Annotated in this window: 56 protein-coding genes and 1 pseudogene (1 of these 57 running past the window's edge); 30 read left to right on the top strand and 27 right to left on the bottom strand. The window is 42.4% G+C overall.

From position 1 onward, the window contains the following. The 3 genes from FQV37_RS10755 to FQV37_RS10745 all read left to right on the top strand — a co-directional run. On the top strand, positions 1-582 hold the end of the coding sequence (locus tag FQV37_RS10755) for an AMP-binding protein (RefSeq protein ID WP_160022939.1). The gene continues 1,071 nt to the left of window position 1, outside the view; 582 of the gene's 1,653 nt are visible here — the last part of the coding sequence; the start codon falls outside the window, past its left edge; it ends in the stop codon at positions 580-582. Between the two features lie 173 nt (positions 583-755). Continuing rightward, a complete protein-coding gene (locus FQV37_RS10750; protein WP_025653054.1) occupies positions 756-1,712 on the top strand; it encodes a TauD/TfdA family dioxygenase in 957 nt (318 codons plus the stop codon). Positions 1,713-1,789: 77 nt separating this feature from the next. After that, entirely contained in the window at positions 1,790-2,644 is an 855-nt protein-coding gene (locus tag FQV37_RS10745; RefSeq protein ID WP_025653055.1) for an SDR family oxidoreductase, read from the top strand. Positions 2,645-2,675: 31 nt separating this feature from the next. Here FQV37_RS10745 and FQV37_RS10740 read toward each other — a convergent pair whose 3' ends face one another. From FQV37_RS10740 to FQV37_RS10705, 8 genes are all read right to left on the bottom strand, one after another. Then, positions 2,676-3,377, bottom strand: a complete 702-nt coding sequence (locus tag FQV37_RS10740; protein ID WP_025653056.1) for a VIT1/CCC1 transporter family protein — start codon at positions 3,375-3,377, stop codon at positions 2,676-2,678. Positions 3,378-3,513: 136 nt separating this feature from the next. Further along, complete coding sequence (locus FQV37_RS10735) at positions 3,514-4,197, bottom strand: ferric reductase-like transmembrane domain-containing protein (RefSeq protein WP_025653057.1); 684 nt, start codon at positions 4,195-4,197, stop codon at positions 3,514-3,516. 63 nt (positions 4,198-4,260) lie between these two features. Beyond that, entirely contained in the window at positions 4,261-5,370 is a 1,110-nt protein-coding gene (locus FQV37_RS10730; RefSeq protein ID WP_160022937.1) for an FAD:protein FMN transferase, read from the bottom strand. 74 nt (positions 5,371-5,444) lie between these two features. Continuing rightward, a complete protein-coding gene (locus tag FQV37_RS10725; RefSeq protein WP_227502415.1) occupies positions 5,445-5,774 on the bottom strand; it encodes a hypothetical protein in 330 nt (109 codons plus the stop codon). Then, positions 5,764-6,321 carry a PepSY domain-containing protein gene (locus FQV37_RS10720; RefSeq protein ID WP_160022935.1) on the bottom strand — a complete coding sequence of 186 codons (558 nt, stop codon included), beginning with the start codon at positions 6,319-6,321 and terminating at the stop codon, positions 5,764-5,766. Before FQV37_RS10720 ends, FQV37_RS10725 begins: the two co-directional genes overlap by 11 nt. 89 nt (positions 6,322-6,410) lie before the next feature. Continuing rightward, positions 6,411-7,952, bottom strand: a complete 1,542-nt coding sequence (locus FQV37_RS10715) for an ATP-binding protein (protein WP_025653061.1) — start codon at positions 7,950-7,952, stop codon at positions 6,411-6,413. Positions 7,953-8,001: 49 nt separating this feature from the next. Beyond that, positions 8,002-8,673, bottom strand: coding sequence for a response regulator (locus tag FQV37_RS10710; protein WP_025653062.1), 672 nt, complete (start codon positions 8,671-8,673; stop codon positions 8,002-8,004). Between the two features lie 24 nt (positions 8,674-8,697). Then, positions 8,698-9,300 (bottom strand): cytochrome b/b6 domain-containing protein, encoded by a 603-nt coding sequence (locus tag FQV37_RS10705; protein WP_160022933.1) that lies wholly within the window; start codon positions 9,298-9,300, stop codon positions 8,698-8,700. 541 nt (positions 9,301-9,841) lie between these two features. On the opposite strand from FQV37_RS10705, the gene FQV37_RS10700 reads away from it, so the two are divergent. Beyond that, a protein-coding gene (locus tag FQV37_RS10700) for an integrase core domain-containing protein (RefSeq protein ID WP_167514317.1) occupies positions 9,842-10,872 on the top strand; the annotation gives its coding sequence in 2 pieces (positions 9,842-10,094 and positions 10,094-10,872; 1,032 coding nt in all). Positions 10,873-11,347: 475 nt separating this feature from the next. Here the strand turns inward: FQV37_RS10700 and FQV37_RS10695 are convergent. Both FQV37_RS10695 and FQV37_RS10690 read right to left on the bottom strand, forming a co-directional pair. Further along, a complete protein-coding gene (locus FQV37_RS10695; RefSeq protein WP_240990720.1) occupies positions 11,348-11,680 on the bottom strand; it encodes an aldo/keto reductase in 333 nt (110 codons plus the stop codon). Positions 11,681-11,767: 87 nt separating this feature from the next. Then, positions 11,768-13,348, bottom strand: coding sequence for a BCCT family transporter (locus tag FQV37_RS10690; RefSeq protein WP_160022931.1), 1,581 nt, complete (start codon positions 13,346-13,348; stop codon positions 11,768-11,770). 986 nt (positions 13,349-14,334) lie between these two features. Here FQV37_RS10690 and FQV37_RS10685 point away from each other — a divergent pair. Together FQV37_RS10685 and FQV37_RS10680 are read left to right on the top strand one after the other, a co-directional pair. Beyond that, positions 14,335-14,640 (top strand): helix-turn-helix domain-containing protein, encoded by a 306-nt coding sequence (locus FQV37_RS10685; protein ID WP_160022929.1) that lies wholly within the window; start codon positions 14,335-14,337, stop codon positions 14,638-14,640. Positions 14,641-14,658: 18 nt separating this feature from the next. Then, on the top strand, positions 14,659-15,918 hold the full coding sequence (locus FQV37_RS10680; RefSeq protein WP_160022927.1) for a type II toxin-antitoxin system HipA family toxin: 1,260 nt from the start codon (positions 14,659-14,661) through the stop codon (positions 15,916-15,918). Between the two features lie 417 nt (positions 15,919-16,335). Here the strand turns inward: FQV37_RS10680 and FQV37_RS10675 are convergent, their stop codons facing one another. The 3 genes from FQV37_RS10675 to FQV37_RS10665 form a co-directional block, all read right to left on the bottom strand. Next, a complete protein-coding gene (locus FQV37_RS10675; RefSeq protein ID WP_160022925.1) occupies positions 16,336-18,018 on the bottom strand; it encodes an NAD-dependent malic enzyme in 1,683 nt (560 codons plus the stop codon). Between the two features lie 310 nt (positions 18,019-18,328). After that, positions 18,329-20,086, bottom strand: coding sequence for a D-lactate dehydrogenase (gene dld, locus FQV37_RS10670; protein WP_160022923.1), 1,758 nt, complete (start codon positions 20,084-20,086; stop codon positions 18,329-18,331). Between the two features lie 33 nt (positions 20,087-20,119). Continuing rightward, positions 20,120-21,826 carry an L-lactate permease gene (locus FQV37_RS10665; protein ID WP_160022921.1) on the bottom strand — a complete coding sequence of 569 codons (1,707 nt, stop codon included), beginning with the start codon at positions 21,824-21,826 and terminating at the stop codon, positions 20,120-20,122. 266 nt (positions 21,827-22,092) lie between these two features. Here FQV37_RS10665 and FQV37_RS10660 point away from each other — a divergent pair, with 266 nt between their 5' ends. After that, entirely contained in the window at positions 22,093-22,998 is a 906-nt protein-coding gene (locus FQV37_RS10660; RefSeq protein WP_160022919.1) for a LysR family transcriptional regulator, read from the top strand. A 544-nt stretch (positions 22,999-23,542) separates the two neighbouring features. Continuing rightward, positions 23,543-24,439, top strand: a complete 897-nt coding sequence (locus FQV37_RS10655; RefSeq protein WP_160022917.1) for a 3-hydroxyacyl-CoA dehydrogenase — start codon at positions 23,543-23,545, stop codon at positions 24,437-24,439. Between the two features lie 164 nt (positions 24,440-24,603). Here FQV37_RS10655 and FQV37_RS10650 read toward each other — a convergent pair whose 3' ends face one another. Further along, complete coding sequence (locus FQV37_RS10650; RefSeq protein WP_160022915.1) at positions 24,604-24,849, bottom strand: hypothetical protein; 246 nt, start codon at positions 24,847-24,849, stop codon at positions 24,604-24,606. 255 nt (positions 24,850-25,104) lie between these two features. Then, complete coding sequence (locus FQV37_RS10645) at positions 25,105-25,356, bottom strand: hypothetical protein (RefSeq protein WP_160022913.1); 252 nt, start codon at positions 25,354-25,356, stop codon at positions 25,105-25,107. 363 nt (positions 25,357-25,719) lie between these two features. On the opposite strand from FQV37_RS10645, the gene pqqA reads away from it, so the two are divergent. The 6 genes from pqqA to FQV37_RS10615 all read left to right on the top strand — a co-directional run bounded on the left by pqqA (position 25,720) and on the right by FQV37_RS10615 (position 30,088). After that, complete coding sequence (pqqA, locus tag FQV37_RS10640; protein ID WP_082894360.1) at positions 25,720-25,794, top strand: pyrroloquinoline quinone precursor peptide PqqA; 75 nt, start codon at positions 25,720-25,722, stop codon at positions 25,792-25,794. Between the two features lie 71 nt (positions 25,795-25,865). Then, on the top strand, positions 25,866-26,777 hold the full coding sequence (pqqB, locus tag FQV37_RS10635) for a pyrroloquinoline quinone biosynthesis protein PqqB (RefSeq protein WP_160022911.1): 912 nt from the start codon (positions 25,866-25,868) through the stop codon (positions 26,775-26,777). A 44-nt stretch (positions 26,778-26,821) separates the two neighbouring features. Next, positions 26,822-27,580, top strand: coding sequence for a pyrroloquinoline-quinone synthase PqqC (gene pqqC / locus FQV37_RS10630; protein ID WP_160022909.1), 759 nt, complete (start codon positions 26,822-26,824; stop codon positions 27,578-27,580). Next, positions 27,577-27,873, top strand: coding sequence for a pyrroloquinoline quinone biosynthesis peptide chaperone PqqD (gene pqqD, locus FQV37_RS10625; RefSeq protein WP_057760106.1), 297 nt, complete (start codon positions 27,577-27,579; stop codon positions 27,871-27,873). The genes pqqC and pqqD overlap by 4 nt, the downstream gene beginning before the upstream one ends. Next, positions 27,870-29,036: a pyrroloquinoline quinone biosynthesis protein PqqE gene (gene pqqE / locus FQV37_RS10620; RefSeq protein ID WP_101205841.1), complete on the top strand. Its 1,167-nt coding sequence runs from the start codon at positions 27,870-27,872 to the stop codon at positions 29,034-29,036. The genes pqqD and pqqE overlap by 4 nt, the downstream gene beginning before the upstream one ends. A 2-nt stretch (positions 29,037-29,038) precedes the next feature. Continuing rightward, a complete protein-coding gene (locus tag FQV37_RS10615; protein WP_205962085.1) occupies positions 29,039-30,088 on the top strand; it encodes a dipeptidase in 1,050 nt (349 codons plus the stop codon). A gap of 82 nt (positions 30,089-30,170) precedes the next feature. Here the strand turns inward: FQV37_RS10615 and FQV37_RS10610 are convergent, their stop codons facing one another. Next, a complete protein-coding gene (locus FQV37_RS10610; protein ID WP_160022907.1) occupies positions 30,171-31,085 on the bottom strand; it encodes a LysR family transcriptional regulator in 915 nt (304 codons plus the stop codon). Positions 31,086-31,260: 175 nt separating this feature from the next. Here FQV37_RS10610 and FQV37_RS10605 point away from each other — a divergent pair, with 175 nt between their 5' ends. From FQV37_RS10605 to FQV37_RS10585, 4 genes and pseudogenes are all read left to right on the top strand, one after another. Further along, positions 31,261-32,235: a 2OG-Fe(II) oxygenase family protein gene (locus FQV37_RS10605; protein ID WP_198551541.1), complete on the top strand. Its 975-nt coding sequence runs from the start codon at positions 31,261-31,263 to the stop codon at positions 32,233-32,235. A gap of 160 nt (positions 32,236-32,395) precedes the next feature. Continuing rightward, positions 32,396-33,544: an acetyltransferase domain-containing protein gene (locus tag FQV37_RS10600; protein WP_160022905.1), complete on the top strand. Its 1,149-nt coding sequence runs from the start codon at positions 32,396-32,398 to the stop codon at positions 33,542-33,544. 545 nt (positions 33,545-34,089) lie between these two features. Next, the gene (locus FQV37_RS10595; protein WP_160022903.1) at positions 34,090-34,386 is read left to right on the top strand and encodes a nitroreductase family protein; all 297 of its coding nucleotides are present in this window, start codon (positions 34,090-34,092) and stop codon (positions 34,384-34,386) included. Positions 34,387-34,407: 21 nt separating this feature from the next. After that, a pseudogene (locus FQV37_RS10585) lies at positions 34,408-35,760 on the top strand (IS3 family transposase). On the opposite strand, the gene FQV37_RS10580 reads toward FQV37_RS10585, so the two are convergent. Together FQV37_RS10580 and FQV37_RS10575 are read right to left on the bottom strand one after the other, a co-directional pair. Beyond that, the gene (locus tag FQV37_RS10580; protein WP_160022901.1) at positions 35,748-36,503 is read right to left on the bottom strand and encodes an aminopeptidase P family N-terminal domain-containing protein; all 756 of its coding nucleotides are present in this window, start codon (positions 36,501-36,503) and stop codon (positions 35,748-35,750) included. The pseudogene FQV37_RS10585 and the gene FQV37_RS10580 sit on opposite strands and share 13 nt — an antisense overlap. Before the next feature lie 198 nt (positions 36,504-36,701). Continuing rightward, positions 36,702-37,571, bottom strand: coding sequence for a DMT family transporter (locus FQV37_RS10575; protein WP_228153121.1), 870 nt, complete (start codon positions 37,569-37,571; stop codon positions 36,702-36,704). 131 nt (positions 37,572-37,702) lie between these two features. On the opposite strand from FQV37_RS10575, the gene FQV37_RS10570 reads away from it, so the two are divergent. Continuing rightward, positions 37,703-38,593, top strand: a complete 891-nt coding sequence (locus FQV37_RS10570) for a LysR substrate-binding domain-containing protein (RefSeq protein WP_160022899.1) — start codon at positions 37,703-37,705, stop codon at positions 38,591-38,593. A gap of 122 nt (positions 38,594-38,715) precedes the next feature. Next, positions 38,716-39,462 (top strand): carbon-nitrogen hydrolase family protein, encoded by a 747-nt coding sequence (locus FQV37_RS10565; protein WP_160022897.1) that lies wholly within the window; start codon positions 38,716-38,718, stop codon positions 39,460-39,462. Between the two features lie 171 nt (positions 39,463-39,633). Here the strand turns inward: FQV37_RS10565 and FQV37_RS10560 are convergent, their stop codons facing one another. Together FQV37_RS10560 and FQV37_RS10555 are read right to left on the bottom strand one after the other, a co-directional pair. After that, the gene (locus tag FQV37_RS10560; protein WP_160022895.1) at positions 39,634-40,221 is read right to left on the bottom strand and encodes a 2-hydroxychromene-2-carboxylate isomerase; all 588 of its coding nucleotides are present in this window, start codon (positions 40,219-40,221) and stop codon (positions 39,634-39,636) included. 64 nt (positions 40,222-40,285) lie between these two features. Next, a complete protein-coding gene (locus tag FQV37_RS10555; RefSeq protein WP_160022893.1) occupies positions 40,286-41,014 on the bottom strand; it encodes an SDR family oxidoreductase in 729 nt (242 codons plus the stop codon). A gap of 102 nt (positions 41,015-41,116) precedes the next feature. Between FQV37_RS10555 and FQV37_RS10550 the strand changes: the two genes are divergently transcribed. Together FQV37_RS10550 and FQV37_RS10545 are read left to right on the top strand one after the other, a co-directional pair. Then, the gene (locus tag FQV37_RS10550; protein WP_160022891.1) at positions 41,117-41,590 is read left to right on the top strand and encodes a winged helix-turn-helix transcriptional regulator; all 474 of its coding nucleotides are present in this window, start codon (positions 41,117-41,119) and stop codon (positions 41,588-41,590) included. A gap of 79 nt (positions 41,591-41,669) precedes the next feature. Beyond that, complete coding sequence (locus FQV37_RS10545; protein ID WP_205962084.1) at positions 41,670-41,858, top strand: zinc-binding dehydrogenase; 189 nt, start codon at positions 41,670-41,672, stop codon at positions 41,856-41,858. Positions 41,859-42,003: 145 nt separating this feature from the next. Here the strand turns inward: FQV37_RS10545 and FQV37_RS10540 are convergent, their stop codons facing one another. From FQV37_RS10540 to FQV37_RS10530, 3 genes are all read right to left on the bottom strand, one after another. Next, a complete protein-coding gene (locus tag FQV37_RS10540; protein ID WP_160022889.1) occupies positions 42,004-42,309 on the bottom strand; it encodes a putative quinol monooxygenase in 306 nt (101 codons plus the stop codon). Between the two features lie 99 nt (positions 42,310-42,408). Next, positions 42,409-43,458 (bottom strand): zinc-binding alcohol dehydrogenase family protein, encoded by a 1,050-nt coding sequence (locus FQV37_RS10535; RefSeq protein WP_057762481.1) that lies wholly within the window; start codon positions 43,456-43,458, stop codon positions 42,409-42,411. A gap of 298 nt (positions 43,459-43,756) precedes the next feature. Continuing rightward, a complete protein-coding gene (locus FQV37_RS10530; RefSeq protein WP_160022887.1) occupies positions 43,757-44,620 on the bottom strand; it encodes an SDR family NAD(P)-dependent oxidoreductase in 864 nt (287 codons plus the stop codon). Between the two features lie 227 nt (positions 44,621-44,847). Here FQV37_RS10530 and FQV37_RS10525 point away from each other — a divergent pair, with 227 nt between their 5' ends. Further along, positions 44,848-45,120: a type II toxin-antitoxin system HicB family antitoxin gene (locus FQV37_RS10525; protein WP_160022885.1), complete on the top strand. Its 273-nt coding sequence runs from the start codon at positions 44,848-44,850 to the stop codon at positions 45,118-45,120. Positions 45,121-45,253: 133 nt separating this feature from the next. Here the strand turns inward: FQV37_RS10525 and FQV37_RS10520 are convergent, their stop codons facing one another. Beyond that, positions 45,254-46,435: an MFS transporter gene (locus FQV37_RS10520; RefSeq protein ID WP_160022883.1), complete on the bottom strand. Its 1,182-nt coding sequence runs from the start codon at positions 46,433-46,435 to the stop codon at positions 45,254-45,256. 265 nt (positions 46,436-46,700) lie between these two features. Between FQV37_RS10520 and FQV37_RS10515 the strand changes: the two genes are divergently transcribed. After that, positions 46,701-48,080: an aminotransferase-like domain-containing protein gene (locus tag FQV37_RS10515; RefSeq protein WP_160022881.1), complete on the top strand. Its 1,380-nt coding sequence runs from the start codon at positions 46,701-46,703 to the stop codon at positions 48,078-48,080. A 247-nt stretch (positions 48,081-48,327) separates the two neighbouring features. Next, positions 48,328-49,311 (top strand): EamA family transporter, encoded by a 984-nt coding sequence (locus FQV37_RS10510; RefSeq protein WP_160022879.1) that lies wholly within the window; start codon positions 48,328-48,330, stop codon positions 49,309-49,311. A 51-nt stretch (positions 49,312-49,362) separates the two neighbouring features. On the opposite strand, the gene FQV37_RS10505 is transcribed toward FQV37_RS10510, so the two are convergent. From FQV37_RS10505 to FQV37_RS10495, 3 genes are all read right to left on the bottom strand, one after another. Further along, positions 49,363-50,490, bottom strand: coding sequence for a M14 family metallopeptidase (locus FQV37_RS10505; protein ID WP_160022877.1), 1,128 nt, complete (start codon positions 50,488-50,490; stop codon positions 49,363-49,365). Between the two features lie 208 nt (positions 50,491-50,698). Beyond that, positions 50,699-52,246 carry an ATP-binding protein gene (locus FQV37_RS10500; protein ID WP_160022945.1) on the bottom strand — a complete coding sequence of 516 codons (1,548 nt, stop codon included), beginning with the start codon at positions 52,244-52,246 and terminating at the stop codon, positions 50,699-50,701. A 1-nt stretch (position 52,247) separates the two neighbouring features. Next, positions 52,248-52,970, bottom strand: a complete 723-nt coding sequence (locus FQV37_RS10495; RefSeq protein ID WP_160022875.1) for a heavy metal response regulator transcription factor — start codon at positions 52,968-52,970, stop codon at positions 52,248-52,250. A gap of 195 nt (positions 52,971-53,165) precedes the next feature. Here FQV37_RS10495 and FQV37_RS10490 point away from each other — a divergent pair, with 195 nt between their 5' ends. The 5 genes from FQV37_RS10490 (at position 53,166) to FQV37_RS10470 (ending at position 57,649) form a co-directional block, all read left to right on the top strand. Continuing rightward, a complete protein-coding gene (locus tag FQV37_RS10490) occupies positions 53,166-53,444 on the top strand; it encodes a hypothetical protein (protein WP_160022873.1) in 279 nt (92 codons plus the stop codon). A gap of 194 nt (positions 53,445-53,638) precedes the next feature. Beyond that, positions 53,639-54,232 (top strand): c-type cytochrome, encoded by a 594-nt coding sequence (locus FQV37_RS10485; protein WP_160022871.1) that lies wholly within the window; start codon positions 53,639-53,641, stop codon positions 54,230-54,232. Positions 54,233-54,394: 162 nt separating this feature from the next. Beyond that, complete coding sequence (locus FQV37_RS10480) at positions 54,395-55,048, top strand: DUF411 domain-containing protein (RefSeq protein WP_160022869.1); 654 nt, start codon at positions 54,395-54,397, stop codon at positions 55,046-55,048. A gap of 119 nt (positions 55,049-55,167) precedes the next feature. Next, on the top strand, positions 55,168-56,868 hold the full coding sequence (locus tag FQV37_RS10475; protein ID WP_160022867.1) for a copper resistance system multicopper oxidase: 1,701 nt from the start codon (positions 55,168-55,170) through the stop codon (positions 56,866-56,868). 25 nt (positions 56,869-56,893) lie between these two features. Then, on the top strand, positions 56,894-57,649 hold the full coding sequence (locus tag FQV37_RS10470) for a copper resistance protein B (protein WP_240991012.1): 756 nt from the start codon (positions 56,894-56,896) through the stop codon (positions 57,647-57,649). Positions 57,650-57,671: the final 22 nt, after the last annotated feature.

The following is a 57,671-nucleotide window of genomic DNA, read 5'->3' as shown; positions in this document are numbered from 1 at the left end:
TCTGTGGTCAGTCTAAATACGCCTAAAGCAAAGCGCGCAGGCAGTGTGGGTAAACCTATGCCTCATGCATCGGTCAGCATCGCAGATAGTGGCGAGGTGATGGTCAAAGGCAATGCGATGCAAGGCTACCTAAACCATGATAATAGCAACGAAGACAATGGCATCATTGCCACAGGGGATATCGGTCATCTAGATGACGACGGCTATTTATACATCACGGGTCGACGCAAAAACGTGCTCATCAGTAGTTTTGGCCGCAATATCTCGCCTGAATGGGTAGAAGCGCAGCTCTCAACGCAGCCCATTATTTATCAGGTAGCGGTACTCGGAGATGGTGAGCCTCATCTATCTGCGGTGATAGTCGCCAACCCTAACGCGACATCAGCAGATAACAGTGATTTACAATCTGCTATCAAACAAGCACTAAATATCGTAAACCAAACCTTGCCTGACTATGCTCGTATCAAACAGTGGCATCTAGCCGAGCTACCTTTCAGCACTGACAATGGATTATTAACCGATAACGGTAAATTGCGACGACTACAAATTCTTGAGACTTATAAATCAGCACTCGGCTTATAACGGACACTCTCACCAGCAGCACAACAGACTCTATTACTAAGCTTTTAATAAAACATAGTAGGAAAAATGCCGTTGACCGTTTAGATAGTACATAAATAGACCAAACCTAAATAGATCAAAGCTAGCCGTTAGCCTACATATATTTTTACCACTTATCGTTATAGGACAGCATTATGCAAACCACTCTTATGCTAAATGATTTGATAAAAAGTGACGTTATCGAAATTGACACTCCTGAGGTACTAACCTCTCAAGTGTCTGCCAGCGTATCATTACCTAAGACCTCTGATATTTTAACGGCCTTAAAAACCCATGGTTGGATGTTACTTCGAGGTCATCACTACGATGTGGACACGTTTAGTCAGTTGATGAGTCAACTGTGTCAGACCTTAACCTATGATCCTGCCCGTCAAAACATCACTTCTGAAGCCCAAAAAGTGGACGCAGGTGCGCATGCTATTGGACTACATATCGAAAATGGCAATACGCCGATGCCACCTGATGTCATTGCCTTTTTTAGTGAGTTAAGCGCCAAAAAAGGCTCACAAACAACGATATGTGATGGATATGCTGTGTATCAAGCACTATCACCTGAGCTAAAAGCCACTTTTAGTCAGCCGATGCGTATCAGTCGCTATTTACCTCAAGCAATTTGGCAAAATTACGTGGCTACTGCGACCGGCAGAACAGATGCCGCTGATCAAATAAGCTTGGATGATTTAGATAAATTTATCGCTGCGACGACGAGCAAGACGTTAACGCATCATGTAGAGCCTCAGACAGATGGCGGCGTTCGGTACGTGTTACAGGTACCTGCTATCCGAGAGGACAACTTAAGCGGGCAGTTCGCCTTTGCAAACACATTACTTGGGCCATCATTTAACTATGAAAAACCTAAGTTCACCCTAGCGAATAGTCAAAGCGTTGATGATGAGCTAATAGCCAAGCTGACTCGAATCTGTGAAGTGCATACTCAAGAAATTGCGTGGCAAAATGGTGATGTGGTGATACTAGACAACAAACGCATCATGCATGGTCGTCGACAAATTGACGTGCCCTTAGCAGAGCGTAAGCTGTATATTGCGATGGGTCTTGGAATTAAGCATGGCATTAATCACTCAGACGATTAGCAACAGCGCATATCACTACAATCCGTGCTTCAATAATCCATGCTTTAATAATAATTGTTCAACAAGGATGCGATATCATGACACTACCTAATGGTCAATCAGCCCTAATACAGTCTACCCTGCAATACACCATACTAATTGGTGCCACGGGTGGTATCGGACAAGAGATCGCACGGCAATTATGTGCCAATAATCGACCGGTAATCTTGATCGGGCGTAACAATCAAACCTTGACGCATTTAGTGGATGAGTTGACCAAAGACTATCCTGATGTCCCGCTTCTGTCTCATACATGTGACTTAAGCTCGCAGGCGTCGCAATCGCTACTGTTAGAGGGGCTGGGTGAAATGACACAAGGCCATGGAAACGTCATTGATACTGTCATACTCAATGCAGGTATCAATGACTTTGCATTACTCACGGATCAAAGTGATGATACGATCGAACAGATGATGTTGGTCAATGTGGCGTATCCACTACAGCTCATAAAAAGACTACTGCCTATCTTGATAGCACAGCATAGTCCGAGCCAAATAATCAGTGTTGGCTCAACCTTTGGCAGTATTGGCTACCCAGGTTTTAGTGCTTATAGCGCTAGCAAGTTTGCCTTACGCGGCGCAAGTGAAGCGTTAGGCCGCGAGTATGCCGACACCTCAGTGAAGTTTCGATATTTTGCGCCTAGAGCCACCAAGACCACCATGAATAAAGACGCAGTCGTCGCCATGAATGAGGCATTGAAAGTGAAAATGGACTCGCCTAAGACCGTCGCAAAAGCGTTGATTCACTTTATATCAACCAAGCAGGCGCATCAGCATTTGGGGTTTCCCGAGCGTTTTTTTGCATGGCTCAATCGACTGTTTCCCAACATTGTTGGCAATGCCATTGTCAAAGACCTACCCACCATCAAACAATACGCTAAAAAAGGACAGTAACCAGTTAGGTTGTCATGGAGTGAGTATGTTGTTAAATGGCCACGCCAAATAAGCGGCCAATCAATGAGGTTGCTACCATAGCTAGTACCCCCCAAACTACTACTCTAGTAGTAGCAGGAACAACAGGCGCACCGCCCAAACGAGCAGAGATGATCCCAAGTAGCATTAAGCCTACTATCGTCAAAGAGGCCAGTGACCAAACCAGTGTTTCCGCTGGTAATAGTAGTATCCCAATGATCGGTAGTATCGCCCCCGCTATAAATGATAGTCCAGAGGCAACTGATGCATGAATAGGCTTCGCTTCACTAAGATCCGTTAAGCCTATCTCATCACGAGCATGAGCCTCCAGGGCATTGTGCTCAGTCAAGCTTACGGCCACTTGATGTGCCAAATCATGCTCAAGTCCCCGCGCTTCATAAATTTTTGTGAGCTCTATTAGCTCACGCTCAGCATTATGCGTCAGCTCATGTCTCTCTTTATCGAGATCCGCCTTTTCGGTATCCGCTTGTGATGAGACAGAAATATACTCGCCAGCCGCCATCGACAACGCACCTGCGGTCAACGCGGCCATGCCAGTCAACAGCAATGTCTGACTGCTTGGGCTGGCAGCCGCTACCCCAACCAATAAACTGGCTGTCGAAATCAAACCATCATTCGCACCCAGCACTGCTGCCCTCAACCAATGATTGCGATTGCTCAAATGTGCTTCGTCATGAATAGAATAATGATGCATAAAATCCTTAAAAGGTATAGACACGGATTGGTATATCCTAGTGTAGCTTATAATATCACTGCAGTTTATACCGCTTGATACTATAACGCTCCATACATAGTCATTTGAACGGTCAATCGAATTGCCAATTAAATAGTCACTTGACTTGTTTCATCATCAATAATCTATAGCTAGTCAATACAAAAACCAATGTCTGACTACTTGCATAAAATAACAGCAACGGTAATGCTCGACTGTCAGATCCCACCATAAACACATGGATGCTAATAAGCATATAAGCTGTAAAGGTCAAAAAGTGTAGCCATCGCCACACTGATTGACCAATATACTTCTTAATATAGAAACTGAATGCACAGATAAATAACAGCCAAAACCCCATCTGTCCCAATGCCACGCCCACCCGATCAGTCTGGAAACCAAAAGGTACTAAAATCTGCCATATATGCAGATTTAGATAGTTATCCGCCAATAAAATACCAGCATGAAAAGCGGCAAAGCCTACCGCTATCAGACTTAAATACTGATGCAAGGCAAATACCCTAGCCGCATTAAAATGCTTTCCTAAGCGTGTACTCAGTAATAAACCAAAAACCACTGCCAGCCAAAATAAAGCATAAGCAATCACACCACTTGCCCGTGATAAATACCAAAAATGCTTATCTGTGGCGGTCAGTAGTTGTGAGACCGTCTCTCCCCACATCAATAGCATGTAGCTGCCGACTCCGATGGCAATACTCAAAATCAATACAATCCACATAACCTGAACAAGAAGCGACGTATTAGAAGTAGCCTGGCTGTGAGTAAGATTGTCTGTATGCATGACGATACTCCTATGAATGCATCTACTTAATATATTGGTATCTGGCGTATAGAGCGTGAGTCGTTAGACGGCAACCAAGTTGGGCTCACTCAAATTTGGCTCAATAGCAATGGACGATATCACGTTGTTATTCGTATCAATTAAGAGCGCCGCAATATGATGCTGGTTCAGCCATGTTATTGCTTCTGTAACGCCGAGGAGCACACAATATTTTGCGTATACCTCTGCTGTTACAGTATCCGCAGCCATGACCGTTGCTGTCAGGACATCACTGATAGCCGGACGGGAATAATGAGGGTGAATTAAATGATGCTGCCAACGACCTTTATGCCACCAGCGCCGATAATCTTGCCCAGAAGTGGCGACAGCACCAGATCTCAAAGTAAGAATTGCGACATCTTGGTCGTTTTGCATATGCTCGCCATTAGCACAGTAAGGTTTAGCAATTGCCACGCCCCAAACAATTGGACTGTCTATTGCATTATCTAGGGCTTGGCTTCTTGGGACACCGATTGCTATATCACCGCCCATATCTACCAAACAAGGGAGTTGCCAGTCATGACTTCGACTAATCTGCTCAGCTAATTGCATGGCACACCAGCCTTTGACATAACCATTCAAATCAAGTGCTATTCCAGCGGGCAGGTAGATCTGATGCTGACCATCAACCAATCGGCGACACTGAATACTGTCTATTTGCTGATTAGGATTGTTAGCATTGGGTTGAGCTTGTAAGTATGTGGCGGCATTTGAGCCAGAGTTTGAGGTAATTACGGGTATAGATGGCGTAGACATTTTTGGCAAGGTTTCAAATGACTGCCTATAACCAGCAGCCCAGAGCGGTTTGAGTAAGGTTGGGGTTATGAGACCTTGAGTTTCTACAACAAAATATATGGCGCGACCTAAGACCTCAAACAACTCTGCACTTACCTCCCTCCATTGGTCGGTATGATTATTAAGTCTCATGAGCTCACTGGTTTCATCGAAACGACTAAATATATGCTCCCAGCGTGCTAAACGCTGCTGAGTTTCACTTTTTAACAAAGAAATTTGGTGATCTATTATTTCCTGCGAGTGCTGTGTGCCAATCTTGGTAATGTTTAACGTTATTTGAATGTGGCAACCCATCGCCGCCAGTTTCAGAGTCGCCAATTTTGTCGTGTTCTTACTCATCAGAAGACTCCATTTTTTGCGATAGGGTATAAGCTCAATAATTACTCATCTTTGCTTATTTATTGATTTGCTGGTTATTGAGAAGAACGCGTACGGGCGACGACTGTTATTGCCTCTACAGGAGCAGCTTCATTGACCTGCCTCAGCTGTGTGATGTCAACAATGGGTATTGATGCAGCAGCTAGCTCACCACTCCCAGAATCTGTAGTATTTACAGTGACGGCGCTCACAGATGGGCTGTCTGTCTCTTGATTGAGCAAAAATAACCATCCACCCATCGTGCCTGCAATCGATGCAATCATGATACTGCTTTTAAGAAAGGCGAACGGATCAGCTTTTTTACTCGTCTTATTAGCAGGTTTCTTTGGAGTTGCTTGGGCCGTTGATTGTGTATTAGTCATCATAATCATCTTCCTCCTCATGGTGTTTGTAGCTCGTTGCGATTAGATGATCACTCTTTTTGTAATCCTCGTCACGGTATTTGCCGACTTTTTCATTTTCGTCCCTGTCGTCATCATGATGCTCATCTCGATCATCTTCATCGTAGTCTTCATAAAAATTCTCAACACGATAATTATTGGTCGCTACCGGATTTAGAACCGTGCCTAAATTGGCGTCAATATAAGTGGCGCTATTATCTAATAGCACTTCATAAGCGACCTTACCGTTATAGTTGATGAGCTCTGGATTGGCCTGCAATATCGCATTGGGTGCGTCTTGTTTTGCCAGTGCTGTCGCTTGCGCAGGGCTAAGCGCAGCAAGAGGTAACTGCTGCACCGATGAGGATGAGGCGTTAGGTGTGATGTCAGTATTTTGAGTGATAGGATCAGCTACTGATAAAGTACTAGCAGGTTCGGGAGACTGCACGGCTAAGGCAATAACCCCACCAAAGAATACTAAGGAAGTCGCACCGACAGTTAATAATAGTGGTCTTAAGAGAGGTAGGCTCACAGGTTGTACTCCATATAATGTTATTAGGGAATACGAGTAGCATACGCACTGAATATTAACTCAAACTTAAGACAGTATGATTTATTTTTTTACAACGGTTTTGAGAGTGGGCTTTTACTTTTAACTGTTACCACAAAGCCTGTTTCTGGTTGAGAGCGGTTGGCAAACGCTAAGGTGAGGTTGTGCAGCTCGGCGATTCGATTGGCGATTGACAGTCCTAGCCCACTACCTAGTTGGGTTTGACCTGCTGGACGGTAGAAGCGTTCGCTCAGGCGCGCTAGCTGCTCTGGGTCTGCACCCAAGCCATTATCCACCACTTTAATATTATCAACATCTAACTGCAGTTCAATCAGACAGCCCTCTGGGCAATAGCGGATGGCATTGTCTAGTAAATTGCGGATTAATAGCTTAAATAATACTGGATTGATAAGAATGGGCAAAATATCGGCAGGATTGTCACAGTGTACGGTGCGTTTTAATTGAATGTGTTTTTCACGAGCCAAGCGGTTGACATCACTCAGTACAGAATCTGTGAGCATCAGCCAGTCTGGATGCTCTAATTGCTCAGGAGGCAACTGCTGTTGCGGCTCTATCTTGGCTAAAACCAATAATTGATCGACCAAATGGGTCGCACGCTCAATGCCATCGCTAATCTTTTGTGTGTGATAAAACAACTGATTGTCGTTTTCTATGCCAGACAGTTGTAATAGCTGCTGCTGTAACAAGTCTGCTTGTAGTTTGAGCGCAGCCAGTGGACTACGCAGCTCATGAGAAGCATCAGCGGTAAAGCGTTGTTCACGTGCCAAGGTATCTGCCACTTTTATAAACAAAACGTTTAAAGCGGTCACCAAAGGCTGAATCTCTTTTGGTACGTCTGCTGTGATAGGACTATCATCTTGCAGCTTGCGCTGTTCCACCTCGGCACTGATTTGGCTTAACGGCATCAGTCCGTGTCGTATCAATCCGATAGCCAAAATCATGAAGGAAAATAGCCCAATCAACATAGGCAACACTTGCACAGACATTGCTTCGACAATCATTTCTCGGCGAGAATCAAGGTTTTGACCAACAGCGATCACTCGGCCTTCATGCGTGTCATCGTAGCCATTGTCACCATTATAGTCATCATGCGCATAAAATAACCGCCAGCGTTTGCTAAAAGGGTTTAGGCGCTGATAAGCAGAGTTATATTCTTCTAAAAAACCACGCTGGTCTGGCAGAAAAGAAAATGACTGACCATTTTCATCAGCCACTAATAGATGTCCTTCTTTATCCCAAATGGCAAAGCCCATATAGTCATCTTCAGCATCACCCAGGTCACCTGACAGCTCTTTACTTTTTAAATTATATATTTTGGCAGCGGGCTTTTCGCTCTTTTCTCTATGATGCTCTCCTTTACCTTCCTCTTGGTCGCTGTCTTCTTGTTCTCCAGTTTTTGGATCCCCATCTTGTGAATCACTGTCATCAGCAGATACGCCCATCAAATATCGAACCACTTGAGTGATTTGCGTGTCATTCATCTCATTAATTTCATGCCATAACCGCCAAGCAATAAAGCTCGATGTGATAAGCCATAGTAAGGGTAGACCAATGAGTAAAGAGATTAACAGCCGCTGCTGGATACTTTTCATAAGCTCACATGTTGCTCATATATTAAAAGCCAAATTGAACATAAACACTTTAATGGCTATGTGCTGGATTGAGATAGTAGCCGATGCCGCGTTTGGTTAAAATAAAATCATTGCCCAGTTTTTTGCGTAAATGATGGATATGCACTTCAATAGCATTACTCTCAATATCCTGTTGCCAACCATAGAGCTTGTCCTCTAAGCTGGCTCGACTATGAATCTGTTTAGGATGAGTTAGCATTTGCTCTAGTATGGCCACTTCTTTGATGGTTAGCTCAATGACTTGACCTTGATAAGAGACTTGGTGATTGTGAGGCCAATAAGCGACTTCACCATAACGAATCTCAGGTTGGCTCCGTCCCTGACTACGCCGTATCAATGCTTGCAGACGGGCAACCACTTCATCTAGTGCAAATGGCTTGACTAGATAATCATCTGCGCCTGCATTGAGTCCAGCCACGCGATTGGCAATCGCGTCACGAGCCGTAATAATCAACACCGGTGTGTCTAGCTGTTTATAGCGCCAATTTTGTAGCACAGTCATACCATCACCTTTTGGCAACGTCAGATCGAGCAACACCGCATCAAACATATCCTCTTGCAGTGCCATTTCACCTTGCCTAGCATCACTAAACCAATCGACCATCATGCCATGGCTTTTTAGCCCGACAACAATACCTTCAGCAATATTGCTATCGTCTTCTATTAATAGTATGCGTGCCATGACTGTCCTGTTTCGTTGATTATTTTATCTTGGGCGACGCGTCGTTACCGTTTTATTACCGGTTATCATCGACTTAATCAGATTTTGCCGTTCCCAATAACTCATGACAATCGCAGAGATAATGTGTAACGGGACAAGTGAGTATAAACTATTGGCAAGTATTTCATGAATTTCTTCAAGGATGTCTTTACTACCGAAAATTCTTGCCTCCATCAAATAACCACTCACGCCTAACCCTATAATCACGGCCCATAACAATAGCATCATAATGGCAGCCAATGGGTTATGACCAAGATGCTGCTCATCCATACGGCGAGCACTTAAATCAGATAGGTGACGTTTAATACGAGACGATGTAGGAAAAAAGTCACTGAAGCGTGCATAGCGAGTGCCAACTAAACCCCAAAGCAAACGTACAACCACTAACCCTACCACGGTATAACCGACATATTGATGCAGCTCACTGCCTTCTTCGGTAAAAAGCAAATTAGCAGTGATACCAGCCGCGACGGCCCAGTGAGTCACTCTTACCAAAATATCCCAAACTCGTACTTGTCTGGTTTTAGGAATGTTTGATAACAATATATCAGACTCGTGTGTCGGATTCGTTGTACTGTTTTGGTCCATGGTCATCACTCCCTTAATAGTTCGTTTATTTTTTGACGATATAATTGCTAGACATCAAACCTAGGCGAGATACCGCTAGTAGGCTAGACGTTACATCATCTGCTCTACTGCTATTACAACAAACAAACCTTAAGGCTAGCTTAGGAAGCTAAAAACCAAACACTCATATAGTGAGTAACATGTCATGACATTTCTAGGTGGTGATAAAAAATACCGTTTAAAATACCGTTGCTAGCAACATTATTTTTTAAACGGCACAATATTAGAATAAAAGCTGAGACGAATCCAATAATTAATTTATCGTAGTTCGCCTTTAAAGCGTTTACGCACCTGATGCAAGTACAGAGCCGGTGCGACTCGCTACAGTAAGCTGCCAAGGTGCGAAACAGGTTCAGGCAATATCCAGCGTTTGCGTCGCTGCAAACCTTGATCGATCCGTTCGGCCATCCCTTCAGTACTGCGCATACTCCGGCAATCCTCCCGATAAATAAGAACGCTTAGAAATAGAGATTAACTGCTAAACTATCAGCAGAAGAACCCTATGAAAAAGATCCGCTTTAGCGACAACCAAATCGTCAACATCTTAAAGCAAGCAGAGCAAGGTGTCCCTATCACTGAGCTATGCCGTGACCACAATATTGGACAAAGCACCCTTTATAACTGGCGTTCTAAATACGGCGGTATGGATGCCTCTTTAATCTCACGTCTTAAAGAGCTTGAAATTGAGAACGCTCGACTAAAGAAGATGTATGCCGATGAATGTCTTAAATCTGACATATTACAGAATGTCATGTCAAAAAAATGGTAGCGCCATCAAGGCGCCGTGAGATGGCTTGTCACTACCTTGAAGAGCGTTTTATTAGCATACGCAGGGCTTGCCATATCTTTAACATCAGCGTCACTTGCTACTATCATAAGTCAGTTGCCTCTGATGAAAACAAGCTAATAGCGGATTTATTAATAGATCTGACGCAGAAGAATAAGAATTGGGGCTTTGGATTATGCTTTTTAAGTCTGTATAACTTTCTGGGGTTGCCCTACAACCACAAACGCGTCGTGTATCGCATCTACTGCGATCTTGAATTGAACCTTAGAATCAAGCCCAAGCGCCGTATTAAACGTGACAAACCCATACCTCTAGCAGTACCTGATAGTATCAATCAAAGCTGGAGCATGGACTTTATGCCTGATGCGCTAACCGTTGAGATTGACTTTTCACTACCTGCTCAAAGAGTGATACGCGGTCTGAATCAGCTGATTGAATATCGAGGCAAGCCTGATCAAGTGAGATGTGACAACGGTCCTGAGTACATTAGTAATGCACTCAAAGACTGGGCACTAGAGCAAGATATTGCTATCAGATATATTGAGCCTGGTCATCCACAGCAAAATGCTTATGTAGAGCGCTATAATAGAACGATGCGGTATGATTGGTTAAACCAAGAGCTGTTTACTACTTTAGCTCAAGTCAGAGAACAAGCAGAACACTGGTTGTACCACTACAATAACGAGCGCCCGAACATGGGCAATGGCGGCTTTACGCCAATGCAGAAACTATTTCACGCAGCTTAATTCTATTAGATTAGTGTCTTAGGTTTGGGTGGGTTACCACTTGAATTAAACTTGGAATAGGTATGCCAATAACTAGTTCTGAATGAGCTGGTTCAGGCATTTCTGTTATTCGTGATGTTGAGGCATATTTATTTGATATAAGGCAAGGTACGGTAAAACGTACTATTTAGGCTTGGAAAACTATGGCTGCACCTAAGGTCTATTCATCATCGGATTACTCAGACAGTTGATTAAAAACCTACTCCTACACTAAATATTTGTATTTTTGATCTGTTTCTCAGCGACTGCAATGTACTAGCCAGAACATAACTGCTTAGGTGATGATGACTTCGCTATCGAGGGACTGAAAATCTGATTATAATGAACGTATAAACTTACTTTTAAATATTAAAAACATAAAAAAAGGTTGCCAATGCTATACCAAATATAGCCTCGGTAACCTTTTTTAATTTGGCATTTTACTTAGGTGATATTGTTAATATTGGGGTTTGAAAATGTTTTTTCGTGAATGCCCTTGTGCATTGATGTCATTGTTCATGGCATATCCCACTTTAGTGGTGATAACCAAGTCATCTCTACGAGCGATACGGCGCAATACATTACACACGACCTCTTCACCAGCGCCAAGAGAGTAAAAGTCGGCTAAATCGATGAAGTTAACACCCATATCGAGCGCATGTGCAATGATCGGCTCACTTTCTTTTTCGTTAAAGATCCAAGGTTTCCATTCTTTTGAACCCATATTCATGGTGCCAAGACAAAGGCGAGATACTTTTAGGCCAGACTGTCCGAGTTTGACGTATTGCATGTTTAATCCTTAAAGGTAGTCGTAGATATAGTTCTACTAGATAGTATGGTTACCGCATTTTTGAACGTGTTTTTACTGCCACTCTTTTTACGTTATTGAGCGTGAAGGCTCACTAGTTTTCCTTACGTCAGTTGATAGCGTTGGCTTTAACTCAACAATATCCCCATTAATCTCAACCCTACGGGCCAGCTTCAAGAATGAAAGGCCTGCACCCAGTACAATCAACATGCCGGGTACACCGGACAAATTGAACAACATCTTGATGGCATCAGTACCGATAAAGCTCGCACTTATCCAAGCGACAAAGGCCACGGCACAGCCCCAAATCGTTTTTACCCATATAGGAGACGTAAGGTTTTCTGCATCAACGCCTTGGATACACAGACCTCCAATCGCATCGGTCGTCGAATCGGCCGCTGTCACAAAGGTGATAAAGCAGGCAAATATGAATAGCGCGCTGAGTATAGTGCTACCAGGTAACTGATCGAACAGCACATAAATCACCGAAGCAAAACCATTGTCTTGGTAAGCTTGGTACATAATGCCGCCCATGGTGGTATCAAAGAACAATGAAAAACCGCTGAATATACTGAACCATACAAAGCCGAAAGCAGATGGCAACAGCAGATTGACCATGATGAACTGACGAACGGTATAGCCACGGGCAATTTTTCCAAGAAACAGACAGCTTAGTGGCGCCCAAGCAAACCAACTGGCAAAGAAAGCCACTGTCCACCAACCTGGCCATGGGTCATTGCCAGAAGCGCCTGTTACTAAGTTGCGTGCGAAAAAGTCAGAAAGATAAACCCCTAGCGACTCAACACCCAGCGACAAGATAAAGGTAGTAGGACCCACAATAAATATGAATATAGCGCCTACAAAGTAGAGCCAAGTGTTGATTCGAGCAAGGTTTTGGATACCACGGTGCAGTCCAGACGCAGCAGATATAAGCGCAGCCCCTATAATGACGATAGCGATAATTGCATACCCAGTGGTACTTTTCTGAATGCCTAGTACAGACTCCATGCCATCGCTTATCACCAATAGCCCAGAAGTCAATGTGGCAGACATACCCAGTACGACAGCAAATAGCGCTAAACCATCAACTATCTGACCACCAACACCATCAACCCAGCGCCCTAAAATTGGACGTAACATCGAACCAATAGAAAATGGTAACTTAAGATTATGGAATGCTAAGGCAAATGCCAAACCAGCAACCGTATAAATTGAATAAGGGGTAATCGTCCAATGTACAAAGATAGTAGACATCGAAAAGCGCATCGCTTCAGGGCTTTCAGGGATTATGCCTAAATATGCGGGGGGCTCATGATAGTGTAGAACTGGTTCGGCAACAGACCAAAATAGAATACCCATTGCAATAACTGTGGTTAGCGACACGGCAAACCAACGAAATGGGGTCAGCATTTGAGAGGCGTTTTCGCCGCCAATACGTACCCGCCCGATTGGGGCAAAAAAGGCGTACGCTGCGATAAACACCATGAATAAAGCACTAAGGTTGAATAACCAAGAAAGGTTAGTCATGATTATCGTGTTTAGGCTTGATGTGCCCGTGATAAAATTTTGTTTATCAATGAGTGTGTAAGCGACGGTTAATACCAAGCAAACAAATGCGGGCCAAAAAGTCACTGGTCGTAATTTTGCCATACAAACTTCCTTGTTATGGTTCTGATTACGGTCAAGATTACTCCAAATCACAGACCATTGGAAAATGATATAAAGTCTGTCAACCATGACTAAAAGTAATGCCACAAAATATTAGGATATTTGTTAAGAGAGAGGTTCGCTTTAAGATGAGTATTAATAGATATGAAAATTGCCCAAAATTATGTTTCATAGCTTGTCACTATTAATTTTTTGGCCAGAGATGTATTAAGTAGTATTTATGAAAGAGGTTACTGGAAAGTAAATAGCTGTAGAGTAATTATTCTCAAATATCAAAATCGTAGTGATGTCATAGTTAAATACAATACAGTAATTATAAATATACTAAGCTAGATGGCTCAACCTCTTGTTACCGACCTCTGCTGTCGAATCCGTAGACATTAAATTTAGGGGTTATAATTTTAACGAATTTTCTATTTACTGTTTATTTTTATTAGGGGATAGCTTTAAAATTAATATCGATAGCAAAGAATTACTCAATGCTAGAGTAGACCAAATATTAATCTAAACTATAACTTGTTGGGTGATAAACACCTCAATATTATGGTGTCCAAAATATAATTAACCTATCCCTTACCATGGAATTCTTTTACTCTAATGATTCGAAAATCACCTAAATGCTATTGTTTATATAGTGCAGAAGACTGATGTATAAAATCCACTTTTCTTAGGTGATGTTGTTAATATTGGGGTTTGACGGCAGGGGTCACTCAGGCGTAAGCGCATTGGCATTGATACAAACGCTGATAATACTAACCGTTAAAAAGCTTAAAGTGTGGCCAGCTATATTGGTTCTCGAAATACTTGTATATATAAGTCCACTTTTTTATAGTGAAAGGATTATGTAAAGAACAGGTACTTATTGCAAGTATTTTTTCTAATTATTAGCTTTATAAAAACAAGAATTCATATTTGAATGACTAAGTGCTAAAATAGTATTTTAACACTCTTATATGAATGATTATATTATGAACATAAGATTTGATTTTTATACGCCAAGTGAAATTTCTCAGATTTTAGGTGAACGCTTAAAAACGCAGAGACTGGCATTAAACTTAACACAAGCCGCTTTAGCAGATAAGGCTGGTACTGGCATCAGTACTGTTGCTCGTATTGAGTCTGGTCAGGGCGGTACACTAGACAATATAATCAGGCTCGCTATGGCTCTTGGCATGGTAAATCACTTTTCTGAATTATTTGATGTAGTGCCTACCAATATAGAAGATGTTATCGCTAAACAAAATCCACGCTTGCGCGCCTCAAATAAAAGCTGATATAAGGTAGCCACCTCAATGTATCAACCGATATCAATTATCAATATTTACTACCAAGGATTCGGAGACAAACGTCTTATCGGTAAATTAACGATGGATGGACGACGCCCTACCTTTGGCTATGATGCGGCGTGGCTGACTGATGGACTGGAGTTATCACCAATTGAGATGCCCTTACGATCAGCACCTTATTATGGTACTCATGCGTCGAGCCATTACCTATGCGGATTATTATCAGACAGCTTACCTGATGGTTGGGGAATGCTGCTCATGGATAGGTTCTTTCGAAAAACAATGTCTCATGCTACGTCAATCAATGTTTTAGATCGCCTCGCTTATATTGGTAATTCAGCAATGGGAGCACTTAGTTTTGAGCCACAACAAGATTTATCAGGCGCTGATATCGATATTAATGATTTTACTTTAGCCAAACTGGCCGCTGCCAATCAATCGATTTTATCCGGACAAGATAGCAACATACTGGCTGAGCTCATCGTTATCGGCGGCTCACCACAAGGTGCAAGACCAAAAGCACTTGTCCTATATGATGAGGCAACCGAGTTTATTACTACGGACTTAAAAAGCGAACAGCCATCCGCAGCGCCGTGGCTGATTAAGTTTCCTGCCCAATCTGAGCATAAAAGCGTTTGCCTATTAGAGTCAATTTATGCTGATATGGCTAAGCAAGCAGGCCTAAACATGCCTGCGCATCATTATTTTGATATCGGTGAAAAACATGCTGCTTTTGGGGTTGAGCGTTTTGACCGTATGGACAATCAACGCGTTCATACTCATACGCTGGCAGGTTTATTAGACATTGATTTTCGCATCCCATCATTAGATTATCTGCAGTATTTACGCTGCGTGCGTATGTTGACCCAATCACAAGTTGCTGTAGAAGAGGGTTTTAGACATGCTGTATTTAATGTCATCTTTAACAATAAAGACGATCATAGCAAGAACTTCTCTTTTATGATGGACAAGGCTGGCAGGTGGTCATTGTCGCCTGTCTATGATCTCGTTTATAACTCAGGTATGAACGGTTATCATCAAATGGATGTGACTGGTGAAGCTCAATACCCTACCCGATCTCACTTATTAAAGTTGGCTAAACTTGCTGATATTAAGCAAAAAAAGGCACAAGCTATTATTGATCAGGTAGCATCAGTTGCTGAGGACTTTTTGACTGTTATTAAAGATCATAACATTGAGAAAGAATTATCGAATCAGGTCATTCATGATATAAAAGCCAATCTCAATCGGATGGCAAATCAATAGACCTTAAGAAGTTGTTAAATTTGTTGTTAAAAATAAATACTTAACTACCTTATCCCTTAATAATAAAGGATTATGCTAAGTTAGTCGTTGCGTGGTGGGCGCACCAGTTAAGATATGAGTAGTACCGATTAAACCCTTGTAAGCCATACGCTGCAAGGGTTTTTTATTGCGTGTCTATAATACACCCTAACCTTCCATACCTTAATGATAAAGGTATCGACTAACACTTCTTAGAATACCTTTAAAATATCTGAAATTATCAAGGCGTTGACTAACTCACCACCAAAACAAGCGACCATACAGACGCTATAGTTTTATATTAATGCACAGATAAAAAAATCACCCTAACTGTTCAAGTTAAGGTGATTTTTTATAGTGTTTGCAATATCGATAATAGCTAACTATCTAATCTCTAACCTAAAAAGAAGTACGGCGATAGTTACGATACTCAGGTAACCAAAAGTTCGCTTTTAATCGGCGTTGTAAATTCTCCGATGTGATAGGTAGTGCTAGCTTGTCTTGAGCCGCTTGCAATGCCACTGCATACGCTATTTTTTCACTGATCTCTCTGATAACTTTGATCGGCGGTAAGATGGCACCAGGTGCTTTTTCGTATTCCATTGATATATCTGCAAGAGCTTGGCTTGCTGCCGTTAGCATATTATCGCTGATACCTGTCGCACGTGCTGCTAAAACACCTAGACCAATGCCAGGGAAAATATAGCTGTTATTACACTGAGAAACCTCAAACGACTGACCGTTATAAGTGGTATGAGGAAAAGGACTACCCGTTGCGATAATTGCCTTGCCTTTACTCCAATTAGTCACTTCTTGCGGCGTTGCTTCCACGCGAGACGTTGGGTTTGAAAGCGGTAGTACAATTGGGTGCTCAGTATTAGCACATAGCGATTCGATCACTTCTTGGGTGAACAGACCTTTTTGTCCGCTAACACCAAATAATACGGTAATTTTTGCTTGTTTAACTACTTGCGCTAAGCCGAGTTTCTTACTTTTGTCCCAGCTTGCAATAGCTGATTCTTTTTGTACTAACGGTTCTTGGAATTTTTGCAGTTCTGTCATGCCATCTGTCAATAAGCCATAGCGATCAACCATAAATACTTGACTACGAGCTTGCTCTTCAGTCAATCCTTCACGCTGCATTTGGCGAATAATATGCTCAGCAATACCGCAACCTGCAGATCCTGCGCCTAAAAATGCGATATTCTGTTGGCTAAGTTTTTGACCTTTGTTTAGACACGCTGCAATCAGAGTACCAACCGATACCGCAGCAGTCCCTTGAATATCATCATTAAAGCAGCATAGCTGATCACGATATTTATTCAATAATGGTGTCGCGTTTTCCTGAGCAAAATCTTCAAATTGCAATAACACTTCTGGCCAACGGCGCTTAACAGCTTGAATAAATAAGTCCACAAATTCATTATATTCATCGCCAGAAATGCGCGGATTTCTCCAGCCCATATACATAGGATCGTCAAGCAACTGTTGGTTATTGGTGCCGACATCCAGCAAAATAGGTAGACAGTAAGCTGGGCTAATACCACCACAAGCCGTGTATAAAGACAACTTACCGATTGGAATTCCCATACCGCCAATACCTTGATCTCCTAGCCCCAATATACGTTCACCGTCAGTAACAACGATCACTTTGACGTTTTGTTTGGTGGCATTTTGTAGCATATCGTCGATTTTGTGACGCTCAGGATATGAGATAAACAAACCACGTTTACGACGATAAATTTGCGAGAATTTTTCACACGCCTGACCAACGGTTGGGGTATAAATGAGCGGCATGACTTCTTCGATATGCTGCTCAATTAGATGATGAAATAAGGTTTCATTGGTATCTTGGATGTTACGCAAGTAAATATGCTTATCCATCGCATCAGTGAATGAGCTTAGTTGATGATAAGCACGTAATGATTGCTCCTCAATCGTTTCAATATTATGAGGTAATAGCCCCGTTAAATTAAAACTACTACGTTCTTCTGATGAAAAAGCACTACCTTTATTCAATAAAGGTGTCTCTAAAAGAGCGGGTCCAGCAACAGGAATATATAAAGGACGCTTGTTTGACATAATGTAATCTTCTTATTAAAGGCATATGAGTGAAAGCCATACTAAGTGAAAGCTATGCTAGTGCTGCATTATACATAGCATCGACTGGTATTTAACAATAGATAACAAAATCATTTTGAATAAATATGCTTCTGAACTCGAGGCCACTGATACATTTACCGAGAAATAATAAAAAAGCACTACCAATCGGCAGTGCTTCTGAGGATGTATTGAACAATTTATAATAGACAAACACTGAACTATTCAGCAACTTAGCTACTGATAAATAATCAGCCCATGGCCAGTTTTAAATATCAGTTATAGAGTTCAGTTATAAACAACACGAGCAATTGCGTTTGGTTTTCGACATTTTACCAATACCCGGATTAAAGGTATTGGTTGGGTCTAGGCTTTTATAGAAATTTTGCAAATCAGGTTCTGCTTCGTATAGGTGTCCGACATTATGCTCAGCAGGATATTTGGCTCCGCGTGCGCTCAGTAGCTCTAGCATCATTTTTTTAACAAGATGTGCATCACTACCCTTCTTCAAAATATAGTCTTGATGAAATACATAACAAAAAAAGTGTCCATAATAGAGTTTCTTTTCCAAATGCTGTTCAATGTCTTCAGGTAACGTTTCGAGCCATTCTAACTCGTTACGTGGTATAGCAATATCCAATGCCAATATATCGCCGACTTCTTTTTCATGTATGACTTCATAACGTAATGCAGCACCTGCAGCGGCAAAGCGATGTAAAAAGGCGCTTTCTGATTCTTCTTGACTACATTCAAAATAGTTACCTGTGTCTGACACGGCAAAGAACGCCTCAAGAAAATTCTGTGCTTCTGCTATGCCATCATCACTCATTTTTAAGATTAAATGATGTTCATATTGGTCGCGATACTCTAGCATTCGCTTCGGTAAATGCTTTGGAAATATATTGGCGATGAACTGCATGACTTTGTCAGTGAAATGCTTTGGCATCCATGACCATTTATGGAGTTTTGCATCCATAGCGCCTTTGATAGAAAACAATCTAGGTAAGGCATTGGTACCGAGATGCTTAATACTCAGGAACGTGTCCTTACCATACTTAGCAGATACATCAAATATATCACGATGCATGTACTCACCCACTTCAGGGATATTATCGAAGCTTGATAATATTTGTCTTCTGAGCTGTGCAAGCTCACTCACACTATTAGTGCCTATATAAAATACTTTCTCTTTTACAGCTGTTGGATAGGTATCAAGACGCACTGCAAATACCGCTAGCTTGCCAGCGCAGCCGCTTGCTTCATACAGTCTTCGCTTATCCGCATTAAAACGACTTGGCGTACTTGCATCAACATCTTTTACTCTGGCGATATATTCTTTGTCAGATGCCATCTTACCAGTGTCAGGTAATGCTCTTTTATCGAAATTACCTGTTTGTAAGTTAGTGAGTATTTCTTCTGGAGTGTCGCCTAACTCTACATCTAGGTGATTAACCAGCACTAGCTGACCGTGCTTGTCTATTTGGGCAAACAAAGCAAGTTCGGTATAAGCAGGACCTCTTTTAACCAGTGCCCCACCAGAATTATTAGAGACACCGCCAATAATTGACGCACCCAAAGTCGATGAACCGATGACCGAGTGAGGTGCTCTATTTACGGCTTTAAGCTGACTTTGCAACTGATGCAACGTGGCGCCAGGTAAGCTAATCACTTGCTCGTTATCATTCACCAAATACAACTGATTCATTGCAAGGGTGTTAATCACAACCACTGGTCTATCGTAGTCATTACCGCTCGGGGTTGAGCCTTCAGTCAGCCCTGTTTTTGCTGCTTGCATGATAATAATGCAGTCGCCTTCCACACATATTTCTAGACTACGCCAAATCTCCAGCAGTGTTTGTGGAAACAAAACAGCCAAAGCGCTGCCGCCACCAGAGCGCCACCCCATTCTATAGTGTTCGTTTTTCTCTGGATCAGCCTGTACATTACTGGCTCCCAGTAAATGGGTTAGCTTGTCTAATACTTGCTCAGGACGGAGTATGTCTTGGTCTTGATGCGCTATATTCGATGAGAAAAGGTTTGATGAATGCATATCAATCTCTTTATCTTGGAGGTTACATGTGCTTTATGGTGCTAAAGGACCTTGAAAACCGAAAATGTAAATGGTAGCCATAACGATTATTCCGCAGAACAATACATAGTATAAAGTAGGTAAAATCGTGCGCCTGAGGGTAGCGCCTTCCATACCAAGCAAACCTACAGTTGCTGAGGCAGCCACCACATTATGTATCGCAATCATATTACCAGCTGCTGCACCAACGGCTTGTGCTGCTATGATTATAGAAGGTGAAATACGCAAGCTAATTGCAGCTTCATACTGAAATTGGCTAAACATCATATTAGAGACAGTATTAGAACCTGCGATGAAGGCCCCAAGTGCTCCAATCGTTGCACTGATTAAGGGGAAAACATTACCAAAAGCACCTGCAAATAATTCTGCACTCGCAACTGGCATACTTGCCACATCTGATAGATTGACGCCTGAATTGATAAAAATCCTGACCATTGGGATCGTAAATATAAGAACAAAACCAGCACTCAATACCGTCTTGCTTGACTCTTTGAACGCACTATTTAGTGCACTACCTGGCTTTTTGGTTTGGAAAAAAGCGGCAACCAAAGCACTGATTAACAATAACCCACCAGGTAAGTATAAAGGACTAAAATCAGCGCTAATATCCGTCTCGCCCAATACTGATTTAAAGTCTAACGTCACACTAGTAAGAAAAGCTTTGAAGCCCGCAAACACTCTTGAAAAAACCAATAACAGCGCAACCAGCAAGTAAGGGAACCATGCCATGAAAATAGACATTTTCTTACCATCTACATTCGGCGTCAAATCTTCCTTACTAACTACTAATTTACCAAGCCATTCACTTGGCCAGTTTTTTTGCGGCTCAAAATCCCATGTAGTTTTTGGCACTAAAAATCCACGTTTTGCAGCATTAACAACGATGGCGACACTAACCAAACCACCGACCAGTGACGGAAACTCTGGTCCTAAAAAGATACCAGTCAAAGTATAAGGAAGCGTAAATGCCAAACCTGCAAAAATAGCAAATGGCCAAATCGCAAAACCTTCCTTCCAGCTTTTGTTTTTACCAAAAAATCGAGTCAGCATCATTACCATAAAGAGTGGCATAAACGTACCAATGACCCCGTGCATAATGGCGACTTGGCTGGTAATTAGTTGTAAAAAATCGCCCCACTCTAGTCCTTGTTGTGCCAATTGGGTGCTAATGGCTACTGTATCTAATCCCTTGTTTACTCCAATAACGATAGGCGTACCGACTGCACCAAATGACACAGGCGTACTTTGTATCATCATTCCCATTAACACGGCACCTAGCGCTGGAAATCCTATCGCGACGAGTAAAGGCGCGGCAATAGCGGCCGCTGTACCAAAGCCAGCCGCTCCCTCAAGAAAGCAGCCAAAGCACCAAGCAATAATAATGGCTTGCACCCGCCTATCTGGCGATACATTGGTAAACCCAGCACGGATAACGGCAATGGCACCCGTATGCTTTAACGTATTCAATAAAAAAATAGCACCAAATACGATCCACAATACTGAGACGGTAATGACCATTCCCTGAATAATAGATGAAGACACGCGATTAAGCGTCATATCCCATACAAAGAGGGCAAGCGCGGCAGTAACCGCCAGAACGATTGGCATGGTTCTTTTGGCTGACCATTGCAAGCCTATCAAAAAAATACCACAGAGAACGATTGGCAGTAATGCCAACAGTCCATATATTGTTTGACTCAAAATCATAATCCTTTTTTTATCGTGTAATCTTCCTTGAACCACTTCATCTAAGCATTTGCTTTTATAACTTCATGCTGTCGGTCAGACGAAGCCGAAAACAATCTCTGTCAGTGACATGATTAATAGAATGGTTAAATAAACAAATGCTCAAAATTCCCTAAAATATTCTACGCCTTGTCAATACATTGATATATTGCATCAAAGGACAATGTTATTTTCTTTTTTTGCTATAATCCAAAACGTATTACACCAATTGGGGAACAAGTATGGGCAAAGCTGACGATATGGTTTTATTCGTCCAAGTGGTTGATGAAGGCTCATTTTCTCGGGTCGCTGAAAAGCTGTCATTAACGAATTCAGTGGTAAGCAAACGCATTGCAAGATTAGAAGAGAGCTTAAACGCACAGCTGCTTTATAGGACAACCAGAAAGTTAAGCTTAACCGATGCAGGAAGGACGCTTTATAACAAAGCTAAAATCGCTAAATTTGCCTTTCAAGAAGCTGAAAATGCCGTAACAGGCTATGGTGAGGACATGAAAGGCAACATACGTATAACCATGCCAGCGGTCTCTGCGAATCTAATATTGAGCGAATCTATTGCCGAATTCTGTAAACAACACCCAGAAATATCAGTAGATGTACAGATTACCAACCGATTGGTTGATTTGATAGAAGAAGGGTTTGATCTGGCGATAAGGACAGCAGAGCTTGAAGACTCATCACTCATTGCAAGACGCCTTATAGATAGCCAATGGGTCATATGTGCGACACCAGACTATTTAGAGCGACACGGTACACCTAAAACCCCTGAACAATTACGGAGTCATGAGTGTTTGGTCTATAAGTTTGATCATACGGCGAATGGTATATGGCCGCTATATATGGATGGCACGGAACAACTGCTTCCTGTACAGGGTCGGTTTCATAGCAATCATCTTAATGCGATTAAACAAGCGACCCTTAGCGATTTAGGTATCGCCTTTTTACCACAAGCACTTGTTTATGAAGAGATGCAGCAAAATACGCTCACCCAGATTTTGCAACGCTTTACACGAAAAAAAATGGGCATGTATGCGGTTTACCCCAAGGCACGGCAACCGGACCAAAAGTTGAAACTGCTTGTATCGCATTTGCGAGAATCATTACATCAAAAACAGGCTTACTACTGCTAATAACCTTTAGACAGGTCAATAGGCTTGTCCACTCTAGCTGCATTCTTCGATAATGCAATCCTTACGCACATAAGCACAGTTGGAAGATGGCGCATGATACCAGTGTAAACCTTAAAATTCAGTAACGGATTCATACGTAAGAATAATGGTAGGGATAATAGCCTTCCTTACATATCGAATGCGTTAAATGCGATTTTCATCGTACATCACTGCTTACGTCCTCCTTTACAACCTCGTCGACAATATTTTGACATCAACAGTCATTAAAAATGCCATTATGATATTAAATTAGCCTTCAGTCATTATAAAATCATTAGGTATGAAGCTAGCAATACAGTCAGCAAGTTATTGAATTATTTGATAATATAATAAGTCAAGTAGTATAAACTTATCTGATACTTGCATCGCGATATTTTTAGGTTCTCTTAAATGTTTTTATAAAAATGCAGGTTGAATAATAAGGTAAAACCATCTAATAATAGATCTATAGGTTCTAGACATTTATCTAGCAACTTATATCCACTACTATTAGGAAATAAATACAATGACGTATAAAAATGTAACTGTCGCGGGAAGCGGCATCCTAGGCTACCAAATTGCTTTTCAGGCCGCATTTCATGGTTTTAATGTCAGTGTCTATGACATCAATGATGAGGTTTTAGAAAAAGCAAAGTCAAAATTTCAATTGATGTGCAAGGCTTTTCGAAAGGATTTGAGGGCAACTCAAGAGCAGTTGGATAAGGCTTTTGACAATCTCAGCTACACTTCAGACTTAGCAGAAGCGGTCAAAGATGCTGACCTAATGATTGAAGCCATTCCCGAGATTCCTGAAATTAAAATCGAATTTTATGAAAAACTTGCCAAACTAGCGCCAGAGAAAACCATCTTTGCGACCAATACCTCTACCTTACTTCCTAGTCAGTTTGCAGAATCAACGGGACGACCTGCGCAGTTTTTAGCGCTACACTTTGCCAATAAAATTTGGATGCATAATGTCGCCGAAATCATGGGGCATCCTGGGACAGATCCTAACGTATTTGATGAGGTTGTTGCTTTTGCTACTGCCATCGGTATGGTGGCAATGCCGCTGGATAAGGAGCAACCCGGCTATATCATGAACAGTTTGTTGGCGCCTTTTATAGATGCAGCTTTGCAATTGGTTGCAAAAGAAGTTGCCGATCCACATACGATAGATAAAACGTGGATGATAGTAACTGGCGCGCCGTCGGGTCCCTTTGCCATATTGGACACTATCGGTATCAACACTGCATACAACATCACAAAACTATCTGCTGAAAAAACTCAAAACCCTGCGAGGTTCAAGGCTGCTCAATATTTAAAAGAGCAATTAATCGATCAAAACAAACTAGGATTCGCGACTGGTGAAGGATTTTATACGTATCCAAACCCTGCCTTTATGCAACCTGATTTTTTAAAATAATAAATAGCTTTCAAACTGGCTCTAAAACACAAAAGGCCATTCAAGCTGTATATTGCATCGCTTGAATGGCCTTGTCAGTCGCGCATTTTATTTAACTAAACATCTTGATATTAGGACTTACTTTCGGCGATGACTATCCAAACTTATCTAAGTTATGTTGTTCACTAAAAAGAAAAGTCATATCGCGTCAATGCAATGATCTCAATTGGCACTGCATATTTCCAAGGCATACCGCCCGTACAATAGAACTGGCCATCTTCAAAAGCTACAATGCGAGATGTGAAGTCATTACCTACCTGATCTTCTAAAGCGTTCTCATCACTCTCGTCACTCACAGCACACCATATACTTTGATGACCATCCTCAAGCATTGAACGAGTCAATTCGCTTCCAACAATTACTGTATCCATGTTGTTACTCCTATTCAATGACAATGATTAGTAAGCTAAACAAGCGGTTTTATAGCAGCAATCGCTTGAGCATCTTCGAACTTGTTTTATCTATCGTTGAAAAATATTGGTGACTAGACAGATGAGCTTATAAATAGATAGTACAGATGTATTGTCAACTAGAACAAGAAGTTGTAGATAGGTGGTAGATTTTCATGCATAGGCTGTAAAACTAACCTGCATTTAGAGTATAACAGTCATTATACTGATAATGAGTTATAGCCCCACATCATCTTGAGTAAGCGCCACTCTCTTTACTGAGACAGCATGTTCCCATAGCTCACCTTTATCACAAACGAACTGGTCGTTATTGAAAGCTACAATAGGAACCAGTAATTCGTAGTAACCATTATCTATGGTTGCGATAGCATAATCATCGCTAACGTTGCTGACAGCACACCATACATAGTTGCTGACATTTTCCAAGATGGCTTTGGTTAATTCACTGCCTTGTAATTCAGCAATCATCTTCAGGCTCCAGTATCTATCAAGTTAATCTATTACTTTATAGATAAATTCGGTTTTTGCAATATATCTGTATAACTCATAAGTTCTCGAAATACACCTGACTCCCTCGAGCAGATTTTTTATAGTTATAATTTATGCTCAATCTATTCAAAGGTATTTTTAATCTTATGCTCGATATACTGTCTTTTCGGTATGATAAATCGGCTTTGATTTATGCTATAAAAGACTACTTGAACGATGCTCGTTAACGCTTTACTAACATCTAAGAAATTGACAGCGGGGGGCAGCTTATACTACCCTTTATCACTCATTCACTTTATTAATCTTACTTCTTAAATAGTAAGATCGTTCCGGAGTAATCCCATGCAGTGGACCAAACCAGCTTTTCAAGACATTCGTATCGGTTTCGAAGTGACTATGTATTTCGAAGCACGCTAGAACTCGTTAGCACTCAATCCATTAAAAGCCCTAGATGATTAGGGCTTTTATTTTTTTGGAAATATTGATTTATGTATATTCACGTTTTAGGCTCAGCTGCTGGTGGTGGTTTCCCGCAGTGGAACTGTAACTGCGATAATTGCCACGGTGTCCGTCAAGGCACGATTCAGGCAAAAACCCGTACCCAATCTTCGATAGCCATATCAGAAAATGGTGTGGATTGGATCTTATTCAACGCGTCACCTGATATCCGCCAACAATTATTTGAGTTCAAGGCAGCACAGCCAGCACGTCAATTGAGAGATACAGGCATCACCAATGTGGTCTTGATGGACAGTCAACTTGACCATACGACGGGGCTATTGACCCTGCGTGAAGGCTGTCCGATGCCTGTTTGGTGTACTGACATGGTCTATCAAGATCTAACGACAGGATTTCCTCTCTTTAACATGTTGAAGCACTGGAATGGCGGTTTGCAATACAATCAAATTGATCCAAAGAAGACCTTTAAGATTGAAGGGTTTGACAATTTAGAATTGACGCCTTTAGTGATTAGAAGCTCTGCACCGCCCTATTCTCCGCACCGTAATGACCCGCATGATGGCGACAATATTGCGCTGATTGTAAAAGACTTAAAAACACAAAAACAACTCTTTTATGCGCCAGGTCTAGGTAAGATGGACGATCAAGTAATGCAAATCATGAAAAGCTCTGATTGCGTAATGATTGACGGTACGCTATGGACGGACAATGAAATGCAAGAGTGCGGTGTTGGTACAAAAACTGGTCAAGACATGGGACATTTGCATATCAGTGGTGAAGATGGCTCATTGCATTATCTAGACCAGCTCGATAACGCTCGTAAGGTATTGATTCATATCAATAATACCAATCCGATATTGAATGAACAGTCTGAACAGGCTGCGACATTAAAACAACATGGTGTTGAAGTGGCATTTGATGGCATGCAAATTGAGCTTTAAGACAAACGGTAAGGTAAAGATAGCAATCGTAAGGTGAAAACACAATGCAAGAAGAAAACACAGCGTTAAGCCCAGAAGCGTTTGAACAAGCGATTATGGATAAGGGTCAGTATTATCATATTTATCACCCCTTTCATATCATGATGCATGAAGGCAAAGCGACGCAGCAGCAGATTCAAGCATGGGTTGCCAACCGTTTTTATTATCAGATCAACATTCCATTGAAAGACGCGTCCATTATGGCAAACTGTCCTGATCAGCGCGTGCGTCAAGAATGGATTCAGCGCATGATTGACCAAGATGGCGTGTATCCTGACGGCGGCGGTCGTGAAGCATGGTTGGGTCTGGCAGAGGCAGTTGGTTTGACCCGTGAGCAAGTGATTTCTGAAGATCTAGTGCTACCGGGTGTGCGTTTTGCCGTGGATGCCTATGTGAACTTTGCGCGGCGCACCTCATGGCGAGAAGCGGCTAGTAGCTCACTTACAGAGTTGTTTGCCCCGCAGATTCACCAGTCGCGTTTAGAGTCTTGGCCCAAGCATTACCCTTGGATCAAAGAGCAAGGCTATACCTATTTCCGCTCACGCTTGAGTCAAGCGCGCCGCGATGTTGAGCATGGTCTGACCATCACACTCGACTCGTTCAAAACAGCTGAGCAACAAGAGCGTATGCTTGAGATATTACAATTTAAACTCGATATCTTATGGACGATATTGGATGCATTGAGCTTGGCCTATGTGCATAATCAAGCCCCTTATCAAAGCGTTACCACTGACAATGTTTGGCATAAAGGATTATTCAAATGAGTATACCTGCTAGCTTACCTGAGCTGGATCAATCCATCGTACCGGTATGGCGTCACGGTTATCGTTTTCAGTTTGAGCCTGCGCAAAACGCCTATGTCCTACTTTACCCTGAAGGCATGATTAAGCTCAATGACAGTGCCAGCATCATTGGGCAACATATTGATGGTCAAGCGTCCATTGCTGATATTATCCAAAAGGTACAAGCTATGTTTGGCGATATTCCCGAAATCGAACAAGACATCATTGAATATATGCTGGTCGCCCAGCGTGAACATTGGATTGATTTAGTATGACTGCGCCAGTCGGGCTACCGCTATGGCTGCTTGCTGAGCTGACCTATCGCTGCCCCTTACAATGCCCTTATTGCTCAAACCCTATCGATTACGCTCAGTATAAAGAGGAGCTAACGACAGAGGAATGGTTTGATGTGTTTGATCAGGCGCGGCAAATGGGCGCGGTGCAGCTTGGTTTTTCTGGCGGCGAGCCACTGGTTCGTCAAGACTTAGAAGAATTGGTCGCTTATGCGCACAATCAAGGTTTTTATACTAACTTGATCACGTCGGGTATGGGATTGACCGAAGCTCGGATTGCGCATTTAAAAGAAGCAGGTCTTCAGCACATTCAAATCAGCTTTCAAGCCAGTGATCCAACGGTCAACAATGCCTTAGCAGGTTCAAAGCATGCCTTTGAGCAAAAATATGAGATGTCACGTCTGGTCAAACAGTACGATTACCCGATGGTACTTAACTTTGTCATTCATCGGCAAAACATCGATCAGATTGACCAGATTATTGACCTCTGCTTAGAGCTGGAAGCCGACACGGTCGAGCTGGCTATTTGTCAGTTTTATGGTTGGGCGTTTGAGAACATAGAGGGTTTGCTACCAACCAAAGCGCAAGTGGTCCGAGCTGAACGCATTACCAATGAATACCGTAAGCAGATTGAAGAACGTGGTATCAAGTGCAAACTTATTTTTGTGGTGCCTGATTATTATGAAGAACGTCCAAAGCCCTGTATGGATGGCTGGGGCAAGATTTTCTTAACAGTGGCCCCAGACGGTACAGCTCTACCTTGCCATGCTGCCAGACAAATGCCAATACAGTTTCCTAATGTACGACATACACCACTGTCAGATATTTGGTATGACTCTGCGAGCTTCAATCAGTTTCGCGGTGATGACTGGATGCCCGATATCTGCCAAAACTGCCCAGACAAAGAACGCGATTATGGCGGCTGTCGTTGCCAAGCCTTTATGCTGACGGGCGATGCCAAAAACGCCGATCCTGTGTGTGGCAAATCGCCTTATCATTATCTAATCGAGGAGGCACGTATCAATAGTGAAACGCCTGTACCTTTTGAAGATTTACTGTTTAGAAATCCAAAAAATTCTAAATCACTGAGTAACAAACAGCTGAATGAAGAGCAATTGATTCCTACTCGTACGGTAACGGATTAACTATGAACGCTCAGCCTGTGATATTTGATGGACATAATGATCTGTTGACTCGCCTTTGGCTAAGTTCAGCTGCCGATCCGGTACATGACTTTATTTATGGCACGTTACCGGGACATTTGGATTTACAACGCTGCAAAGAAGCGAATTGGATGGGCGGATTATTTTCTATATTTTTACCGCCCTACGCTTATGTGAAAAACAACCAACCTGACAAATTAGCCAACCCATCACATTCAGATTTTACTCCGCAAGAAATCGTCGATATCTGTTGTGAACAATTGAAACTAGCCCAGCAACTACAGGCAAGATCTGATGGTCAAATCCAGATTTGCACCTCGTTAGAACAAATTCAGGCCTGTCAGCAGAATAAGCAACTGGGCATCGTTTTGCATTTGGAAGGTGCTGAGTTTTTAGCCATACAGCCTGACCTGCTTGATATGTTTTATGAGGCAGGACTCAGAAGCATTGGCCCACTATGGAATAGAAAGAGCCTCTTCGGTGATGGCTTGAATGCTTCCTTTCCGCACTCTCCAGATACAGGATCTGGGCTCACGACTCAAGGTAAAGACCTCATTCTTAAATGCAGTGAAAAGCAGATGCTGATCGATGTGTCGCATATGAATGAGCGTGCTTTTTGGGATACGCTAGAGATTGCCTGCCAGCCGATTGTTGCGACACATTCAAATGCACATACTCTCTGTCAGCAAGCACGGAACTTAACCGATCAGCAGCTGGCTGCTATTAAACAAAGCGACGGTATGGTTGGGGTGAATTTCGATGTGGCGTTTCTTCGTGCAGATGGGCAACGTAATACGCAAACATCACTCGATGTGATTGTCGACCATCTTGATTATCTGATCGACCATCTAGGCGAAGATCACGTTGGGTTTGGCTCTGATTTCGATGGTTGCCTACTACCTGATGAGTTATCTGATATCAGTCAAATCTCTATGTTGATTGAGCGAATGCAGCAACGGCACTTCTCTGATCAACTGATTGAAAAGATAACGTCAAAAAACTGGTTTACGGTGCTTGATAAGGTATGGCAATAATTATAATAGCCATCCAGCAATTACTGTCTAGTGACTGTTGTTTTGCTCGTCTGATTAAATAGGGTAACCATTAATTTTTGTTTTACCTTAACACCTGCTCTACCCGTTCAATCAAGTATTCTTTGACCGTATTAAACAGTGGATCGATTAATCGCCGTTCTGGACAAATCAAATATAGTGGATAGTTGGCCACTTGCCAGCCGTCCAACTCTACCTCAACCAGTCTCCCTGCCTTCAAATCGCCGGCTATATCTAACTGAGACTTTAATGCGATGCCTTTACCCGCCACTGCCCAGCGGCGCACAACGTCACCGTCTTTACTTCTGCGATTGCCATCCACGGCCACACGTTTAGTCTTTCCCGCTTTCTCAAAAGTCCACTCGCTCAAATACTTTTCATCATGCCCCAAACGTAAGCAATTATGCTGCGATAAATCTTCCGGCATTTTTGGCATACCAATATCCTTATCAATTTTGCTCAAATACTCCTTTGACGCACACAATATAGGGCGATTATTCAATACAATAGGTAGTGCGACCAGTGATGAATCTTTGGGCGCGCCGTAACGTAGTGCCAAATCAATCTGCTGACCGTACAAGTCCACATAGCTGTCTGACATATGTAGCTGCACCGTCACTTTTGGGTGAATGTCTATAAAATCGTCCAACCAAGGCAAAATTAAGTTTCGTCCCAAATCTGATGATGCCGACAGCCGAATGGTACCCGTCAGCTCAGCATCATTGTCATGTAGTCCTGCATAAGCATTGTCTAAGATAGCCACCGCATCTCGGCAATGCTTTAAATATTGCTCACCCTTGCTAGTTAGACGCAGCCTACGAGTAGAGCGAACAAATAATACCGTCTCAATTTCCGCTTCTAATCGCTTGACCGCTGCACTCACAACTGCAGGCGACAGATCTAAGTGCCGAGCACAGGCAGATAGGCTACCTAAGCGAGCGGTCTCAATAAAAATACGTAAATCCTGCAAATTTTTCATCGTCATGCCTTCGTTCAATTAGCGTCTAACTTAGCAAACACCATCACTTGCTGCTGCTAGCCTCATCATTATATAAAAATTATTGAAACTATTTCTCTAAACCTGCTGATTATCAAAATCATTAATTATAGTAGCATGCACCTATAAGGTTCACTCACACATTTGGAGATACACGATGGATACTATAATACGGCCTACGAGCACACAGGACACTCAACACTATAGCGACCATGATGGAGATACTCAACAGAGCGCACTACAGCAGGCACGCAACTTACCACTACCGTCAAAATCAGATATGCTGAGACGTGCAGCATCGGTAGAGCATTTCTGGCATCAAAACAGCCAGTTACTAGAGCAAGCGTGGGCAGAATGGGAAACCACTGAGCATGACTTGCCTGTACTTGATGACTCATTATTTGATCCAACTCTACGTGATGTAGTGACGCAAGCATGGCGCACTCCTTCTACGGAGACGGCTGTTAAAAACTTATGGCAAGAGATACTACCTGACGTATACCAAGGGCAACTCTTTGACCCAGCACAACTATCAACGCTGCGCCGTTATCTGCAAGCAATCGCAGACGCTAACATTCCTATACGTCCTCCTTACGGTATCGCATTGAACAGTAATGGGGCTATGCTAGATGCGCGCTCGTCAGGCTATTTGGCCACCCCTAATTTTCAGGCGTTTTATCATAGAGTCATGAATCAATATATGCGCCCTATCGCTCGGTTGTTATTTGCCAATGTTTATGGCTATGACACTCAGACCTTTGGGTTCTCGATTCAATACCAGCCGACAGGCGACACATCGCTACAACTTCATACTGATGCTTCAGCAGTGACTATGAATATTAACCTAAATCTGCCAGGCGAAGACTTTACTGGATCAGAAGTTGACTTTGTCGATCGCCATTTAGGGCAAACCAAACGTGCCATTTTTAAACCTGGCATGGCGATTATTCATAGAGGCTCGGTGCCTCATGCCGCACATCCAATCACCAGTGGCAAACGTACCAATATGGTGCTTTGGCTATATGGCGATAATATGCAAGTACCACGAGGAGTTGGGCTTAATAGTCATATTGATGCCAATCAACGTTGGACTGATACGCACAGTCAGCCTGATAATTTCGCGCCGTTTTAACAGCGGTACGCTATCGTTAGGTCAGACACAGCATAAAAAGTTAAGACAAGCATAAACATCCAAATCAGTGAGCACCTCTGCGAAAATGCGTACTTAAATCAGTAGTAGCTAATAATTGATATGTTATAATGTTTCGTTTTAACTATACAAAGGCTATTGTATGGCGACACCTTTTCAACGGTTGCAAGCGATCGACGCACTTCGAGGGCTTGTGATGCTCATCATGATGGTGGATCATGTTCGAGAGACCTTTTACTTACACCATCAAGTTCCTGATCCAATGCTGATACCAGGAACGGATGAACCACTATTTTTCAGCCGAATGATTGCCCATTTATGTGCGCCTGTCTTTGTGTTACTGACGGGACTGTCTGCTTATTTGTACCAACACAAACACAATAGTATTCAAATGACCCGCGAATTTTTAATCAAACGCGGGCTTTTTTTGGTGTTTTTGGAGCTGATTGTAATTAACTTTGCTTGGACAGCACAATTTCCACCTGATGTAGTTTACCTCCAAGTGATATGGGCGATTGGATTCAGTATGATTGCGCTCTCAGCGGTTATTGGTCTGCCTAAGAAGTGGCTGTGGCTACTGAGCTTAGTGATTATATTTGGGCACAATTTATTAGATACCGTCTCCTTTGCCGACATTCCTATGATGCATCAACTGTGGCTGATACTTCATGAACGCGGCTGGATTGAGTTTGGTGAGGTGATTCGTTTCAGAACCTCTTATCCTGTACTGCCTTGGATTGGCGTTATCATACTAGGCTATTGTATCGGTACATCTGTATTCGGTGACTCTACGTCTGTGCGAAAGAGAAATCGTACGTTACTTACATTTGGCATGGTGAGTATCGCGTTATTTGTAGTACTGCGACTGGCCAATATATACGGCGATCAAGCATGGCTGATGATGCCGACTCTGAGTGAAACCTTCATGAGCTTTATGAATCTCACCAAATATCCACCATCGTTACTCTTTATATTGTGGAATGTAGGCATAGGACTGGTCTTATTAGTAATGCTCCAAAAGATTGAAACCAAATCATGGATAAAACCACTGGTAGTCATTGGTTCTGTACCAATGTTTTTTTATATCGTACATCTCTATGTATTGAAACTGCTGTATGTATTTGCCGTTCAACAGTTCGGTATGACGCATGGAGAATATTTTGGTGTAAATGACGTCAGTACACTTTGGTTCATTGCGATTGCACTGAGCATTTTACTGTATCCCTTAATGCGTGCTTTTGCCAAATTCAAACATGGCAACAAACACATTACTATCCTCAAATATTTATAGCGATAGCTCCCAACGATATAGCGACTATATAAAAGAACAACAATTCTATAAACATGTCTAGGCCTCCTATATTGGGTGTATCACGCCTGTTTATAAGCTGTTTAAATCAATCAGCTATGGTCATATAAATTATAACAATATCAACCATCTGCATTAGATGTTCGTAGGCAAGTAAAATACTTCCAAACAACTCAAAAAACACCTCCTACCCTAGCACAATCTACTTTTCCTAAAATGTATCGAAAACATTCTTCCATTACAAAATGTTTTGGTTAGGCTCAAGCTTATCACCGCTTTGAGTATAGCGATAAACAACCTTTTAATAGATTGAAAGTACGTTATCTTCAAAATAATATTGAAAGTGTTTTCTCTTGTAGCTAGTGGTTCCGATGCATGAGATTTACTATTATGAGTCATCGCTAAGACGGGCTAATCAGTTAGCTTACTTAACAATGAACGATAAGGATTGAGTAGCACCGTTTGTTAAATCCATTTGCATGACTAGCTGACTAAAAAACTGAAACTTACTTTACTTAAGGACAATCATGAAAACCATTAATGAAGCACTAAACTGGCGTTACAGCACCAAAGTATTTGATGCCAATAAAAAGATATCTGCTGAAGATTTTGAGCAGATTAAAGACATGCTACAAATGAGTCCATCAAGCACCAATATTCAACCATGGAACTTTGTCATTGCAGATGATGACGCAGGCAAAGCGCGCATTGCCAAAAGCACGCAAGGTGCCTTTCATTTTAATACACCTAAAGTCCTAGATGCCTCACACGTGGTGGTTTTGAGCTATGCTGAAAAAACTGTAGAACCAAACTTGGTAAACTAACGACTCAATGAGGAGTTTATCATGACTAAGAAAATCAGAACCTATAGTGCAGCATTCAAAGCTGAAGCCGTTAAAAAGATAGCAGATAATAAGGGCAATGTTTCAGCGACTGCAAAGCAGCTTGGCATCGCCATGCAGACATTATCTAACTGGCAAAACAAAGCTGATAAAGGCCAGCTTATTGGTACTAAAGAATATGATCCTGAGCTCATGGCTATACTAGAAGAGAATAAACGTCTTAAACGTGATCTCAAAGTTGCTCAGGAAGAGAGAGATATTCTAAATGAGGAAGGATAAAGCGAAGCACTGCTTCGCCCGGACGCAAGATGAGAGCTATGCTCGAATGAGGCCACGGCGTACTTCGCCAATGAGGAACGTTAAGAAACAGTCTAGTAGACTGTTTTAGTGCCGCAAGACGTAGGGCTATGCCCGCAGTGACAGTTGATGAGGTACGTCTTTATCAAGGATAACCAGAAAATATTTAGCATCACTTGTATGTGTCACGTATTAGATGTCAGGCCATCAAGCTATTATAACTGGATAAATCGTGGTGTTAGTAATCAGCAGATCCACCGCAACCAGTGTGAGCTGCTGGTTCGCGTGGCTCATGATGAAACTAAGCAGCGCTATGGCTGTGAGCGATTGCATGCTCATCTTGCAGAGCAAGGCCATCATATCAGTCAATACATGGTAAGACGCATTAAAGAAGAATACGGCATTGTTTGCCGTCGTCACAAGCGTTTTAAAGTTACCACCAACTCAAACCATAACAAGTTTATCTATCCAAACCTGCTCGACCAAAAATTTGATATCAGTCGTCCTAACGAAGCTTGGGTTAGTGACATCACTTATATCTGGACCGATGAGGGTTGGCTATACTTAGCAGGTGTTAAAGACCTCTACACCAAAGAGCTGGTCGGCTACGCTATCAATAAGCGCATGACCGCTGATTTAGTATGCCGTGCACTCAATATGGCAATCAAGAACAAACGACCTACTCAAGGACTGATTGTTCATTCAGATAGAGGTAGCCAATATTGTAGTCATGCCTATCATAAGATCATTAAGAAGCATAAATTTAAGGGTTCAATGTCCAGACGTGGTAATTGCTTTGATAATGCTCCGATAGAGAGTTTCTGGGGCATATTGAAAAATGAGTTAGTGTATCATCAGGATTATAAAATGAGATTCGAAGCTATCAATGACATCATTAAATATATTGAGCTTGAGTATAATGAGGAGCTATTAGCAAAGCACTGCTTTGCAGCGACGCAAGGCAAGAGCTATGCTCGCAGTGAAACTAGAATCCAAAAGGGTTTGGGCTATAAAACGCCAAGACAGGTGTGGTTTGATTTTTATCGTCAAGCTGCGTAACTAAAATCTCCCAAGTCAATGTCTACAGATTTGACAGCATAGGTCACAACCTCTGTTGAGGCAATTGAACATCGCATGGCATTAATTTCATCTTCGTTCTTAATAGATCGAGCAAACTCCATCACTTCCTGACCATCAAAAACATCGATTCCTAACTGTTTTATCTTATTGAAACCAGCAATTTCAATTTTATCGATAGCCAATCTTTTATTGTCTCCAGCATGCTCCTGTAAAATAGATTGAATTTCTGAAGCAAACCTAGAGGCATGTTCGTCAGTTCTATCGCCGGTTTCAAAGTAGAAGAAAGAAGCGCCTCCTCTAACTTCTTTGATCAAAGGAAGGTGTGCTGATAAGTGCTCACAATTGTGAAAATCCCATAAAATAAGATGTCCTGATGCAGATACAAAACAGGCTCTAGAGTGATTATGGGTTACCCATACCTGCATATTTGTGGAGTCAGTCGCATATCGAATATTAAGAGGATCAAACAATAAGATGCCGCCAAGATCTCTTTTCTGTAGTTCTTTTACGATTCTTTGGAGGCGGTATTCGCGCATTCGTGTAAGGTTAGGAGGTGTCAGCCCTAGCTCAGCCCACTCATTGAATGCAAGATCTGTTGGACCTATCTCGACACGGTCATTGTCGTTAAGAGAGCCATCAGCTTTGAACGTGCCACCTCGACGCCGTGAAGGGTCTATTTTTCGATTTGAAGATGTGACTGAGAATGTGGTTATATTGCTCATTATTTGGCCTACCTCATAGTAATAACTCCAACAAACACAGGCTCCATTGAAGACTAGAGCCTTGCGTGAATGGTTGTATCTATAGTAATTTGCCACAGAAAATGAGTATGAAAAAACGATTTAAACACACGAATTCATGACATAAAGTCATGCTAATATTATGACGCTTTCTTTCTCCGCTCTCTATGTTTCAAAACGCTATAAGGCTGTTCTTTTATATTTAATAGACTCAAGCGTGGCGAGCCAAATTAAAGGTAAGACAATAAGAGCCGAACCTATCAAAAGACTGATATCAGGTATTTCATCAAACCATATGATGCCGATAACCACTGCTCCTAACAGACCGGTATATTCTGCACTAGATATTTTATGTGCTTCAACCGCTCGGTAGACCAGTACGCAGATACCCGCATAGATCAAAATAAACAAATTTGAGCCTGCTGCTATCCATAGCGCGTACCAACTCAAAGGGGCATTTTCCCAAATAGCCAAACCAAGCCCCAACGGTATTCCGACTAAATTGGTCAAAAACAAGGTCTGAGCAACGGTGTGATTCGAAGGCAATTTACGCACTAGTAGGTTGTTTGTCGCCATGGTTAAGGCCACGATCAGCGCAAATATAGCACCCATATTAATTTGTGTTGGTTTTACCACGACAAGAATACCTATGAAGCCTAGTATTGCCACAATGATGCTTGGTGCTGTGAGTCTGTCTTTATAAAACAGAAACCCTAACGGCAACATCAGTAAAGGTGCAGTATAAAAAATCGCATTGACCGTGGCTAGCGGTAGCGCTTGGATAGACAACACCATGAATACCGCGCCAAACAACCAAATATGCCCACGTACAAAATGCCATTTTACGTTACTAAGTAGCTTGGCTTTTTGGTTGAATAAACAAAACGGTAGCAGCATCAAGACAGCTGTTAGCTGACGCAATAGCACAAACTGATAGACGGCTGCGCCATCAGGCAATTCTTTTATCAGCGCATCTGAAAGGACTGCAATCATGTTTCCTGCAACCAACAGTATCATTGCAAATCCAACACTCATCTTCGGCATTATCATGCTTATACCTATCTCAAAATACATAAAATTTTAAATTAAGCCATTTAATCTAATGGTCAGATAAATAGTATATTCGCGTATACTCATGACGTATAATGATATAAAAACGTTTAGTATTAGTTGAAATCATAATGAAACTCCCCCCATTACGTGCCATACAATGCTTTGAATCTGTAGCAAGGCTTAATAGTTTTTCTAAGGCAGCAGAAAGCCTCAACGTGACGCAAAGTGCCGTGAGTCATCAGGTTCGAACGCTTGAAGAATATCTTGGTGAAGCGTTGTTTTATAGGCAGGGCCGAACCCTTTCTTTAACAGATATAGGTGCTCGCTATTTCACAGAGGTGAATCAATCGCTGACTACTCTATCCAATACCAGTCAGGCCATTCGCCATGATAAGCCTGGCCATATTCGCCTAGCACTGTATAGTTCAGTGGCTGTCAATTGGTTGATTCCTCGGTTAGAAAACTTCCGCGAACAGCACCCAGAGATTGAGCTGACCTTAAATATGGTGACAGACCAAGACGACTATAATGAGCAATGTTCGGATTGCTTTATTACCGTCAATCCACCGAAACGCAATGTAGTCAGCAAGCTTTTATTCGCTGAGAAGCTATTCCCCGTCTGTGGTCAAAAGCTTTGGGCAGAAATAAAGGATCAGCCATTGCCTGAGGCGTTATGGCAACACCCTATACTGTCCGTAAAATATTCTGACAGAAGTGAAGGCACGGCTAATGATTGGCTAAAATGGTGTAAAGCAGGCGGGTTTGAGCTGCCAAGCGAGGTAAAGATTAATCAATTTAGCCATGTACTGCTTGCCGCACAGGCTGCACGTTATAACTTAGGTATTACGCTTACCGACAACTATATGATGCTAGAACAAACACATCAGCAAAATCTTGTCAAAATCCCAATGCATGAATTACTCACTGGCGACAGTTTCTATTTCTTTTATAATGACTTAAAGTCAAATCAACCAGACATCATTAAATTGAGTCGTTGGTTAGAGTCACAATGTCTTTAAAAGTGTTTTAAATAGCATTTTAAATAAGTGTTTCTAAAGACCGTCATTAACGAATATTACCTATAATTGCGACCAATAAGCACTGTGAAAGTATCAACCCCCTACGGTAAAGAGCAAGACCTATGCAAATAATCCTCAATCAAATGGATATTACCGATTATCAAGTATCAGTAAATGCTGCTGCGATATTAAAATCAATCCATGACAATCAAGCCTGCGATGGATTTATGATTTTTCCAGAACTTGCTTTGACTGGCTTTCCGACGCTAGACAATATTGAAGCGTTGTATCATCAATCAACAGAGCACTTTCACAGCATATTGAAAGCAAGCAAAAATACAGATTCAACCATCATTATTGGACATATTGACAAACAGGATCAACTTTTCTATAACGCATGTTCTTTTATAAAAAACGGCAAAATCATTCATAAACACCGAAAGTCAAAACTTTGGCTTGATGATGTTGGGGTATTTACAAGCGGAGAAGACTTATCAGTGGTTAGCATTAATGATATGGTTTGCGGTGCTCAGATTTGTTTTGAGCTAGAGTTTCCAGAAGGCTCAAGAGCACTGGCAAAAAAAGGCGCACAGATCATATTTATGCCAAACGGCAATATGTCTCCCTATGCAAATACCCACTATGTATTGACTCAAGCTCGGGCTATAGAGAACCAATGTTTTGTGATTACCTGCAATGGTGTCGGCATCGGTCATGGCGGTCAGTTTGTAGGAGAGAGTCTAATCGTTTCTCCTACGGGACGAATCATCAAAAAACTTGGTTCGTCGCCAGATATAGTAACAGTAGATATAGATTTAGAGGAACTAGAGCGGTCTAAGCAAAACTATCACTATATAGACTTGTCTTAATGTAACCATAGAGTTTAGTTATTAAACTGAGTGACAAGGTTGTTTTCTAGAGAAACCACAGTTAAGAAAAATCACGGTTACGTATCGCGGCTGATGTCTGGTGGATTGAAAGCCAATGGATTATCGTTGAGCTAGTACAGCGCAATCTATATATCCTATGACTTACTATTCTCAGTCTCTCAAAGCATCTTCAACAAAGCTCAAACGGTCTTGACCAAAAAACATCTCACCATTTACGAAGAAACTTGGTGCCCCAAATACGCCTCGTGCTACTGCTTCTTCGGTACTAGATTTTAAACGCGCCTTGACCTCAGGCTCACTAATACGCGTCATAAAATCAGTCGCCTCAATGCCTGCTTTCGACAGAACTTCAGCCACGACTTCTGGTGATTCCATATTTAACTTTTCAGCCCATAGCCCATTAAAGACAGCGGATAAATAACTCTCAAATTTAGGTGTCCCCAAATAAGCGATAACACCGCGCATAAGCTGCATCGTATTGACTGGGAAAAATGGATTGAAGCGGAAAGGCACGTCATAGATGGCTGAAAAACGCTTAAGGTCTTTGAGCATATAAGCGCCTTTAGCAGGTACGGCAGCTGGTGAGGTATTACCAACGGCTTGAAACACTGCGCCAAGTAACATAGGTCGCCAAACAATTTCGGCATTGTGACGCTGCGCGATACTCGCTAACTGTGTCCATGCCAAGTAACTGGCTGGGCTACCCACATCAAAGAAAAACTCTACTTGTTTACTCATCTTTGCATTCCTTGCAATATATTAAAAATCCATTAAAATTTTGACGGTTATTAACCAGATAAGATTAAAAAGTTTCCATCCATGGGCGTAAATCCAGCTCATGCGTCCAGCTATCTCTTGGCTGACAGTGCAGCTGCCAATACTGCTCAGCGATATGTTCTGGATTTAAAATACCGTCTTGGTCTTTTAGCTCATAGCGCTCAGGAAAGTTGTCACGAATAAAATCAGTATCAATGGCACCGTCAATGATAGGATGTGCGACATGGATGCCTTTAGGTCCCAACTCGCGCGCCATGCTTTGTGCCAATGCCCGCAGAGCAAACTTAGCGCTAGCAAAAGCTGAAAAACCTTTACTACCGCGTAAAGACGCTGTTGCACCCGTAAAAATAATTGTCCCCCTCTTACGTGGAATCATGACTTTTGCCGCTTCTCTACCTGTCAAAAATCCAGCCAAGGCGCCCATCTCCCACACTTTTCGATAGACCCTTTCTGTCGTATCTAAGATGGAGAAATGAACGTTTGCTCCGATGTTAAACACCACTACTTCAATCGGGCCAATGTCTTTTTCAATATGAGCAAACAGCTCAACCATCTCTTGCTCGACACGTGCATCACAACCAAATGGCTTGACTACTCCCCCAGCCGCTTCGATATCACTGACTAATGCCTCTAGCTTCTCAACAGTCCTTCTGGTCACGCACAAAGTAAAACCTTCTCGCGCAAAACGTCTGGCAACAGCACTGCCAGTGGCATCGCCTGCGCCGATTACAACTGCTACGGGTGCTCTGTTCATGTCTATTTCCTTATAGGTTCCTTTTTAGAACTAACAAAAACATAGCTTTATTTTTGGAACCTGTCAAGCTAACCTATGACTTAACGATAAAGGAGATAACCTATGCGCTGGGATGAACTGGACCAACAGTCTTGCTCGATAGCTCGCACTTTAGCAGTCATTGGTGATCGTTGGACGCTCATGATTTTACGTGATTGTTTTTTGGGAGTCAGACGATTCGACGTATTTGAGCAACGCTTAGGCATTACACGCCATGTCCTATCTAACCGTCTTCGCAAGCTGGTTGAATACGATATTTTAAAAAAAGTCGCCTATCAGCAGCGGCCGCTACGTGAGGAATATAGACTGACAGAGTGTGGATTAGATTTGCACTCTGTCGTACTGGCATTGGTCAGTTGGGGTGATAAACACATGGCTGATGAACGCGGGGCACCGCTGTTGCATAGACACAAGGCATGTGGTCACATTATGCATCCGGTGACAGTATGCTCCGAGTGCGCTGAAGCCGTTACCGCACGTGATATTGAGGTTGAAATAGGTCCCAAATGGATCGGTAATGATGAAGTAAGTATTTAACTTAGTAGCGGTTTATAAGCCATTAGAGCTAGATATCAGAACACTTTATTTAAAAGACTTAACCTTTTACGGTTGTACTGTGCTTCAGCCTAAAGTATTCCGAACCCTCGTTAACTGTATCGAACAACGTAAAATAAATCCAATCGTGGCGTGTACCTTTCCATTAAAAGAGATACATACTGCTCAAGCGATTTTCTTAGAAAAGAAACATGTCGGTAAAATCGTTTTGAACGTTGCTCAAGAACAATCATCGATCAATAGCAAATAAATAGCGTATAAATGGCTTTGAACATTTTATTTAAAGTCATTTATATCTAAATCAATAAACGCTGTTTTGAAACATGAAAGTCAATCTTATCAGTCATGGCTTTCAACCATTCATTTTATCGTCAGCAGCAGAATATAGATCAAACCTATGAGATAACTGTCATTTCAGTGACGACAAATTCATCGACCATCCCATCTGTTACTTGTACATAGTTTTGGAAATGCGGGCTTTGTACATGTTGCTGAAGACAATCGTTGTTTTCCCAAATCTCATAAACAACGAAACCGTTACTATTTGCATTTTCTTGATGTAAGTCATATTGGATACAACCTTGATCATCTTGTGATGCTGCTGTCAGTTTAAGCAGCTCAGTTTTCACTTGTTCAACGTGCTCAGGTTTGGCTTTGATAGTGGCGACGATGGTAAGTGGTTTGTTTGCTTGCGTGCTCATCTATTTATCCTATGTTTATTATTATCATTGATTTAAATAGGTCCAACGTGTCTGCTAAAAGCGTCACTTTGGACCTATTAATCTAAATGGCGTTATGCGTTATGCAGACCAGCCTTCTAATACAATCTTGCCATGCGCTTGCTGTTTTTCTAGCATTTGGTGCGCACTACGTAGATGTTCAGCGGTGATAGCCCCAAGATTGTGAGCGACCGTGGTTTTGATCTCGCCTGCATCAATCAATTTTGCCACTGCATTTAATAAATGATGCTGTTCAATCATGTCTGGCGTATTGAACATTGAGCGTGCAAACATAAACTCCCAATGCAGGCTTAAGCTTTTGGTTTTAAGAGGGTTGGCATCTAGTGATTTTGGATCATCAATCAGTCCAAGCTTACCCTGCGGCTTTAAGCATTTAATGATTTCTTCATAATGATCTTCAGTGTTATTGAGACTCACCACGTAATCTACTTCAGCAATACCTGTTTTTTGTAGTTCATCAGACAATGGGTTGCGGTGATTGATAACATGATCAGCACCCAAATCTTTGAGCCACTGCACGCTCTCATCTCTCGAAGCCGTACCAATAATCGTGGCAGACGTTCTTGTCTTTAATAACTGAGTTAAGATAGATCCAACACCGCCCGCTGCGCCAATGACCAATACTGAGACGTTATTAGCATCCTCGCTACTATCGCTGTCATTCGCTGCGCTATCAGAGACAGGCACTTGTAAACGGTCAAATAACATCTCCCAAGCTGTAATCGTCGTGAGTGGTAATGCCGCTGCCTCAGCGAAAGATAAAGAGGCTGGCATGTGTCCAACGATACGCTCATCGACCAACTGATATTCAGCATTGCTGCCTGAACGGGTCAAATCTCCAGCATAATAGACGTTGTCGCCTACTGAGAATAAACTGACGTCTTCACCGACAGCCGTCACAGTACCGGCAGCATCCCAACCAATAACAGCATACTCACCCTCTGCGGCAGGACGCCCTTCACGGATTTTGTAATCTACTGGATTGACTGATATGGCTTTTACTTCTACGAGAATATCGCGGCCTGAAGCAATTGGCTTATCAAGGGTGATGTCTTGTAGCGATTGTTCATTATCAATAGGTAGATTATTTTGATAACCAATGGCTTTAATAGTTTGCATAATATTGTATCCTGTTTTTAATGAAAAATTTTTTAATAATAAAATTTGAAAATATAGTTAGGGCGTGTCTTCAATTCACTCGATAGTTATCTAAATGGGCTAAAAATAGCTAAATTTTGCCAAACATCGTCAAATCGCTGGTTAATATCCCGATATTATCTGCACTATTTTCCTCGTTTGACGGCAACTTATCTCATTTTTATCACCATTTTTGAAATGAAGACACGCCCTAGTAATGGTTTAATTGTTCGAAATTTATTAATGCTGCTAAATATAAGTCTTATGCACCTTATGCAAAAATTGACTGTAATACTGTTTGAGTATGCTGCTCAAGCTCTGCAATGGCTGCTTGGTTTAGAGCATCAGCATGTGGTCGACCAAATGCCCCTCTTGCATCGCCATGTGTGCCATCTGTTATATCGTTATCAAAGTATTTACCAGTATCATCAGCGAACTCATCCGAGATGGCCAACTCCGTTAGGATATTTGCGCCCTTGTCCGCTGATGACCAATATTGACCATACGCCTCATCGACCATTTTTGTGTTCAGCAGCGAGCCTGGATTGACGGCGATGACGTTGATATCGTTGCTAACGACTGTGTCAGCTAATGCCATACTCCACATGGTTAATGCCAGCTTACTTTGGGCATAAGCATCTTTATCATCGAGGCGGGTTTGACCTGCAAGTGCTTGATAAGATATTGACGCTTGCGCAGCTGAGCTTAAGTTCACAATACGCGCTTTATCAGACTGCTTGAGCAAAGGCAACAAAGCATTGGTCAGCTCATAAGGCGCTAGGTAATTGACTACGAAACGTACATCCAAACCGTCTTTAGTCATTGCTGATGCTGTGGTATAAATCCCTGCGTTATTCATGAGCACATCAAGCTTGGGCAGTTTTTCATTGACGTCTGCTGCCATCTTTAGCACATCCGTTAAATCAGAAAAATCAGCCACAAACCCATCAATATTATCTACTGCTGCGCCTGTCGCGACTGCTTGAACCTCTGCAATGACGCTGGCAAGTTTGTCAGCATCGCGGCCATGCAAGTACACTCGGTGCCCAGCTTCTGCCAGTTTTAGCGCTGCCAATTTGCCAATGCCATCTGTGCTGCCGGTGATTAAGATTGTTTTAGTGATATTCAGAGTCATAAACCGCCCTTATTGTTTGAATTATTGTTTCAGTTTTGGATACCTGTTCTATTTTATCCATCGTGATAGCGCCTATTGTAATGAAAGTGTTGTGGGTCAAACAGTAGCCATCACCTGAAACACTTTCAATATAATTTTGAAAGTGAGTTATGTTTAAGGGGTTATGTAGAGCATTATCTAAACAATTTCAAGTTATACTTAGGTTCAAACTTCATGAGGAATGTTAAATGCAGTATCCCATAGCAATTACACCAAGTAATGAAACAACAGCTTATGGCATATTTATCCCAGACATAGTGGGTTGCTATTCAGCCAGCGATGAACGTGCAGATATCTCTAATAATGCTAAAGAAGCGATTATGCTCCATCTAAAAGGATTAATAGAAGATGGCGAAGCCATTCCTCTACCTACCGATAGTACTAGACATAAAGATAATCCAGATTTTGAAGGAATGGATTGGGCAGTAGTAGATATTCAGATACATGAGCTTTATGAATGACATCAAAGAACCACTCATGCCTTTCAGATATAATAAATGAACTAAAACAATTCATATAACAAAACGGACAAGTAATATAATCATGAAAAAAATGAAAAGATAATGAATAGAAAACTGCATTATCAATCTTATTTTAAGACACGCTATGCAAATTGGCGTTCGAATGACGTCCAGTTCTCAATATAGGCTGGCTAGCAAATAAGACAATCACACCAACTAATGAAAACACACCAAAGGCGTAGAACGCAGTAGCAGCACCATACCGATCCACAATCAAACCAGTAAAGATGACGGGTACACTAAGCCCTATATATGCCATCAGAAAATAGCCTGCACTTGCACGTGCCTGCTCATTTCCAGCAGATTTTGCGACTCCTAACATACCGCCCAAATAGACGAAACCATAGCAACTAGTACTGGCCAAAAATGCCGCCAAAAGAATGACTGGTAGATTGGCATTCAACGTCCCCCAAGCTAATAAAGCATAAGCTGGTAGTAAGATCAGAAGACCAAGCTTGCTTGAAACTTGAGGGTCAAGTTTTTGGGCGATTGGCTGAACGATCAATCCACAACTGATGGCTAACATAGAGGATATCCCTGCATATTTAGCGAGTCCATGCGTGGCCAGCACTGAGGGAATAACTGATAATACCAATCCGGTCGTCGCCCAACAAATCAAAATACCGCTACCATACCAGATGACCTCACGGTTAAAATAAGGTCGCCGTAGCATAGATGAGGGCAAATTAGTGCGTTTAGGTGCTGTCTCTGGTAATTGATATAACAAAAACATAGCGAACAGCCCGCTCGCTAGCAGTAAGAAAAAACTGGCTGGCTGATTGGTTTCATAAAACATCAAAGAAACTGTCGTCAATACAGGACCAAGACCAAAACCTATCGTCGTACTGGCCGTTACCCACGCTGTCGCACGCATCGTATCTGTTGAGCCGAGCAGCTCAATCATATAGGCAGTCGCCGTAGCAGCCATCAGAGCAGTTCCCACACCCAGTACGAATCGTGCTACTGCTAACGCGCGCGTGTACGGATAAAACAACATAAGAGCCGTCGCTGCTATCGATAGGGTTAGAGAGATTAAAATCACCTTGCGCCGTCCAATTCGATCAGACAATCCACCAAAAGCCAACAATACAGGTATGACACCCAACACATAAAAAGAAAACGCTATCGTGGTTGCTAGTACACCATAGCCATCATTGTGTGCATAGACGGCATAAAGTGGGCCTTGGATATTGACACTTGTCGTTATCACGCATAAGGCAAAGGCCAGATATTTATTATATTTTTTAGTGGTCATATATCGCTGCTTTTTGAATAATAATCGTTGAATTGACTGAGGTTAGTGTGATTCACAGTAGAATGACACCTACCTCTACATCGTTTACGTTCAATGATTAAAACAAAAGCACAGTAGGTTATCTATATACAATACAGTACAATTAGACAGAACTGTTTGGTCTATAAAACCCATACAGTTGGGATATCCTACCCATATATCGTCATGGCTGTAACCTTGAGATAAGACCTTCATAAAAGCCGCCTTACCAAAAATTGTAAAAAATATGAATCAGAAGCTAACACGCATCGAAGTTGTCATGGCTGACGTAAAAGAGAAAATAGCAACTGTTATCTATATGCCAGAGTCGCGACTACCCTCCGTCCGTGCCGCTGCCAAAGATTATGGGTTCTCGCCATCGACCGTGGTTGAAGCCTACGAACGCCTACAAACCGAGGGCATTATTTACTCCCGCCCTGGTGCAGGGTTCTATGTGGCAGAGACGACAGCGCCGCTATCATTGACAGATATAGCACCAAAAATTGATCGAGTGGTAGATCCATTGTGGGTGTCACGGCAGTCGCTGGAGCCACCCGATGGTGCGCTAAAGCCAGGCTGTGGGTGGTTACCAGCGGACTGGCTGTTTGAGGCCGGTATACGCCGTGGTCTGCGAAATGTAGCAAAAGCTGACGCGTCCATTATCAGTGAGTATGCAACGCCGCTAGGGCTGTTAGCATTGCGCCAATTACTCACGCGGCGTATGGCAGGATTGAGTATCAATGCAGAACCGTCACAGATAATACTGACGGATTCGGGCACTCAAGCGATAGATTTGATTTTTCGATTTTTGCTGACGCCAGGTGATACGGTCGTCGTCGATGATCCGTGCTACTTTAACTTTCGAGCACAGCTGCTTGCCCATCGGGTCAAAGTAGTTGGCGTCCCTTATACGCCAAATGGGCCAGATGTAGAGGCCTTTGCAGCGATTTTAGATGAGCATAAGCCGCGCCTGTACATCACCAATGCTGCCATTCACAATCCTACTGGTGCCACGTTATCACCTGCTACGGCATACCGTGTATTACAATTGGCTCAGGCGGCTGGCTTGTACATTATAGAAGACGATATTTTTGCAGATTTTGAAGTCAAGCCTGCAGCGAGATTGGCGGCTTTGGATGGGTTGTCACGAGTATTCTATATCGGCAGTTTTTCTAAAACGTTATCCGCATCCCTACGCTGTGGTTATATCGCAGCGCCTACAGAATGGGTCGAGAGCTTGGTAGATTTAAAGATAGCGACTGGCTTTGGTGGCAGTCAGTTAGCAGCAGCGGTTGTGTTCTCAGCGTTGACTGATAGCGGCTACCGTAAGCATATGAATGATATCCATACTCGGCTGGCAAGCGCGCGTACTCATACGCTACCACGATTGGCTAAATTAGGCATCGTACCGTGGCTGCTCCCACAAGCAGGTATGTTCCTATGGTGCCGATTACCTAAGAATAATAATGCGACCGAATTGGCCAATCGCTGTTTATCCAAAGGTGTGGTATTGGCGCCGGGCAATGTTTTTAGCCAATCGGACAATGCTGAGAACTTTATGCGGTTCAATGTAGCACAGATGAATCATTCAAAAGTTTTCGAGGTATTGGCTCAATCGTTAGACTGACCAATCAGAAATTTATATATTCATTCCACTATTATAAAAGTATTACAGCGTTAACCTCGCTTGAAGTATCAAATGTACATCTATACTCGGTTGCCTTGTACTACTTTTAAATTGAATCGACTATAGTGCTAGTACCGTCCTATTATATAGTGACCTTTCGACTATAACTCTAAGTCTAAATATCAGCCAAACACAATCAAATCTAATCACTTCCGACAACGGATAATAACCCTCTAGGATAGCTCATATGTCCCCTATATATACTGCATTGGCTGTACTGGTTACCTTTATCTGGGGCGTAAATTTTACTTTTATTGCGTGGGGTCTTGAGAGCTTTCCGCCACTGATGCTTACCGCCCTGCGTTTTTTCTTTACTGCTGTGCCACTGGTTTTGTTTCTAAAGCCGCCTAAATTCAACCGTACCCTGTTTATTTATGCCATCGGTACATTTGTCATGCAGTATGCCTTTGTCTTTACAGCGATGCATCTGGGTTCATCCCCGGGGCTGACGGCACTACTGCTACAAATTCAGATTTTTATCACGGTATTGCTAGCGTACTTTATATTGGGCGAAGCAGTCAGCCGTATGCAAATCGTCGGTATGTTGGTCGGTGTACTAGGACTCAGCGTGATTGCGTTAAACCTTGGCGGTGATATGCCTTTGGCAGGGTTCATCTGTATTTTGATTGCGGCCATCGGTTGGAGCTTTGGTAATATTGCCTCCAAGCAAGCCTCCAAGCAAGCATCAAAACAGGCCTCAGAAAAAGCTACCCTACAAGAGACGCAGCAAGGAACAAGGGTATCTGTTGCTACATCTAGCACTGGAAAAAATAAAGCCTCTGCTCTGTCTGCGCTAGCGCTGGTCGTCTGGGGCGGTCTCATTGCTTGCGTGATGTTGACGATATCTTCTCTTACATTTGAGACTGATACATGGCAGCTAGCGACGTTTACTGAAGCTTCACTCAAGTCTTGGCTCTCACTTGGATTTATCGTCTATATCTCAACCTTAATTGGCTTTGGTCTATGGGCACACTTACTCAGTCAAAATACCGCCTCCAAGGTTATGCCGTTTGCACTATTGGTACCCGTATTCGGTATGGTGACCTCAGTACTACTCACAGGAGAAGTAGTGACGTGGTGGAAGATGCTGGCCATGATGTTGATTTTGTCAGGACTGTTATTGGCAAATGTGAAGATAAAAATTAAAAAAGCTGCTAACGATGACCACTAAGACACTCGGCCATCATTAGCAGCTTTTTATTTTCTGCAGCTTTTTTTATCGTTATCTTAAGTCATCCACGACAGCTAGCATTGCTACCAGTGATGCTTCGCCTAATTTGATAGAACGCTCCGGTGACCAACCCATCTCTTCATCGGGCAGATTATCATTGTCTTTAAATGGCATCTCTAACGTATTAGCGAGGCAATCAAAACGCTCTGCTACCCAATTGGTGGCAACGGTCATATTGGCAGCACCCGGCGCATCAATCTCATAGCCAATCTCAGACTGAAAATCAGCACTGGCTAACTTTAATACCTCTGAAAATCTATCACGCAGACTAGCAAGACGATCACTATAGCTTGGTGTCCCTTGTGACCCGGCGAGGAATACGTACGGCAATGCTTCATCGCCATGCACATCATAAAATAGATCCACGCCCGTCGCTTCCATTTTGTTAATCACATGAAGTACTTCAGGGCTTTTGTCTAAGCTTGGACTTTGCCACTCACGGTTTAGATTGGTTCCGGCAGCGTTAGTACGCAAGTGACCACGTACACTGCCATCAGGGTTCATATTAGGAACAATATAAAAATTGGCCTTGTCTAACAACTGTTTGCCAGTCGCATTATCGCTATCTAACAAGCTATACAACAAACCTTCAATGAGCCATTCAGCCATCGTCTCACCTGGATGCTGACGAGCAGTAATCCATATATTACGCTTACTAGCATCTCCATCCCCGATTTTGACTAGAGTCAAGTCACGTTTATCAAGCGTTTCGCCCAAATGCTCTAACGTCACTAGCGGATGCACTTGCACTGCGGCCAATAAATCTTGATGACGCTCATAGCTATAAGGCGCAAAATAAGCAATCTGAATGGTTTCGCATTCTAACTCTGCCACGATGGTCAACTTGCCATCTTTATAAGACGTTGGCAGACGGAACCAATGCTGACGATCATAAGAAGCCACCGCTTGGTAGTTCTCCCAACCTTCTAGATAAGACGCCTCTCCTGCATTCAAAATGTTGAGAACATACTGCTCCCCTATTTGACCTGACAGACGAAAGTTAAACCACTGAAAGAACTCGCCACCAACATCTGGGCGAATCGCTAATTGAATGTCTTTTTTGTCATCTGCATTAATAATGTCGATGTTGCCTGCATCAAAATTAGCCGTGATATGCATAGTCATTCCCTAATTGGTTTTTATGATTGTGTTTTAAGTATTATGTTCGTTATCGACTTACTATTTTACCTATTGCCTTTTAATAATCTCTAGCTTTATATTGGGCATTAGACATACATTTACTTGGTCATTACCAGCTCGTTTTCAAGGCAATCACTTGCCGAATTTATCCATTCAGATTGAATATCTATCGTTGACTACTAAAAGATTAAACGTCCTCCAATAACTCGACACTCACTTGAAAGCAATCATCGTCTTTTATAGTAATACTGACGTTACCGTTATGCGCCCCAACGACAGACTGTACGATAGATAGACCCAAACCTGTTCCTGTATGGCGATCTATTGTTTTGTGATGTCGATAGAAGCGCTCAAACAACTTATCTGCCTCACTTTGTGTCAATGGCTCATCTAATCGGTTGGTGATGGTCATTCGTAAAATAGCTTGTTTTGATTGTTGAAGACTGCTTATTGTTGTGCCCACCATCTCATTTGAGTTTATTCTATCTGCCCTAATGGTTATAACGCTATCTTGAGCAGCATAATAAATCGCATTCGATATCAGATTAGCAAAGAGCCTTTGTAATAAACTTTTGTCTCCTAAGACAGCGCTGAACTCACCTTTGGTTTCAATAGCGATACCTCGGTCTTCTGCAATCATTTCGTAGTAATCAACGAGCTTGGTGATTAAACTTTCCGTATCCACGTGACTGATTTGCGAGTCACTCAATCCTTTTTGGGTTTTTGCCAGCAGCAGCATATTATTTATCATGGCCGACAGCTGCTCTAACGTGTCATGCTGATGATGTAGCTGCTCAATGTATTCATCGCCCGCTCTTGGTTTATTTAACATGACTTGCGTTTGCGTGCTGAGTGTCGCTATTGGAGTGCGCAGCTCATGGGCAATATTGTCTGAAAACCGTGACAATGATTCAAAATTACTTTCAAGCTTGGCCATCATTGAGTTGTAAGATTCTGCTAGTGGTCGCAGCTCTAACGGCATATCACTGACCGTGACTCTATCATCCAATCTATCAGGATTCATTGTTTTCATTTTTTGGACGATGGTCGCCAAAGGGGCAAAACCCCAGTACACACCCAACGCCGCTACTGAGACGAGCAACAAGGTAATCGCGAACAAAATCATACTAAGCTGACGATTGAACTGTAATAAATACTGATGATGCACATCTATAGGCAATGCGATAAGCGCGAGCATTTTGTCGTCTTCAATGACCATTGCTCGATAGTATCGGCTGTTGATATTCATCACAAACTGTTGCTTATCATTATCTTGTTTCAGTGATAATAGGTTAAACCCTGCCCCTAGCTCTTGAGCAAAGTTATTGGGGGTACTAGACAGTATCTGCCCTTCTTTATTAGCGATAATGGTTTTTAGATCGTAATCTAGCCAAGAAGAATGCTGATGATCAGTTTCATCTGATATCGCTGCGGTAGAAGTATCTCCATCAGGCATTACGTCAGGTGCCGCTCTTAGCGGCTGTTGACTATTCAATGGATTTTGAGAGGTATGTAGGGTTTGGGAAGTTATAGGGCTACTAGGTTCTATCACTCGCTTACGTAGGTTAAAAGCCGCATGGGTCATAATCTCAGCGTCCATTTGCTCGAAATGGCCTTTAACAGAACGCTGTATCCATATATAAATAATAACCTGCGATATAACAACAAATATCGTGAGCAATAGCACAGTACGCCATAATAGTGGTAAACGCCGATTATCAAACCTATATTTCATATTAGACATTGCCAGCTTCGTGAGATGGATTACTATCAAGCGCTGTATCGACAGCTTCCAACCGATAGCCCATCCCGCGCACCGTATGAATCAGCTTTGCGTCATGATCATCGTCTATTTTTATACGAAGACGCCTTATCGCCACATCAATCACATTGGTATCATTTTCAAAGTTCATATCCCATACTTGGGAGGCGATGATTGAGCGTGGAAGCACTTCACCGCGGCGCTCTAATAAAAACTGTAGTAAGGAAAACTCTTTTGCCGTGAGCTTAATAGGCTTATCTCCTCTATGCACCGTGCGCTTGCCAATATCCATCTTGAGATCCGCTATTTGCATAATCGTACTTTGATAGTCGGCTTGATTGGCACGTCGTAATAAGCTTTTCATCCTGACGATCAATTCTGCAAAGGCAAAAGGTTTGGTCAAATAATCATCACCACCAATCTCAATCCCTTTTATCTTGTCACTCAAGTCATCTTTTGCGGTTAGAAATAACACAGGTGTATGCTTGCCAGCCGCTCGGTAATTACGCACCAGCTCAAAACCACTAACATCAGGTAGCATCACATCCATCAATATCACGCTAAACTCTTCCGTCATCAATGCATGATAGCCATCTAATCCTGTTAGCTGATGATCCACGATAAACCCAGCTTCGGTCAAGCCCTTTTTTATATATTCGCCAAGTTTCAACTCATCTTCTACCAGCAGTACTTTCATAATAGCTTTCCATATACCTTTCACGCTTACCTAGCATAGTAAAGCATAACCCCACTTTGAACATAAAAAAACCTCAAGATGACAGAATTGTAATCTTACCGTCATCTCTATGTCAGAATCACTAAAGTATGCTTTAAAGTAACTTAATATCTTAAAGTCTTTTCGACTACATACCAAATCAAATAAGGATTTACCATGTCACTATTCAAATCAATGCCACTGTCTAAATCAATCGTAGCAACTGCTATAGCCTTAGTTGTTTCAACCTCTGCTTTGGCGCACGACCCAAAAATGCATGCTGAAAAAGACCAAATGAACTGTGAGAAGATGCAAAAGCATATGCAGATGATGCAAAAAATGGATCATAGCAGAATGGATATGAATGATCCTGCTATGAAAGCCATGATGGCTAACATGAGCAAAATGAAAGCGATGTACCAAAAGCACTGTGTGAGCAGCGATAGCGACTCTTAAATATCAATTTATAAGTTCAATACTATAGTCAGTTCAATATAATTTCGATACAAGGAAACCGAGTGCAAGTTATACATTAGTATGCTTAGCGAGGATGACGCTGTAGCGGATTTATATAGACTTGACTATATTGTCAGAGAAGCTGATCAAGCAGTAATGGAATATTAAATAAAATGGATTTTTAGGACAAACCTATGAAGTTTTTATTAGGAATACTTTTTACTGTATTTGTTGCTATTGTGGGTATTTTTATTACGGTGACTAGTGGTGTGATAAATATCGGCGCTGATCAAGCTCATAGTCCGCTGGTTTACGATTTTTTAGAAACTGCCCGCACACGCTCGATTGAACATGCCAGCAAGAATATTTTAGTTCCAGACTTAGAAAAGGCAGAGATGATCAGTTCAGGTGGGGCTGATTACAAAGACATGTGCGCAGGCTGTCATTTATCACCTGGTGTCACAAGTACCGATCTGAGCAGTGGTCTTCATCCAAAACCGCCGAATTTTACTAAAGCAAATATTGTTAAACGTTATCAGAGCGAGGCTGGTGCCAGACAAAGCTTTTGGGCGATTAAACATGGCATTATGGCATCTGGCATGCCCGCTTGGGGCGCTACTCACGATGATGACAGGATATGGGCGATGGTCGCTTTTATTAGATCGCTACCTAACCTAAATGAAAACCAGTACACCATGCTAACGACTCGGTTAGACGATAGTATGTTGGATATGTCATTTGATGGTGAGATGGATATGTCAGGTGATGGATCCGAAATGCAACATTGATTTTTTGTACAAAATGCAGTGCTCAATAGTGCTGCTTTTTGCGATTTGAGTTTTGAGTTTTAAGCTTTGCTAGCACTATTTTGTCCAGTGATATTTTATCCAGTAATGTGGCTCTAATTTTTATAATATTTAATCGTCAGACAGACGCTCGGGAGTAGTTTTATGAGACGCTATACTAATAGATTTATTAATGAACATAATCTGATATCTGGCCGTGTGCTCTCGGCGATCGTGGTATTGCCATTATCGTTAACGATTGCCGCTTGTAGTCAACCTAATTCCGCTGCTGCTGACTCAACACCAGCGACTGAGCCAACTGTTGCTACGCAAAACGTGCAAACTACGCACACGGAGCAGCCAACAGCTGAAATAATGCCAGTCAGCGCTCCTTCAGATACCCAATCAACTATCCTAAAAAACATCTCAGCCACCGTCTATAAAGATGCCAATTGTGGCTGCTGTAAAGAATGGGTCGGTTATGCCGAAGGTCATGGTCTAAACGCAACTGCACAGAATGTCGAAGACGTGTCCTTGTTTAAAGAGCGATACAGCGTACCGCAGCAAATGCGCTCTTGCCATACCACCGTCACTACTGATGGCTACGTATTTGAAGGTCATGTCCCTGCTAAGTATATGGCGCAGTTCCTAAAAAACCCACCAAGTGATGCGATCGGACTTGCTGTACCGAGCATGCCAGTCGGTAGCCCAGGTATGGAATACCAAGATAAATTTATGTCGTATAAAGTGATGCAGCTTAACAAAGATGGCTCAACAGCTATTTATGCAATTATTGACACACCGCAGCAGCAAATCTAGCTTGGTTGTCGTTTAAATAGCTTATTCAGCTCTGTTAATAAGCGGCCAAAGACATAGGCTTGGCTGATAAACATATAGACTCAACTCTCACTTTATGGATATAAATCAGGTGAATAATTATGAACAAAACTATGCTTAACCGCAGGCGTTTTTTGACAGGATCTTCTACCTTGTTAGGGGCATCCATGCTGTCCACCCTACCGTCTATTGCCAATAGTGCGCTCGGTAAAGGCCAGCAGAATGTAGCCGTCAACAGTGATAAATCTGACCATATCGTACCTATCCTAACTGGGAATGAGTTTGACCTGTATGTCAGCAAGAAGCTCGTTACTGTCAATGGCAAGTCGAGTATGGCAACACTGATTAATGACTCGCTACCAGCACCAACGCTAAAGATGCGTGAAGGCGATACCGTAACTATCCGTGTTCATAACCAGATGAATGAGTCAACCTCTATTCATTGGCATGGCTTGCTGGTACCTTTTGAGATGGATGGGGTGCCAGGTATCAGTTTCGATGGTATTCCCGCGAACAGCACCTTTACCTATAAATTCAAACTTAAACAATCAGGCACCTATTGGTATCACTCACACAGTGGCTTTCAAGAGCAAACCGGTATGCTTGGTGCTATCGTCATTGAACCCAAAGGCCGTGAGCGTCATCCTATCGAGGAAGACCATGTAATCGTGCTGAGTGATTGGACGCACCGCGATCCGCACAATCTCTTGAAATTGCTCAAACAGCGCGCTGACTTTGATAATTATCATCTGCCAGACTTCAAAAAACTATTGTCTGATATCGCCGCAACAGATTTAGAAGCCGCTTATGACAAGCGCAAAATGTGGAATCAGATGCGCATGATGCCGACGGATTTCACCGATCTGTCTGGCGAAAAGACCTTTACCTATCTGATGAATGGTAAGACCACAGCGGCTAATTGGACACAGCTAGTAAAAGCAGGACAGCCCGTTAAATTACGCTTTATCAATGCTTCAGCACAGACGATATTCGATGTGCGTATACCGGGTCTCAAGATGACTGTGGTAGCAACAGATGGTATTGATGTCGCACCCGTTGCGATTGATGATTTCCGCATTGGCGTGGCTGAGACTTATGATGTCATCGTCACGCCTACTCAAGATGCACATACGATATTTGCCCAAAACATCGATCGTTCAGGCTATGTTGCGACCACGCTTGCGACCAAAAAAGGTGCGCGAGCTGCAATACCTGCTATGGATAAGATTGAATGGCTAACCATGGCCGATATGATGGGTGCGATGGGTGCTGATGGTTATAAAGCAAAGCACGCAAAAACAGAATACGATTTTAAGAGTGACATGCGTGTCGACAGTCCACGTATGAACCTCGATGATCCCGGTATTAACCTGCGTAATATTAATCGTGACGTGCTGAATTATAGTCAGCTGCGCTCTGTCGATGAGGCCATATTTGCAGAGCAGCGCAAGCCTACTAGAGAGATTGAGCTACATTTAACGGGTAACATGGAGCGCTATATTTGGGCGTTGGATGGTGTCATGTTTAAGGATGCAACGCCTGTCAATATTAAGCCAAACGAGCGTGTGCGTATTACCTTAGTCAATGACACGATGATGAACCATCCGATGCACCTGCATGGTATGTGGAGTGACTTGCGCACGCCATCTGGAGACTTTCAAGTACGTAAACATACGATTGTGGTGCAGCCAGCGCAAAAGATTAGCTTCGATGTGACGGGAGAAGTTGGACGATGGGCATGGCACTGTCATCTGCTGTATCACATGGAAGCCGGCATGTTCAGAGAAGTTGCCGTCGTTTAACAAACCTTCGAATATGAGGCTTATTATGAAAATATCTAAGAAAAATCTGTCATTCATTGGTTTGTCATCGCTAGTCTTGCTCACATCATCGTTTGCAACGGCTGCTGATATGTCTGGTATGGATCATAGCGGCATGGATATGTCAGGTGGTATGTCTGATATGGATCACAGTGGCATGGATCATGGCAGTATGGATATGTCGGGCATGCAAGGTGGGCAGCCACCAGCTGATGCTCGCAGTCCAGACTATTCAAATGGGGTTCCATACGGGCAGTATGGTAAGCCAATGATGATGGGCAGCATGCCATTATGGGGAGTCTCAGTAGACGACTTGGGCTATCAGTTTGATGAAGACCAAATCAACTTTGAGGCGACGGGTTGGTATGGTACTGATAGCAATCGTATAAGACTACGCACGGAAGGTAGTGCTCAGACTAAAGATGATAAAGAAATCGATAGCTTGAGCTCCCTTGCCTATTGGAAACCACTAAGTATTTTTTGGAATGGTGAAGCTGGTGTCGCTTACGATACTGAAAACGACAACGCTGCCGTAATGGCAGGTATTGTCGGTACCGCGCCTTATTTTATCGAAACGGATGCGAGAGCCTACTTATATACCGATGGTCAGCTTCGTCTTGATTTGGGCGCAGAGTACGAATGGCGTTTAGACCAGCATTGGGTTGTCATACCAGAGGTGGGATTGACAGCCTTTAGTAAAGATGACCATGATAATGACATTACCATGAACCGCCCCGGGATTGTCGGAGACCTAATATTCTGAGAGAATACGACAATGAAAACAC

This window comes from Psychrobacter nivimaris (assembly GCF_009812035.1).
In the GTDB taxonomy this organism is placed as follows: domain Bacteria; phylum Pseudomonadota; class Gammaproteobacteria; order Pseudomonadales; family Moraxellaceae; genus Psychrobacter; species Psychrobacter nivimaris.
The sequence above is the reverse complement of the archived record's forward strand: the minus strand, read 5'-3'. Positions and strand labels throughout refer to the sequence as shown.

Coding starts and splice junctions, on each gene's coding strand:
- FQV37_RS10750 (WP_025653054.1), top strand. CDS start 756: ATGCAAACCACTCTTATGCTAAATGATTTGATAAAAAGTGACGTTATC.
- FQV37_RS10745 (WP_025653055.1), top strand. CDS start 1,790: ATGACACTACCTAATGGTCAATCAGCCCTAATACAGTCTACCCTGCAA.
- FQV37_RS10740 (WP_025653056.1), bottom strand. CDS start 3,377: ATGCATCATTATTCTATTCATGACGAAGCACATTTGAGCAATCGCAAT.
- FQV37_RS10735 (WP_025653057.1), bottom strand. CDS start 4,197: ATGCATACAGACAATCTTACTCACAGCCAGGCTACTTCTAATACGTCG.
- FQV37_RS10730 (WP_160022937.1), bottom strand. CDS start 5,370: ATGAGTAAGAACACGACAAAATTGGCGACTCTGAAACTGGCGGCGATG.
- FQV37_RS10725 (WP_227502415.1), bottom strand. CDS start 5,774: ATGATGACTAATACACAATCAACGGCCCAAGCAACTCCAAAGAAACCT.
- FQV37_RS10715 (WP_025653061.1), bottom strand. CDS start 7,952: ATGAAAAGTATCCAGCAGCGGCTGTTAATCTCTTTACTCATTGGTCTA.
- FQV37_RS10710 (WP_025653062.1), bottom strand. CDS start 8,673: ATGGCACGCATACTATTAATAGAAGACGATAGCAATATTGCTGAAGGT.
- FQV37_RS10705 (WP_160022933.1), bottom strand. CDS start 9,300: ATGGACCAAAACAGTACAACGAATCCGACACACGAGTCTGATATATTG.
- FQV37_RS10695 (WP_240990720.1), bottom strand. CDS start 11,680: ATGCAATACGTCAAACTCGGACAGTCTGGCCTAAAAGTATCTCGCCTT.
- FQV37_RS10690 (WP_160022931.1), bottom strand. CDS start 13,348: ATGGCAAAATTACGACCAGTGACTTTTTGGCCCGCATTTGTTTGCTTG.
- FQV37_RS10685 (WP_160022929.1), top strand. CDS start 14,335: ATGAACATAAGATTTGATTTTTATACGCCAAGTGAAATTTCTCAGATT.
- FQV37_RS10680 (WP_160022927.1), top strand. CDS start 14,659: ATGTATCAACCGATATCAATTATCAATATTTACTACCAAGGATTCGGA.
- FQV37_RS10675 (WP_160022925.1), bottom strand. CDS start 18,018: ATGTCAAACAAGCGTCCTTTATATATTCCTGTTGCTGGACCCGCTCTT.
- dld (WP_160022923.1), bottom strand. CDS start 20,086: ATGCATTCATCAAACCTTTTCTCATCGAATATAGCGCATCAAGACCAA.
- FQV37_RS10660 (WP_160022919.1), top strand. CDS start 22,093: ATGGGCAAAGCTGACGATATGGTTTTATTCGTCCAAGTGGTTGATGAA.
- FQV37_RS10655 (WP_160022917.1), top strand. CDS start 23,543: ATGACGTATAAAAATGTAACTGTCGCGGGAAGCGGCATCCTAGGCTAC.
- FQV37_RS10650 (WP_160022915.1), bottom strand. CDS start 24,849: ATGGATACAGTAATTGTTGGAAGCGAATTGACTCGTTCAATGCTTGAG.
- FQV37_RS10645 (WP_160022913.1), bottom strand. CDS start 25,356: ATGATTGCTGAATTACAAGGCAGTGAATTAACCAAAGCCATCTTGGAA.
- pqqB (WP_160022911.1), top strand. CDS start 25,866: ATGTATATTCACGTTTTAGGCTCAGCTGCTGGTGGTGGTTTCCCGCAG.
- pqqC (WP_160022909.1), top strand. CDS start 26,822: ATGCAAGAAGAAAACACAGCGTTAAGCCCAGAAGCGTTTGAACAAGCG.
- pqqD (WP_057760106.1), top strand. CDS start 27,577: ATGAGTATACCTGCTAGCTTACCTGAGCTGGATCAATCCATCGTACCG.
- pqqE (WP_101205841.1), top strand. CDS start 27,870: ATGACTGCGCCAGTCGGGCTACCGCTATGGCTGCTTGCTGAGCTGACC.
- FQV37_RS10615 (WP_205962085.1), top strand. CDS start 29,039: ATGAACGCTCAGCCTGTGATATTTGATGGACATAATGATCTGTTGACT.
- FQV37_RS10610 (WP_160022907.1), bottom strand. CDS start 31,085: ATGAAAAATTTGCAGGATTTACGTATTTTTATTGAGACCGCTCGCTTA.
- FQV37_RS10605 (WP_198551541.1), top strand. CDS start 31,261: ATGGATACTATAATACGGCCTACGAGCACACAGGACACTCAACACTAT.
- FQV37_RS10600 (WP_160022905.1), top strand. CDS start 32,396: ATGGCGACACCTTTTCAACGGTTGCAAGCGATCGACGCACTTCGAGGG.
- FQV37_RS10595 (WP_160022903.1), top strand. CDS start 34,090: ATGAAAACCATTAATGAAGCACTAAACTGGCGTTACAGCACCAAAGTA.
- FQV37_RS10580 (WP_160022901.1), bottom strand. CDS start 36,503: ATGAGCAATATAACCACATTCTCAGTCACATCTTCAAATCGAAAAATA.
- FQV37_RS10575 (WP_228153121.1), bottom strand. CDS start 37,571: ATGATAATGCCGAAGATGAGTGTTGGATTTGCAATGATACTGTTGGTT.
- FQV37_RS10570 (WP_160022899.1), top strand. CDS start 37,703: ATGAAACTCCCCCCATTACGTGCCATACAATGCTTTGAATCTGTAGCA.
- FQV37_RS10565 (WP_160022897.1), top strand. CDS start 38,716: ATGCAAATAATCCTCAATCAAATGGATATTACCGATTATCAAGTATCA.
- FQV37_RS10560 (WP_160022895.1), bottom strand. CDS start 40,221: ATGAGTAAACAAGTAGAGTTTTTCTTTGATGTGGGTAGCCCAGCCAGT.
- FQV37_RS10555 (WP_160022893.1), bottom strand. CDS start 41,014: ATGAACAGAGCACCCGTAGCAGTTGTAATCGGCGCAGGCGATGCCACT.
- FQV37_RS10550 (WP_160022891.1), top strand. CDS start 41,117: ATGCGCTGGGATGAACTGGACCAACAGTCTTGCTCGATAGCTCGCACT.
- FQV37_RS10540 (WP_160022889.1), bottom strand. CDS start 42,309: ATGAGCACGCAAGCAAACAAACCACTTACCATCGTCGCCACTATCAAA.
- FQV37_RS10530 (WP_160022887.1), bottom strand. CDS start 44,620: ATGACTCTGAATATCACTAAAACAATCTTAATCACCGGCAGCACAGAT.
- FQV37_RS10525 (WP_160022885.1), top strand. CDS start 44,848: ATGCAGTATCCCATAGCAATTACACCAAGTAATGAAACAACAGCTTAT.
- FQV37_RS10520 (WP_160022883.1), bottom strand. CDS start 46,435: ATGACCACTAAAAAATATAATAAATATCTGGCCTTTGCCTTATGCGTG.
- FQV37_RS10515 (WP_160022881.1), top strand. CDS start 46,701: ATGAATCAGAAGCTAACACGCATCGAAGTTGTCATGGCTGACGTAAAA.
- FQV37_RS10510 (WP_160022879.1), top strand. CDS start 48,328: ATGTCCCCTATATATACTGCATTGGCTGTACTGGTTACCTTTATCTGG.
- FQV37_RS10505 (WP_160022877.1), bottom strand. CDS start 50,490: ATGCATATCACGGCTAATTTTGATGCAGGCAACATCGACATTATTAAT.
- FQV37_RS10500 (WP_160022945.1), bottom strand. CDS start 52,246: ATGAAATATAGGTTTGATAATCGGCGTTTACCACTATTATGGCGTACT.
- FQV37_RS10495 (WP_160022875.1), bottom strand. CDS start 52,970: ATGAAAGTACTGCTGGTAGAAGATGAGTTGAAACTTGGCGAATATATA.
- FQV37_RS10490 (WP_160022873.1), top strand. CDS start 53,166: ATGTCACTATTCAAATCAATGCCACTGTCTAAATCAATCGTAGCAACT.
- FQV37_RS10485 (WP_160022871.1), top strand. CDS start 53,639: ATGAAGTTTTTATTAGGAATACTTTTTACTGTATTTGTTGCTATTGTG.
- FQV37_RS10480 (WP_160022869.1), top strand. CDS start 54,395: ATGAGACGCTATACTAATAGATTTATTAATGAACATAATCTGATATCT.
- FQV37_RS10475 (WP_160022867.1), top strand. CDS start 55,168: ATGAACAAAACTATGCTTAACCGCAGGCGTTTTTTGACAGGATCTTCT.
- FQV37_RS10470 (WP_240991012.1), top strand. CDS start 56,894: ATGAAAATATCTAAGAAAAATCTGTCATTCATTGGTTTGTCATCGCTA.